Source organism: Microbulbifer sp. SE14 (genome assembly GCF_059834885.1).
The window spans coordinates 1-44,908 of record NZ_JCBAJA010000039.1; the positions used below are offsets into that span (position 1 = coordinate 1).

Annotated in this window: 35 protein-coding genes; 4 read left to right on the forward strand and 31 right to left on the reverse strand. The window is 58.6% G+C overall.

The features are described from left to right. Window positions 1–64: 64 nt before the first annotated feature. The 6 genes from AC6R19_RS20535 to AC6R19_RS20560 form a co-directional block, all read right to left on the reverse strand. A complete protein-coding gene (locus AC6R19_RS20535) occupies window positions 65–1,207 on the reverse strand; it encodes a hypothetical protein (protein ID WP_500581744.1) in 1,143 nt (380 codons plus the stop codon). 162 nt (window positions 1,208–1,369) lie between these two features. Further along, window positions 1,370–2,461, reverse strand: a complete 1,092-nt coding sequence (locus tag AC6R19_RS20540) for an IS5 family transposase (RefSeq protein ID WP_500581745.1) — start codon at window positions 2,459–2,461, stop codon at window positions 1,370–1,372. 327 nt (window positions 2,462–2,788) lie between these two features. Beyond that, window positions 2,789–3,292, reverse strand: coding sequence for a type II toxin-antitoxin system VapC family toxin (locus AC6R19_RS20545; RefSeq protein WP_500581746.1), 504 nt, complete (start codon window positions 3,290–3,292; stop codon window positions 2,789–2,791). Next, complete coding sequence (locus tag AC6R19_RS20550; protein ID WP_500581747.1) at window positions 3,292–4,065, reverse strand: hypothetical protein; 774 nt, start codon at window positions 4,063–4,065, stop codon at window positions 3,292–3,294. The genes AC6R19_RS20545 and AC6R19_RS20550 overlap by 1 nt, the downstream gene beginning before the upstream one ends. Window positions 4,066–4,152: 87 nt before the next feature. Further along, on the reverse strand, window positions 4,153–4,950 hold the full coding sequence (locus AC6R19_RS20555; RefSeq protein ID WP_500581748.1) for a restriction endonuclease: 798 nt from the start codon (window positions 4,948–4,950) through the stop codon (window positions 4,153–4,155). Between the two features lie 230 nt (window positions 4,951–5,180). Further along, the gene (locus tag AC6R19_RS20560; protein ID WP_500581749.1) at window positions 5,181–6,905 is read right to left on the reverse strand and encodes a 7TM diverse intracellular signaling domain-containing protein; all 1,725 of its coding nucleotides are present in this window, start codon (window positions 6,903–6,905) and stop codon (window positions 5,181–5,183) included. 400 nt (window positions 6,906–7,305) lie between these two features. Between AC6R19_RS20560 and AC6R19_RS20565 the strand changes: the two genes are divergently transcribed. Further along, the gene (locus AC6R19_RS20565; protein WP_500581750.1) at window positions 7,306–7,803 is read left to right on the forward strand and encodes an arsinothricin resistance N-acetyltransferase ArsN1 family B; all 498 of its coding nucleotides are present in this window, start codon (window positions 7,306–7,308) and stop codon (window positions 7,801–7,803) included. 47 nt (window positions 7,804–7,850) lie between these two features. After that, on the forward strand, window positions 7,851–8,321 hold the full coding sequence (locus AC6R19_RS20570) for a DUF6438 domain-containing protein (protein WP_500581751.1): 471 nt from the start codon (window positions 7,851–7,853) through the stop codon (window positions 8,319–8,321). A gap of 209 nt (window positions 8,322–8,530) precedes the next feature. On the opposite strand, the gene AC6R19_RS20575 is transcribed toward AC6R19_RS20570, so the two are convergent. The 6 genes from AC6R19_RS20575 to AC6R19_RS20600 form a co-directional block, all read right to left on the reverse strand. After that, window positions 8,531–10,255 (reverse strand): 7TM diverse intracellular signaling domain-containing protein, encoded by a 1,725-nt coding sequence (locus tag AC6R19_RS20575; RefSeq protein WP_500581752.1) that lies wholly within the window; start codon window positions 10,253–10,255, stop codon window positions 8,531–8,533. Between the two features lie 260 nt (window positions 10,256–10,515). Next, window positions 10,516–12,090: an alpha-N-arabinofuranosidase gene (locus AC6R19_RS20580; protein ID WP_500581753.1), complete on the reverse strand. Its 1,575-nt coding sequence runs from the start codon at window positions 12,088–12,090 to the stop codon at window positions 10,516–10,518. A gap of 368 nt (window positions 12,091–12,458) precedes the next feature. Further along, window positions 12,459–14,285, reverse strand: coding sequence for a family 43 glycosylhydrolase (locus tag AC6R19_RS20585; RefSeq protein WP_500581754.1), 1,827 nt, complete (start codon window positions 14,283–14,285; stop codon window positions 12,459–12,461). A gap of 102 nt (window positions 14,286–14,387) precedes the next feature. Further along, a complete protein-coding gene (locus tag AC6R19_RS20590; RefSeq protein WP_500581755.1) occupies window positions 14,388–16,340 on the reverse strand; it encodes a glycoside hydrolase family 97 protein in 1,953 nt (650 codons plus the stop codon). A 29-nt stretch (window positions 16,341–16,369) separates the two neighbouring features. After that, window positions 16,370–17,347: a glycoside hydrolase family 43 protein gene (locus AC6R19_RS20595; protein WP_500581756.1), complete on the reverse strand. Its 978-nt coding sequence runs from the start codon at window positions 17,345–17,347 to the stop codon at window positions 16,370–16,372. Window positions 17,348–17,524: 177 nt separating this feature from the next. Next, window positions 17,525–18,529, reverse strand: coding sequence for a glycoside hydrolase family 43 protein (locus AC6R19_RS20600; protein WP_500581757.1), 1,005 nt, complete (start codon window positions 18,527–18,529; stop codon window positions 17,525–17,527). A gap of 199 nt (window positions 18,530–18,728) precedes the next feature. Between AC6R19_RS20600 and AC6R19_RS20605 the strand changes: the two genes are divergently transcribed. Beyond that, on the forward strand, window positions 18,729–19,769 hold the full coding sequence (locus tag AC6R19_RS20605) for an arabinan endo-1,5-alpha-L-arabinosidase (protein WP_500581758.1): 1,041 nt from the start codon (window positions 18,729–18,731) through the stop codon (window positions 19,767–19,769). Between the two features lie 92 nt (window positions 19,770–19,861). After that, complete coding sequence (locus AC6R19_RS20610) at window positions 19,862–22,213, forward strand: beta-L-arabinofuranosidase domain-containing protein (protein WP_500581759.1); 2,352 nt, start codon at window positions 19,862–19,864, stop codon at window positions 22,211–22,213. On the opposite strand, the gene AC6R19_RS20615 is transcribed toward AC6R19_RS20610, so the two are convergent. The 19 genes from AC6R19_RS20615 to AC6R19_RS20705 all read right to left on the reverse strand — a co-directional run bounded on the left by AC6R19_RS20615 (window position 22,199) and on the right by AC6R19_RS20705 (window position 44,670). Continuing rightward, window positions 22,199–22,636, reverse strand: coding sequence for an NUDIX domain-containing protein (locus AC6R19_RS20615; protein ID WP_500581760.1), 438 nt, complete (start codon window positions 22,634–22,636; stop codon window positions 22,199–22,201). The two genes, AC6R19_RS20610 and AC6R19_RS20615, sit on opposite strands and share 15 nt — an antisense overlap. A gap of 67 nt (window positions 22,637–22,703) precedes the next feature. Beyond that, a complete protein-coding gene (locus tag AC6R19_RS20620; RefSeq protein WP_500581761.1) occupies window positions 22,704–23,114 on the reverse strand; it encodes a hypothetical protein in 411 nt (136 codons plus the stop codon). 63 nt (window positions 23,115–23,177) lie between these two features. Further along, complete coding sequence (locus AC6R19_RS20625; RefSeq protein WP_500581762.1) at window positions 23,178–23,492, reverse strand: cupin domain-containing protein; 315 nt, start codon at window positions 23,490–23,492, stop codon at window positions 23,178–23,180. Window positions 23,493–23,704: 212 nt separating this feature from the next. Further along, complete coding sequence (locus tag AC6R19_RS20630) at window positions 23,705–24,802, reverse strand: serine hydrolase domain-containing protein (protein WP_500581763.1); 1,098 nt, start codon at window positions 24,800–24,802, stop codon at window positions 23,705–23,707. Window positions 24,803–24,977: 175 nt separating this feature from the next. Next, on the reverse strand, window positions 24,978–25,370 hold the full coding sequence (locus AC6R19_RS20635; RefSeq protein ID WP_500581764.1) for a VOC family protein: 393 nt from the start codon (window positions 25,368–25,370) through the stop codon (window positions 24,978–24,980). Window positions 25,371–25,596: 226 nt separating this feature from the next. After that, on the reverse strand, window positions 25,597–26,442 hold the full coding sequence (locus AC6R19_RS20640) for a S1 family peptidase (protein ID WP_500581765.1): 846 nt from the start codon (window positions 26,440–26,442) through the stop codon (window positions 25,597–25,599). Window positions 26,443–26,758: 316 nt separating this feature from the next. Continuing rightward, on the reverse strand, window positions 26,759–27,610 hold the full coding sequence (locus tag AC6R19_RS20645) for an alpha/beta hydrolase (RefSeq protein ID WP_500581766.1): 852 nt from the start codon (window positions 27,608–27,610) through the stop codon (window positions 26,759–26,761). 235 nt (window positions 27,611–27,845) lie between these two features. After that, entirely contained in the window at window positions 27,846–28,694 is an 849-nt protein-coding gene (locus AC6R19_RS20650; RefSeq protein WP_500581767.1) for a TolB-like translocation protein, read from the reverse strand. Window positions 28,695–29,236: 542 nt separating this feature from the next. After that, the gene (ligB, locus tag AC6R19_RS20655) at window positions 29,237–30,901 is read right to left on the reverse strand and encodes an NAD-dependent DNA ligase LigB (protein ID WP_500581768.1); all 1,665 of its coding nucleotides are present in this window, start codon (window positions 30,899–30,901) and stop codon (window positions 29,237–29,239) included. 307 nt (window positions 30,902–31,208) lie between these two features. Then, window positions 31,209–33,125 carry a family 16 glycosylhydrolase gene (locus AC6R19_RS20660; protein WP_500581769.1) on the reverse strand — a complete coding sequence of 639 codons (1,917 nt, stop codon included), beginning with the start codon at window positions 33,123–33,125 and terminating at the stop codon, window positions 31,209–31,211. Between the two features lie 467 nt (window positions 33,126–33,592). Beyond that, on the reverse strand, window positions 33,593–34,975 hold the full coding sequence (locus AC6R19_RS20665; RefSeq protein WP_500581770.1) for a family 43 glycosylhydrolase: 1,383 nt from the start codon (window positions 34,973–34,975) through the stop codon (window positions 33,593–33,595). Window positions 34,976–35,300: 325 nt separating this feature from the next. Beyond that, window positions 35,301–36,233 carry an SMP-30/gluconolactonase/LRE family protein gene (locus tag AC6R19_RS20670; protein ID WP_500581771.1) on the reverse strand — a complete coding sequence of 311 codons (933 nt, stop codon included), beginning with the start codon at window positions 36,231–36,233 and terminating at the stop codon, window positions 35,301–35,303. Then, window positions 36,226–37,197 (reverse strand): galactofuranose ABC transporter, permease protein YjfF, encoded by a 972-nt coding sequence (gene yjfF / locus AC6R19_RS20675; protein WP_500581772.1) that lies wholly within the window; start codon window positions 37,195–37,197, stop codon window positions 36,226–36,228. The genes AC6R19_RS20670 and yjfF overlap by 8 nt, the downstream gene beginning before the upstream one ends. Further along, entirely contained in the window at window positions 37,194–38,285 is a 1,092-nt protein-coding gene (locus AC6R19_RS20680; protein WP_500581773.1) for an ABC transporter permease, read from the reverse strand. Before AC6R19_RS20680 ends, yjfF begins: the two co-directional genes overlap by 4 nt. A 198-nt stretch (window positions 38,286–38,483) precedes the next feature. Then, window positions 38,484–39,974 carry a sugar ABC transporter ATP-binding protein gene (locus AC6R19_RS20685; RefSeq protein WP_500581774.1) on the reverse strand — a complete coding sequence of 497 codons (1,491 nt, stop codon included), beginning with the start codon at window positions 39,972–39,974 and terminating at the stop codon, window positions 38,484–38,486. A gap of 15 nt (window positions 39,975–39,989) precedes the next feature. Further along, window positions 39,990–40,937: an ABC transporter substrate-binding protein gene (locus AC6R19_RS20690; RefSeq protein WP_500581775.1), complete on the reverse strand. Its 948-nt coding sequence runs from the start codon at window positions 40,935–40,937 to the stop codon at window positions 39,990–39,992. Between the two features lie 181 nt (window positions 40,938–41,118). After that, window positions 41,119–42,204, reverse strand: coding sequence for an aldose epimerase family protein (locus AC6R19_RS20695; protein ID WP_500581776.1), 1,086 nt, complete (start codon window positions 42,202–42,204; stop codon window positions 41,119–41,121). After that, window positions 42,194–43,795, reverse strand: coding sequence for an aldehyde dehydrogenase (NADP(+)) (locus AC6R19_RS20700; protein ID WP_500581777.1), 1,602 nt, complete (start codon window positions 43,793–43,795; stop codon window positions 42,194–42,196). The genes AC6R19_RS20695 and AC6R19_RS20700 overlap by 11 nt, the downstream gene beginning before the upstream one ends. Before the next feature lie 104 nt (window positions 43,796–43,899). Further along, on the reverse strand, window positions 43,900–44,670 hold the full coding sequence (locus AC6R19_RS20705) for an SDR family NAD(P)-dependent oxidoreductase (RefSeq protein WP_500581778.1): 771 nt from the start codon (window positions 44,668–44,670) through the stop codon (window positions 43,900–43,902). Window positions 44,671–44,908: the final 238 nt, after the last annotated feature.

Sequence of the window (44,908 nt, forward strand, 5' to 3'; positions counted from 1 at the left end):
CAGAACTGGAACCTGACGCTATCACAGCTGACGATCCACTTCCCGGACCGCCTGGAGAAATACATCAGCCTGTGAGGCTATTTGGCTGACACAGAGTTTTGAACACCCTCCCGTAGGCAGAGAGACCTAGCCCTAAGAGGCCATATGTAACTTTCCAGTATTTGGCTGAATTTTTTTGAGTTCGTTTTAACTCGACCCTGACCTGTTCAGCTTGTTCTCGCAATTCTAGAATTTGTTCTTTAGGTGACTTTCCACTTAATTCAGATGCGGACATTATCTGGAACATCTTCTCTCTGAATAGAGGTAATGCCCCACTGGCCTCTTCTCTCAATTCTAAGACTTGCGCTGGGCTTAAAGAGCTTACCCAAGGTATGGAGAACTCTCTTTCGCTATCTAATAATTGCAGCGAAGACCGATTCATGAACCGCCCCTCGTTTTGTAATAGACCAGCCAAACCTATTTTTGAGTTAGAAATCACTGCGCCGCCAGTGAACGAAGCTTCGCGAGCAGTCCAGAAGATTGACCTAATTTGTTCTTCAGTCCATGATCGTACAAAATCCATTTTCTTGGGTTTCTTTTTGTCAAATCCCCTAAGCTTGATTGAAGGATATACACACGACCCGACATCTGCGACAAATCCGTCAGCGGTTTTCTTGATGTCAAACTCTGACTTAAATTCCTCTGCTACAACTTCTGTCGTTGCCGAAATTTGGGAATAGAATCCCTCCATACAAGAGGAGCAAGCAAATATCCAGGGAGTTCTAAACTTGATAATTCCATTCGCAATCAAAGGATATAATATGAATAGAACCATTAAATCTTCAAGAATATAATCTAACTTATCATTTGTGGGCCGACCGAAATCAATAAATTTCTCGGTCAGAAGATCTGTCATCCAAACACGATCGGATATTAGCCCCATGCTTCGTGATATTCTTTCTGCCGTTGCAACCCTGCAAGGAAGTTCCTCACAGCCAGCACCAGTTAATAAATCCATCGCACCATGAAGATGAACTTCAAAGTTATTGTATGAATCTATCTCTCTGCCGTGTTCAGCTTGATAATAGAAATAGCCCTCGGATTGATCCCTAAGTTCTTTCAGCATCCCTTTTAGTGTTTTACGCATTTCCGACCACGATCTCTTCCCTACCAGCTCCTGATGTAACATTATCAATGCTGGCGGGACATGAGACATTTCTTCAATCATGGTCGTTCTCTCGAGTTCTGACACTTAGCAGGCTGTTGAAATCCGGCTTTAAAAAACCGGATTTTTAGGCCGGCGACCAAAAATCAGCCATTTTCTTTGGAGATTTCGCTCATTGAGAGCGATTTGAACTGGAAATGGCGAGGGACTCCCCGTCAATTCCATCTACCAGGCACACTGCGCCTGTAAATTCCTCATTCGCGTTAAATTCCAGCCAATCATCGTCATCTGAAAGATGGCATTGACTCGGGCAAGACCTCGCACCTTGACCTGTCGATACAGGCCTACCGTCTTGCCCCATCCGAAGGGTTCTTCGCCCCGCTTGCGCTTTTGTTGGCTGATCTCGTAACCCGGGTGACGTGTGGTGCGACTATCGATGGCGGAACCTCCTGTGCGTTCTGTATTCTGCGCGACATGCGGTGTGATCCGCATACCTTTACATTGGTCTACAAAGTCTCTGGTATCGTAATTCTTGTCGGCACCCACCGTTTTCCGGTGCTCCCCCGGAAGTTCCGCCAGTATGTCGATAGCCGTTTCTCGTTCGCCGTAGCCATTGGCCAAGCTGACTCTGGCGTTGACGACAAGGCCGTTGCGATTCTCTATCACCGAGTGGCCGAGATAGGCCAGCTTGGCCTCGCTGTTTTTGGACTTTCGATAATTCCTTGCGTCCGGATCGGTTTTCGATTCATGGGTCTTGTTGCTACGCTTCTCGCCGTGAAAGTTCCTTTCGGCGTTGCGACCGCCGCCGCCGTTATCGTCGTCCTCTTGATCTTTGAGGCGGAAGCTCTTCTGTGAGGCCCAAGCCTGAATAAGGGTGCCATCGACACTGAAGTGATCGACGCTAAGCAGATTATTCTTGTGCGCCATCTCAACCACTTCCGCGAAGAGTTGGGGGATGATGTCATGCTCCAGAAGGCGATCCCGATTCTTGCTGAAGGTAGAGTGATCCCAGACGGGATCATCGATACTGAGCCCGGTAAACCACCGAAACAGCAGGTTGTAATGCATTTGCTCCATCAGTTGTCGCTCACTGCGAATACTGTAGAGTATTTGCAGAAGCTGTGCTCGAAGCAGCCGCTCCGGCGGGATCGATTCCCGGCCACCCTCGGCGTAGGCGCTATCGAACAGCCAGTTGATGCGATGCATGGCTTCGTTAAACAGCTTGCGCAAATCACGCAATGGGTGGTCTTTCGGCACAAAAGTATCGAGGTGAACGGTAGAGAACAGGTTCTCATGAGTAATGTCAGCACCGCGCATTGTTGTACTGTCCCGAAATTTATGGATACGGTATTCTACCAAGCCCCTGCTGTTATGCGGGGGATTTTCAACAGCCTGCTAGTAACGAGGCTGTAGAAAAACTCCAGCCTCTTCTCTCTGGTTATATTTCATCCAGAAAATCGCGCTCCTACGTGAATTCTGGACTTGTTTTGCATGGCGAAAGGCATTTCAGGGCGTTCTCCGCACGAAAAACTTATCTACTCTAGAATCGCTCGAGTTTTTCTACAGCCTGAACGCCGCCAACACGCGCAGCTTTGTAGTGGAGGCGAAGTCGCAACGGAAAAGCTGTCGCTGTGCTTGGCCTTGTTAGCTGACTGGCTCAAGTTGCAGCCCCTCTTGATATTGTAATTTTGGAATTTCTCTCACGTCTAAATTGCCATTTGCAAATTTCTTTAACTTAGCATCATGGCTATATAGGACTTCCGCATTGCGGGTAATTGCGGTTGCGACAATCATGCAGTCTGCTTTCAACTCCTGCCTAGTTGCTTGCATTTCCGACTGCAGTTTAGCGACAAGGCCAGAGTCTTGCTTTTCTCGCCATAAGCGAGCAAACAGCGCCGCAGCCTTTGCATCATAGGAGGGCAGATCAAAACCACTTTCCAATAAATTAACAACCATCGCATGGTGATCTGGCTCAATGGCAGTAAGCAACTCGCCAACCACTATAGAAGGAACCATTATCGTAGTTTTATTTGATCTACACCATTCGATAAAAGCCTTGGTTCGATGGATCATAATTTCCTGACCATCTTCAGAACGCTCTCTTATGCCCCAAATGAGAATATGAGTATCTACACATACCAACTTCATTATTCATCACCTCCGCCGTTACGAAGGCGAGAAACAAAATCCGGTACATTTTTAATGCCGGAAAAAGCATCTCCGACCATACCTGAAAGCTCTCCCAGTACTTTCTCCGGGTCTGCATTTGGGAATTCCTTTACTGTATGAATTTTAAACTCATCAAGCTCAAGTGTTTTGGATTCCCATTTGGCAGTTCCTTCGAACTTTGCCAAAGAATAAAGCTTATGTCCTAATTCCTTTGCAATATTCTCAGGTACTTCACAATACAAAGTGCTACCATCCATTAGCTCTATCATTGCCTTCGGAGTCTTGCCTCCGACTCGTATTACTTTCCCTAAAATTTCAGTTTGGCCAAATATATATGACGGGGAAGGTATTTCAGTACTTGGTGAAATTATCGTAATTTCACTATTTTCACTTGAACCAATGATTGCATCACAAGAATGACGCTTAGAGAACGATGAGACAATTTTTAGAGAATTCATGCTTTGAGGTGTAAGAGCATTAAACTCTTTTCGCTCTACCGCCTCTACAGCAGAAACAAACGCAGAAACTACCGCAGCAGCGAATGTGGTTTTGAATTTTAGGCCAATACTTTCGTCCTCAATGGCATAGAACCCAACAATTATGTCCTCTCTATTTAATTCAGGATTCTGTTTTAATGCCTCAGCGACTGCCATATCCTCGATTGATTCGAGGATTTCTGCAATCTCTTTTGAGCGCACGAAGCCCGGCTTAATGCCTTCACCTCTAAGCCTTATTTTTAACTCTTCATCCATAACGAATCTCGATGTGTGTATTCAGCTAACGTCTGTTGTACGGGACCGAAAAGGCGAAGCCTTTTGGAGTCCCGTGCCCACATTTGTTTAGCTCATTTTACAAGACTGAATCCATCCAACGACATCATAGTAATCCTTTAGATCCATAGACCACTCAGTAGTAGACGGCTTTGACGCAAACTCTTTAGCGTCACGTGTGAAGTATGAGGTTGTAGCCAAAATTGATTTGTTGGCCCCTTCTTGCATCTGAACCCCATATAAAGCTCTGACTAAATCGATTCTAACCGGATTTTTTTCCGCGTAGCGCTTGCACTCGATTAAATATTTTGATCTCACACCAAGATCAGATCTCACCGCAATAATGTCCCTGCCACCATCTCTCGTGTGTTTTGTCAGCTCTACAACAAACCCATTGCGAGAAAATATCTCAGCAATCAACTCTTCAAAGGCCCTTGGATCCATCCCATAGAGTAACTTAGGGTTTCTCGATAGAGCGTCTATAACTGCTTCTGCACAGAATCCAAGACTGGTTGTAATTATTTCTTTGTCTGGGAGATATAATTGAGATTCTTCTTCAAACGAATATAGCTGCTCATCAAAAAAGAGCTTATCAATCCCGAAGCCTGTGACAAGATCGCCCCCAGCAATCGTAATCTCATAATCTACAGGTGCACCAATTGGGTATGCAGATCCTTCGCACTCTATTGTCACATCACCATCACAGTTAGGGCACCTATATTCTTGACACCCATAATAGAATTCTTCAAAACCCATACTCCTTTCTACAGAACTCGTTGGTCCTACATCTATGTCACTCCCGGAAACGTAGAAATAGCTGTGACAATGCGCGCATTCTATTTTTGCCTCACCATCAATGCAAATCATTACGCTTCCTTAAAGCTAGCAGTTTATTCATAGGCGTGTGCAAATATACACACAGTGTCTATATACGGACATGTCTATATCTAGCCACAAGTGTCCAAATATAGACACTTTACACTTCAATCCGAACTCACACCGCCCCAACCGAATCTCCCAGCCATCAGCGGGAGGATAGCTCACGCACAAAACCCATAATCGGCAGCGGGCCTATCTGGTACCTTTGTTCAATACGATTACGGAGATATTGCCTCACTTTCCCCAACTGGTTTGACACTACACTCCGCCTTCACAATCGGGGGGCACACCACCACCCTATTCCGCCCCTCCTGCTTGGCCCGATACAGCGCCGCATCCGCGGCCTCGAACAGCTGCACCGCCGCACCGAAGTTGCCTTTTTCAAAACTGGCCACGCCGATACTGGTGGTCAGCGACATACCGTCCAGCTCCAGCTCCGCCACCCTGAGTACCAGCCGCTCCGCCAGCACCGCGGCCTGTTCGCCACTGGTGCGCGGCAGCAGTATCGCGAACTCCTCGCCGCCGTAGCGGCAGGCCAGGACCGGTTTGCGCACCTTTCTGCGGATCAGCTGGCCGACGGCGCGGATGGCCTGGTCGCCGCGGCGGTGGCCGTAGCGGTCGTTGATCTCCTTGAAGTGGTCCAGATCGAGCACCAGCAGCGACAGGGGCGTGCCGGAACGGGCGGCGAAGTTGAATTCCCGCGGCAGCTGTTCGTCGAAGTAGCGGCGGTTGTAGAGGCGGGAGAGCTCGTCGGTGTAGCCGCGCTTCTGGATCTCGCTGACCCGCGCGCCCAGCGCCAGGGACAGCAGCACCATCTCCACCAGCGCCCCTACCTGGAAGGCGTTCTGGGTCAGGCCGTTGTGGGGCAGCAGGCCGAAGGCCTTGAGCAGGTAGACGATCACGCTGGCCAGCAGCGCGACCCAGCCGACCATAAAGTAGCGCGCCGAAATCGAGCCCCGCAACAGGCTGATGGTGCCGAGCGCGAGCAGTACCACGCAGAGGACCAGGGTGAGGACCGCGAAGATCAGGATCATCGGACGGTAACTGAAGAAGGGGGCCACCAGCGTCAGGGGTATCAGGGAGTACATCAGCGTGCGCGCGACCCAGTCGGTGCGCGGCGCCAGTTGCCGGCCGGCGCAGACCTCGCGGGCGAACTGGGTGCCGAAGATGGTGGACAGCCCCAATAGTATCACCAGGCTCTCGTTGGCCAGCCAGGGGTTGCCGGGCCACAGGAACTGGAAGGAGATGCCGTTGTGAACGCTGAAATAGAGGCCGTAACTGAGCGCATAGCCCATGTAGTAGACATAGGCACTGTCGCGCACGGCGATAAACAGGAACAGGTTGTAGATCACCAGCACCAGGAAGCCGCCGTAGTAGATGCCCAGCAGCAGCTGCTCCAGGCTCAGCCGCGGCAGGAAGGCGGTCTCGCTGCTGACGGACAGGCCGATATTGAGCGAGCCCTGGGTGGCGTAGCGCAGGTAGAAGGTGCGCTCGCTCCGGGCGGGCAGGGTCACCGGGAAGACGAAATCCCGCAGCGCCAGGCCGCGACTGTCAAACGGCAGCCGGTCGCCGGTGGCCCGCCTGTGCCATTGGCCGCTATCGTCCTGTGCCCAGAAATCCAGGTGGTCGATCAGCAGGTAGTCCTGGCGGATGACCAGCGGCAGCGGCCGATCGCCGGGGTTGCGCAGGGTGAAGGCCGCCCAGTAGGCGGAGCGGCTGAAGCCGAAGTTGGCGGAGGACCGGGTCCAGGGCTGCAGTTGCGCCTGATACTCGGGCGTCTGCAGCTGTTCGAATTCCAGCTGGCCGGAAGGATCTTCCAGCAGGCGCAGGTAGGGGGTCAGGGATGTGGGTTGCAGGTCGGGGCTGACCGTGAGCGCAGACGCCTGGGCGCCGCCAGCCAGGCAGAGCAGCAGAAGCCCCCAGAAGGTGTAAGCCAGTTTCATCCCTAAAAGCCCGTATCACCGTTTTGTCATTGTCTCTGCAGGCTCCGCTTCCCTGCACGGCGCGCATAATGGCGATGTTATCACACTAGAAACGCCAAATACGTACCAATTTTGGAGAGCGATACCGGGACATCGCTCCGTCAGAAAACCTGTCTTACGAGCAATTAATGCCTTTTCATAGGCTTACCTCATGCTGGCAGATTACCCTGTTAAGAATGGCTGTTTAGGAGGGAGAAGTCTTCCTGTCGGAGCCTGCTCGCAGGCGAACAAGGACGGCGTTCCGTAGCCATTCGCCTGCAAACAGGCTCCTACAGGGGCGGCTTAAACCGTCAGGTCACATGACATTGACCAGGACACATGCTTAACCGACCATACCAAAGCGATTGACACTGGAGGACCAATGATCCGCCCCGCAACCACCCGCGATGCCCCGCAAATCGCCGATATTTACAATCACTATGTCCGCGAGACGGTGATTACATTTGAGGAGGAGGCGGTTTCTCCCCAGGAGATGGCCAGCCGAATGGAGGACAACCTCACTTCCGGACTGCCCTGGCTGGTCGCCGAGGATGCGGGAGCCATTGTTGGCTATGCCTACGCCACAAAGTGGAAAGGTCGCTGCGCCTACCGCTACTCCGTGGAGTCCACCATTTATCTACGTAGCGCGTCAAAGTCCCGGGGCTGGGGCTCCAGGCTGTACGAGGCACTGTTTGCAGGGCTGGAAAACCGTTCCATTCACTCGGTCATAAGCGGCATAGCCCTGCCCAACGAGGCCAGCATAGCCCTGCATGAAAAGTTTGGTATGGAGAAGGTCGCCCACTTCAGGGAGGTTGGCTTCAAGTTTGATCGATGGATAGACGTTGGCTACTGGCAACGCACACTCGGCAACCAATCCTGAATATCCAAGCTCTGCTTGGCCCGACAACACGGCAAAGGCCGAAAACCATGAAATACTTGATTTATCTGTTGCTCTGCGCAGCCACTGCCGCCGACGCAGCTGAAACCAATGACTCGGTTATACGGGTATCCACCTCCCCCTGCCTGGGCGCCTGCCCGGTATACACCTTCTACCTGCGTTCCGACGGGCACTACCTGTTCGACGGAAAGCAGCATACGAAATCAGACAAAGTGGTCACCGGCACCGTATCGCCGGACAGTTTCAGGCAGCTGGTGGAACTGATGCAGAAGAACGGCTTTGCCGGTTTTGAAGACCAGTACGGCTGGGGCAACAAAGGGGCCTGCAAGGAGCTGAGGACGGACCACCCATCCGTCAGGATAAAAATCCAGTCCCCCGAATTGAACAAGGAAGTGGATCATTACACCGGCTGTATCGGCTTCGCGCGGGAGGCGCAGCTGGTGGAGATAGAAGAAGCTATCGGCGCGTTGCTGGCCAGTGAGGGGGTGTTAAAACCATAAGTGGAACCTTGTCACGGAAGCACCCGCGTTAAGCCTGTCCTCCCTTGTAGGATGGGCAAAGGAGCGTAGCGACGTGCCCATCTTCCGCGGCGTTGATGGGCACGAGCCCGCCATGGATGGCGGGGATGCCGAAAACGCACGGACGCAGTTTTCGGCCTGCGCTTTGCCCATCCTACGAAAATCACTGTGCGCGACTTAACTTAGTGCCATTAAGCCGATACTTCTTCCCTTCTCTCCCTGAACCCGGCGCTCACATCCTTGTCTTTCTTCAGCGGAGCAACTGCCACCCGATTCCGTCCCTCCTCCTTGGCCCGATAGAGCGCCGCATCCGCGGCCTCAAACAGCTGCACCGCCGTACTGAAGCTACCGTCTTCGAAACTGGCCACTCCAATGCTGATTGTCAGCGGCATCCGATGGAAATCCAGTTCGGCCACCACGCGCACCAGACGCTCCGCCAGCACAGCCGCCTGCTCCCCTGTTGTGCGCGGCAGCAGCAGTACGAACTCCTCGCCGCCATAGCGGCAGGCCAGTGCCGGCTTCCGTGTGTATTTCTCGATCAGCTGCCCCACAGCGCGGATAGCCAAGTCGCCCTGGCGGTGGCCGTAACGATCATTGATGGCTTTGAAGTGGTCCAGGTCGAGCACCAGCAACGACAGCGAGGTACCCGAACGCTTCGCCAGATCGAATTCCCGTGGCAGCTGCCCGTCGAAAAAACGGCGATTGTAGAGGCGCGAGAGCTCATCAGTGTACCCCAGTTTATGGATTTCCCGCACCCTGGCACCGAGCGCCAGTGACAGCAACACCATCTCGACCAACGCCCCTACCTGGAAGGCGTTGTGGGTAAAGCCGTTGTGCGGCAGCCAGCCAAAGGTTTTGAGCATAAAGATAATGACACTGCTCAACACCGTGGCCCAGCCCACCACCAGGTAGCGCGCCGAAACCGAGCCCCGCAGCAGGCTGATGGTGCCCATGACCAGCACGATCACGCAGCCCACCAGGGTGAGCATCGAGAAAACCGGGATCATCAGGCGATAGCTGGCAAAGGGGGCAATAGCGGTCAGCGATATCATGAGGTACTGCAGCAGCCGCAGCAGCCCGTCCGTGCGCGGCGCCAGCTGCGGTCCGGAACAGACTTCGCGCACGAACAGAATGCCAAAAATCACCGACAGGCCGAGCAGTACCAACAGGCTGTGGTTGGCGAGCCAGGGATTGCCGGGCCAGACAAACTGGAAGGATACGCCGTTGTGCACGCCGAAATAGAGGCCATAGCTGATCGCATAGCACATGTAGTAGACATAGGCCCTGTCCCGCACCGCCATAAACAGGAAGAAGTTGTAGAACACCAGCACCACGAAGCCGCCGTAGTAGATCCCCAGCAGCAGCTGCTCGACATTCAGTTGCGGCAGGAATGCCGTGTCGCTGCTGACGGACAGGCCGATATTGAGGGAGCCCTGGCTGGCGTAGCGCAGGTAGTAGGTGTGCTGGCTTTGCGCTGGCAATTCAACGGGAAATACAAAATCGCGTAGCGCCACAGGGCGGCTGTCGAATGGAAGCCTGTCGCCGGTGGAAAGTTGTCGCCACTTCCCGCTCTCGTCCTGCGCCCAGAAATCCAGGTGATCGATCAGCGGATAGTCCTGCCTTATCAGCAGGGACAGCGGCCTGTCGGTGGGGTTGCGCAGCGTAAAAGCCACCCAGTAGGCGGATCGGGTAAAACCGAAGTTGGCCGAACCTTTGTTCCGGGGCTGCAGCTGCGCCTGGTATTCGGGCGTCAGCAACTGCTCGAATTTCAGTTCACCCGTGGGGTCTTCAAGCAGGCGCAGGACCGGCGTCAGCGTTGTCGGCTGCAGATCCGGTGTGACCTCCAGTGTATCCGCACGAGCCCCGCCAAACAGGCAGAGCAGCAGAAGCCCCCGGAAGATATAAGCCAGTTTCATCCCTAAAAACCTGATTCATCGTTATGGGTACCTCTAAAAATTCAGTTCTCGTCACCCCCGCGAAGATGGGGGGCCAGTAGCCACGGAGCTTCTGGATTCCCGCGTTAGCTTCGCTGCTCTGGCGAGTCGCGGGAATGACGATTTTTAGAAGTGCCTGTATATCATTATTTGTCCGGGCCCGGTATCCGGGCTCGGCACTCAATGACCACGATGGTATCACAGGGTGGCGAGGGGGCGTCTTTGATGGCCGCCACGGCGGCTTACCGGTTCAGGGCCACCACCAATACCGATTTGGCCGGCACATCCAGTGTCAGCAAACCGGTCTCCGCCTCGGCGCTGTAGCCGGCGGGCTTGACCGCCTGGGGCTTGTCGAAGGTGTTGCGCGCGTCCATGGCTCCGGCGGTCAGCAGCTGCCCTTCCGCCTCGGTCACTTCCGCACCCTTCACTTTCACCGATACCTGCTGCGCGGTCTTCGGGTCCAGGTTTACCAGGGACAGGTACAGCTTGCCGTCTTTGCCGCGGGCGGCGGAGGCGCTGATGGCGGGGACGGTCTTGTCGCCCAGCTGGTAGCTGCGCGGGTTGCCGATTTCCAGCGGCAGGGATGTGGCATCCTGGAAGACCTTGTACATGCCGTAGACATGATAGGTGGGGGTCAGGACCATTTTTTCCTTGTCGGTGAGGATCATCGCCTGCAGTACGTTCACCATCTGCGCGATATTGGTCATGCGCACCCGCTCGGCGTGCTCGTGGAAGATATTGAAGTTGAGGGCGGCCACCACCGCGTCGCGCAGAGTGTTCTGCTGGTAGAGGAAGCCGGGTTCCCTGCCCTCTTCCGGGTTGTACCAGGTGCCCCACTCGTCCACGTAGAAACCGAGCTTCTTCTCCGGGTCGTTCTTGTCCAGCACTTTTTCATTCTTGCGGATGAATTCGTCCATGCGCAGCGTCTGCCACAAGGTGGAGATCCACTGGTCCTCGCCGAAGCCGGTGGCATCGCCCTTGTCGTTCCACTCGCCCGTGGGCAGTGTGTAGTAGTGGTGGCTGATACCGTCGATATTCCGCTTGATGTTCGCGCTCAGCACCTCGGTCCAGTCGGTGCGCACGTCGGAGCCGCCACTGGCGACGAATTTGGGCTTGGCGCCGTGGGGCGTTTTCAGGAAGGTGGCGAAGTGGTTGTAGAGGTCGGCGTAGTACTCAGGGCGCATATGGCCACCGCAGCCCCAGGCCTCGTTGCCGACACCGAAGTAGGCGACCTTCCACGGCTTGTCGCGGCCGTTCTGGCGGCGCTCCTCCACCACCACGGAATTGCTGTCGCCGGTCATGTATTCCAGCCACTCGGCCATTTCCCGCGGACTGCCGGTACCCAGGTTGCCGTTCACATAGGCCTCGGCGCCGAGCAGTTCCACCAGTTCGAAGAATTCGTGGGTGCCGAAGGCGTTGTCCTCGGGCACGCCGCCCCAGTGGGTGTTGACCCGCACCGGGCGCTTGTCCCGCGGGCCTATGCCGTCGCGCCAGTGGTATTCATCGGCGAAGCAGCCGCCGGGCCAGCGCACCAGCGGCACCTGGATTTCCCGCAGCGCCTCGATCACATCGGTGCGGAAGCCGCGGGTGTTTTCGATTTCGGAGTCCTCGCCGACCCAGATGCCCTCGTAGATGCCGCGGCCCAGGTGTTCGGCGAACTGGCCGTAGATATCGCGGTGAATGGTCGCACCGGGTTTGGTGCTGTCGATCTCGATGCTGGTGATGCCGTCGGCGGCGAAGGCCGAGGCCGAGAGGCTGCAGGCGGCGGCCGCCAGCCATTTTTTGGGAGCCCGCCATTTTTGTGAAGATAGTTTCATGGGTTTTCTCTCTGTGTTGATTATTGATTCCTGCCCCCTCTCCCAAGGGAGAGAGGGGGCTGTTGGGGGTACTGCAAAAAAAAGGTGGTATACATCGACGATGTAACCACCCAAGCCCGATAGAAACAGGCGCGCAACAACAAACTTGATTCTGGTGGCTTTGGTACTGCCCTATTTAATCGTCCCGGCACAATGTCGTCATACCGGCGCAGTCCGGTATCCAGTTTGGTGGCACCTGGATTCCGGCCTGCGCCGGGATGACGATATGCCCTGTAGGAGCGGCCGTTGGCCGCGATCGGGCTTTGGGATTTTTCCACCATCGATCGCGGCCAACCGCCGCTCCTACATGGGGAATTCCCTTAATTCTCTTAACCCCTCGCGGGAATTCTGCGCAGCTGGAACTTCTGGCAGTCGCTATCTGCCCAGGGTGCCTGGGCCAGTTCAGTGCCTTCGGCCAGGCCGCAGTGGGCCAGGTCCAGGCTGAGCTTGCTCTCCCGGTTGAGGATGCGCAGGCTGCCGTCGGCCAGCGGCTCCAGGCGCCACTGGCTGCCGGGGCTGTCGCAGCTGCCGGGAATCGCTGCGGCACCGGGCACCACGGCGTTGTTCTCGATCGTCATACACTGGCCGCCGGCGGCAATGTGGAGGAAACCGGCTTCGCCGCTGGGCTTTAGCGTCCAGCGCTGGCAGTCGCCGCCGTTCCAGGCGCCCTGTCTGATCGCGGCAACGTTGCTGCAACCCTGCAGTACACGGCCGCTCTGCACGCTGGCGATGGCGACTTCCTCCGCCGGCTGCAGGCGCCAGCGCTCGCAGCCGTCGCCGCTGCAGCCTGCGGCGGCCAGCGCCTGTCCGGTCTGGCGGTTGGTCAGTGTTGACCAGCCGTTTTCATCCTGCTGCAGCTGCCAGCGCTGCGCCTCGGTGTTGTTCCAGGGGGACAGCTCGCGCTCGGCGCCGAGGAAATTGCCGCTGGCGACGTTCGCCAGGCGATAGGCGCCGTCGGCGGTATTGTCGAGCACCCAGCGCGCACTGCTGTCTCCGCAGCTGCCCAGTTCCGAGCCGGCCAGGCATTCCCCGCCTTTGGCATTCACCAGTTGCCACCGGGCGCCCTGCAGCTGCACGGTGAGCGGGCCGTTTTCGCCGGCCGGCAGTTTCTGCGGCTGGCCCTCGGGCACCGGCTCGCCGAAGTTCGGGGTGCCGTCTTTATTCCAGGTAAATTTCTGTGCGCGCACCGAGCGGGTCGCGCTGCAGCCGTCGGTCTCCCTGGAGTTGCCGTGGTAGACGATCCAGTCTTCCGTGCCGTCCGGGGACTTGAAGAAGCCGTTGTGGCCGGGGCCGAAGACGCCGTTGCCGCGCTGGAATACCGGTTCAGGGGACTTGGTCCAGTGCTCAGGGTTCATCGGGTCGTCGCCGGTGAGTTCCTTCATCGCCAGTTTGTAGTCCGGGGTATCGCAGAAGCTGGCGGAGTAGATCAGGAAGGTGCGGCCGTCCCTCTCGAGGATTTCCGGGCCCTCGTTGACCTTGCGGCCGCTCTTCTCCCACTCGGCTTCCGGGCGGGTCAGCACCACCCGCGGGCCCTCGATGGTCCAGGGGTTGGTCATTCTGGAAATCCAGTTCAGCTGCTCGTCGCCGACCCACTCGGACCAGAGCAGGTACAGCTGGCCCTCGTGCTCGAGATAGGAGCCGTCGATATTCCAGCTGTCCGGCATCGGCGAGCCCTTGTAGACGTAGGGGCCCATGGGGTCGTCGCCGACACTCTCCAGTACCGACAGGTGCTGGTGGTCGAGGGTGCCGTGCTGGCCGGAGGTGTACATCAGGTACCAGCGCGCGCCGCTGGGGCCGTCCAGGCGGTGGAACTCGAAGGCCCAGAAATTGCAGCAGCGCGCCGGGTCGATATCGGACCAGATATTGACCGGTGCGGCGGTGGCGAGGCCGTCCAGGGTCGGCGATTTGCGCATCACCAGTTGCGAGGTCCAGGTGGTGGTGGTCAGGTAATAGTTGCCGTCGTAGTACTCCAGCCAGGGATCGGCGCCGTTGGCGAAGAGGGGGTTGGCGAACATGCCTTGGGGGAGTTGGATTTCATCACTCTCTACTGCTGCGGCCGGCTGCTCTTTGTTTGCCGATTCCGCCCCTTTTTCGGGGGGCTTGCAGGCAGCTAGCGCCAGGCACGCGAGTAGTGCGGCGGACCAGCGTGTATTCATGCATTTTTTTGTCATGGGTACCTCGTTCGGCAACATTATTCTGTCCTGTAGGAGCGGTCCGGCCGGGAGCGGTCCGGCCGGGAGCGCTCCTACAGATACTATTCAGTTTTTTGCCAAGCCCGCAGCCGGGAATTTCATTGTGAAACCACCTCGGCCCTGCATTTCCACCGCCACGGCACTGCCGGTTTCCACTTCGCTGCGGGCCAACTCGCGCGGCGTGTCGCCGTCGGTGATCAGCTCGCCCACGCGCGAACCGATAAATGACAGGTCCAACTGCAGGTTCCTGGCTTCATCCTCGCCGTTGATACCGGCTATATACCAAGTGTCTCCGCTGCGGCGGGCCATCACCGCGAACTTGCCCGGGTAGCCGTCCAGCAGGCGGCTCTCGTCCCAGACGACGGGAATATCGCCCAGGTAATCCCGCACATAGTCGGGCACCTGCGCCATGCCCTCGTCGGTCTCGGCGATATGCTGCAGGCCGGACAGGAAGAGCACCGGCAGCGCCAGCTCGAAGCCGTTGCTGGTGCGGCGATGTATGTTGGGGATCTCGGAAAAGGCCGTGGGGGTAAAATCCATCGGATCGAAGACATTGCGCGTAAACGGCAGCATGGCCATATGCGTAGCCGCCAGGTCCGCGGACTTCTGCATAAAGGTGATCATCTCGAAGCCGTGCACCGCTTCCGAGGTCATCATGTTCGGGAAGGTGCGATGCAGTCCGCGCGGCAGTGTGGCGCCGTGGAAATTGACCAGCAATTTGAAGTCCGCCGCGTCTTCGAGAATATCCCGGTAGTAGGCGATCATCGACTGGCCGTCGCCGGCGAAGAAATCCACCTTGATGCCGGCGATCCCCATCCGCTGCAGGCGCGCGAATTCCGCGCGGCGCTGTTCGCGGGTCAGCAGTGCGCCCTTGGGGCTGTACTCGGTCTTGTTCCAGGCGCCGGAGGAGTTGTACCAGAGCAGCAGGCGGACATTCTTCTGCGCGGCGTAGTCCGCCAGTTCGGCGATTTTTTCGTAGCCGATATTGCGGTCCCAGTCCGCATCCACCAGCGTGTAGGGCCAACCCATTTCCGACGCATAGTCGATAAAACGGACCTGGGTTTCGTAGTTCACCGACGGGTCTTTCAGCAGCGCCCAGCTCCAGCTGGCCAGCCCCGGCTTGACCCAGGGCATGGCGGCGACGGCCGGTTCGGCCAGGTCAGTGCCGAGGGTCGACTGCGTCACATCGGCCAGGTCGCCGATGGCAATGACGCGCCAGGGGGACTCGAGCGGCAGCTCCGCCTGCGCCATCAGCGCACCATTGGTAAATTTCTCCGGCGCCATCGGGTAGCCGATGCGGTATTCGCCGTTGGGGGATTCCGCCTGCAGCCGCGATGCATGGTAACTGCCGTCCATATCTGCTTCCGAGATCAGGGCCCAGCCGCCGGCGGTGTGGAAGAGCGCAGGGAAAATCCAGCCGGCCTCGGACGGCGACGCCTCGCCGACCGGAATATCCATCTGGTAGTGCTCTTCGTAGGACGGGTTGGTGTTGGACCAGCCGGTCTGCGCCACCGCCACCGGTTGCAGCCAGGCGCGGCTGTCGGCGGCAAAGGCGAAACTGGTGGTTTCCTCCTGCACCTCGTATTCGCCCTGTGTATCGCCTGCTACCCGGTAGCGGAAGGCCACGCCGTCGTCGAATACGCGCAGGGTTATCTCCAAGGTTTCGCCATCGGCATTTTCCACGCGATAGACCTGTTCGTTGGCGCGGTAGTCGATCACCCGCCGCTTGCCTTGCACCATGGCATAGTCGCCGCGTACCTGGCTGGCCGCGCCCGCGCCCAGGTTGCGCAGATCGCGACTGAGGTCGCGGTCCGCCAGTACCAACCCCATCTGCGAAGGCTGCAGCACTACAGAACCGTCGCGCTGAATCGAGTAATGCAGTTGGCCCTGATCATTCAGCTCCAGTGTCACTGCAATGCGGCCATCCGGGCTCTGCAATTTGTGGCTCTGTTCCCCGCCGCAGGCCGCCAGGATCAGACCGAGACACAGCAACATCAGCGCAGGCAATGTTCGATTCATGGTTTATTCCTTATTGAGCGATGCCGTTATCAGTCCTGTGAAGAAGCCGCCATCTGGCCCACCGGCGCCACGCCCTCGGACGTCATGATGATACGCTGGATAGTGCCGTCCGGGTTGTAGTGCAGGTCGTCGATGCACACGGAGCGCCGGAAGCTGCCGCCCTCGGGGGTGCCGCCATTGTGGTAGATAAAGAAGGAGCGGCCCTTGTAGTCGATGATGGACTGGTGGTTGGTGTTGGAATTGCCGGCCAGCTCATTGAGAATGCCCTTGTACTCCCAGGGCCCCTCGATGGATTTACTCATGGCGTAGGCGGTTTTCTCCGGGAAGCCGGTGGCGTAGCTCAGGTAATACCAGTCGCCGTGTTTATGCACGTACAGGGCTTCGGTAAAGTCCGGCAGGTCCAGGCTGTGGATGGGTCCGTCCAGTTCCACCATATTGTCTTTCAGCCTGGCCCAGCGGGGTTTGGTATTGCCCCAGAAGAGGTAGGCCCGGCCGTCGTCGTCGATAAACGCTGCCGGGTCCAGGTCGTCCCAGTCGATTTCCGTATCGGTGGTCATGTCATTGTTGACCAGTGCCTTGCCGAGCGCGTCCCTGAAGGGCCCGGTGGGGCTGTCGGATACCGCCACGCCGATGGCAAATCCGGGTTTGCTGTCATCGTGGCGCACGGTGGTGTACCAGTAAAATTTGCCGTCCTTTTCCACCACGTGGCCGGCCCAGGCATCGCCCTTGGCCCACTTGAAGTCCTTCACCGCCAGCGGCGAGCCGTGGTTTTTCCAGTTCACCATATCGGTGGAGGAAAACACCAGCCACTTGTGCATCTTGTAGAAGTCTTTGTTGTCCTTGGCCTCGTCGTGGCCGGTGTACAGGTAGACGGTATCGTCGTGCACCAGCGCGGCCGGGTCGGCGGTGAGCACCTCGGTGATCGCCGGGTTGGCCGCCTGGGACAGGAGCGGGAAGACGGTGGAAACTGCCAGGCCGACGAGGCCGTGTTTCTTGATTCTGTTCATCGTGTTGAGACTCTTTTCAATCACTGAATTTTATTCTGGCGGATACCCTAGGGTGCGCCGTGCGCACCGGAACTATCTGGGGCCGCCACCGATTCCGGAATGGTGCGAGGCCGCCATGGACGGCGGCCATGCAGACAACGCATGGAGCACTTGTCTTCCACGACGCACCCTACGCCCTCAATCTTTTTCGTTCTGGCGGAAATCCGGCATGCCGTTTTTATCCCAGTGCAACTCGCGTACGCGGGTGTGGCGGTTGGGATCGGTCAGGGGGTTGCCCTGGAGTTCCAGGTAATCGCGCGCGTGGTAGATCATCAGATCGGTCTCGCCATCTTCCGCGACGGTGAAACTGTTGTGGCCGGGGCCGAAGCGCTGCAGGCTGTCGTTGGTTGCGAACACCGGCTGCGAGGCTTTGTGCCAGGAATCCGGATTCATCAGGTCCGCGTCCGCATCCGCCCACAGCAGTCCCATCGCGTAGTTGTGGTCCGTGGCGCTGGCGGAGTAGCTGATAAATACACGGCCGTTCCTTTTCAGCACCGCCGCCCCTTCATTGACCTTGTAGCCCCTGGTCTCCCAGTCGAGTGTGGGCTCCGACAGGGTGATCACCGGCAGCTTGATTTCCGTGGGCGAGGCCATTTCCGCCATCAGCAGCGCCGAGCCGCGTTCGCCCTCGGCATCGTACTGGGCCCAGACCAGGTAGCGCTTGCCCTTGTGGGTAAAACTGGTGGCATCCAGGGAGAAGCTGTCCACGGGCGTGGCGATGCGGCCCATCTCCCGCCACTCGCCCTGCAGCGGGTTGTCGGCGTCGTTACGCAGGGCGTACATGCGGATTTTCCAGCGATCCTCGGCATCGCCGGCGGCGAAGTAGATATACCAGGCACCATCGATGCGATGCAGTTCCGGCGCCCAGATATGGGCACCCATGGGGCCGCTGGCGTGCTTGCGCCAGATAACCTCGGCAGCCGCATCAGCGAGCCCGGCGATGGTGCGGGCACGGCGCAGCTCGATGCGGTCATATTCCGGCACGGTGGCAATGAAGTAGTAGTAGCCGTCAGTGTGGCGGAGAACCCAGGGATCTGCGCGCTGCGCGATCAGGTGGGTCTTTCGATCTTCGGCAGCCGTAGCGGTCACCGTTGTGAGCAGGCAGGCATAGCCGAGTAACAGCCAGGCAACTTGTCGAAACATTATCATCGCCATCGTTATTCTTGTGATTGCATCGCCGTCTGTGCGGCGCTTTGCGGCGCAACCCGGTACTCGTCGGTTGCTGCACTTTTAACGATACTATTATAATACTAATATCGTCACAACCCCGGCAGCCGGGACAATGCGACCGCGACAATGAGAGCCGTTTCCCGGCAGATATATATAAGAAGAGAGAAGTTCGATGTTCCACCTAGCGCCCTCCTCGCTTCGCGCCATTGCGCTGGCCGGCCTGTTACTGAGCGCCTGCAGCCAGGCCGAGCCCATGCCCGCCCCCCAGGTCAGTATTCACGACCCGGTGATGACCCAGGAAGGGAATAGCTACTACCTGTTCAGCACCGGCCCCGGCATCACCATCTACCGCTCCGACAACCTGGTGGACTGGCAGAGATCCGGCCGCGCCTTTGCCGGCGAACCGGACTGGGCGCGCACCGTGGCACCGGAGTTCAACGGCCACCTGTGGGCGCCGGATATCATCGCGCGCAACGGCCGCTTCTACCTCTACTACTCGGTCTCTGCGTTCGGAAAGAACACCTCGGCCATGGGCGTGACCATCAATGAGACCCTGGACCCGGATTCCCCCAACTACCAGTGGAAGGACCAGGGCATAGTGCTGCAGTCGGTCCCCGGCCGGGACAACTGGAACGCGATAGACCCGAATATCGTGCTGGATGACGAGGGCACGGCCTGGATGGCCTTCGGCTCTTTCTGGGGCGGCCTGAAGCTGGTGAAATTGGACAAGAGCTGGACCGCGCTGGCGGAACCCCAGGAGTGGCACACCATTGCCCGCGGCGAGCGCCCGCCCCTTACCCCGGCCGCGGAGCCCGGCCCGGCGGAATTGGAAGCGCCGTTCATCTTCAGGAAACACGGCTACTACTACCTGTTTATATCCCGCGGCCTCTGTTGCCGCGGCGACGACAGCACCTATCGCCTGGCGGTGGGCCGCGCCAGTGAAGTGACCGGCCCCTATCTGGACAAGGACGGCAAGGATATGACCAACGGCGGCGGCACATCGCTGCTTGCCGGCAACGAACGCTGGCCGGGGCTGGGCCACAACAGCGCCTACACCTTCGATGGCAAAGATTACCTGGTGCTGCACGCCTACGAATCCGCCGACAATGGGCTGCAGAAACTGAAGATCCTGGACCTGGAATGGGATGACGAACTGTGGCCGGTGGTGGATGCGGCGCAGTTGGACAGTTATCGAAGCAGGTTGCTGGAGTAGCCCCCTTCAGCCCTCTCCCCCCGCCCTCTCCCGCAAGCGGGAGAGGGGGCTATACGAGCCACCCATCAAACTTATCTGCCCAACTGAAAATTATGAAAAAAATAATCCCCGCACTCGCAGTCTGCATTTTCTCCTCGGCGGCCTGTGCCGAGCCGGTGGAGAAATTCCCCCTCACCGACATCCGCCTGCTCGACAGCCCCTTCAAGCACGCCCAGGACAGGAATATCGACTATATCCTGGCCATGGACCCGGATCGCCTACTGGCGCCCTACCTGCGCGAGGCGGGGCTGGAGCCGAAATCAGACAGCTACGGCAACTGGGAAAACAGCGGTCTCGACGGCCATATCGGCGGCCACTACCTGACCGCCCTGAGCCTCGCCTACGCCGCCACCGGCAACAGGGAAGCCAAAAAGCGGCTGGACTATATGCTCGATGAGCTCGAGCGCGCACAACGGAAAAACGGCAACGGCTACCTGGGCGGCATTCCCGACGGTGCGGCCATGTGGCAGCAGGTCGCCAATGGAGAAATAGACGCGGGCCTCTTTTCACTGAACAAGAAATGGGTGCCGCTGTACAACATCCACAAGACCTTCGCCGGCCTGCGCGACGCTTGGCTACACGCAGGCAGCAAACAGGCACTGGATATGCTCGTGAAGCTCTCCGAATGGGGCGCACGGCTGATCGCGGAGTTGCCCGACGAACAGGTCCAGGAAATACTCAGAAGCGAGCACGGTGGCCTGAACGAAGTCTATGCCGACGTGGCGGAAATCACCGGTGACGACAAATACCTGCAGGTGGCCCGCCGCCTGTCCCACCGGCAGATCCTCGAGCCATTGCAGCAGCGGCGCGACGCGCTGACCGGCCTGCACGCCAATACACAGATTCCCAAGGTGATCGGTTACAAACGCGTCGGCGACCTGGCCGGCGACCGGCAATGGCAGGACGCCGCCGAGTATTTCTGGACCCAAGTGGTGGAGAAGCGCACCGTCGCCATCGGCGGCAACAGTGTGAACGAGCACTTCCACGATCTGGACGATTTCTCCGGCATGATCAATGAGGTTGAGGGGCCGGAGACCTGCAACACCTACAATATGCTCAAGCTCACGGAGCTGCTCTACCAGGGCAATCCGGAGCCGCGCTATGTGCGCTACTACGAGCGCGCCCTCTACAACCACATTCTGTCCTCCCAGAATCCGGACACCGGTGGGCTGGTGTACTTCACGCCAATGCGCCCGCAGCACTACCGCGTCTATTCGCAGCCGGAAAAGGCTATGTGGTGCTGTGTGGGCTCGGGTATCGAGAACCACAGCAAATACGGCGAGATGATCTACGCCCACCGCGGCAACGAGCTGTTCGTCAACCTGTTTATCCCCTCCCAACTGCAGTGGCGGGACAAGAAGCTCACAATCACCCAGCGCAACAGTTTCCCGGACAGGGAAAGCACCTCCCTGGCGATCGGGGGGGACGGGTCGGCGACGCTGAGACTGCGCTATCCGGCCTGGGTTGAGCCCGGCAAGTTCGAAATCCGTATCAACGGCAAGCCCTTTGCGCACAGCGCCAAACCGGGCAGCTATGTGGCCATCTCCCGCCACTGGCACAGCGGCGACCGCATAGAACTCTCGCTGCCGATGCACGCCGAGCTGGAGCAGATGCCCGACCGCTCCGACTACTTCGCCCTGCTCTATGGCCCCCTGGTGCTGGCGGCGAAGACACAGCCGTTCGCGGACGAGAAGCTGGATTTCTTCGCCGACGACAGCCGCATGGGCCATATCGCCAGCGGCCCCATGTGCGCGCTGGAGTCGGCGCCGCTGTTTGTCGGCGAGGACCAGGGTTTTATCGAGGACCTGAAGCGGCTGCCCGGCGAACAGTTGCGTTTCGCCGCGCCGGAAGCGCTGCGCTCCGGGGACACCCTGGAACTTATCCCGTTCTTCCGCCTGCACGAATCCCGCTACATGCTCTACTGGCCGGTCACGACGCCGGAAAAACTGGCCGATCGCCAGCGCCGGGAAGCCGGGGCCGACCGCGCGCGCCTGGCGCTGGAGGCAATAACCATCGACAAGGTGGCACCCGGGGAACAGCAGCCGGAATCCGATCACTTCTTTGCCGGTGAGGATACAGAGGCGGGCCTGCACAAAGGCCGCCACTGTCGGCACGCCAGCGGCTGGTTCAGCTACCAGCTCAAGGATCCGCAAAAACAGGCGCAAAAGCTGCGCATCACCTACTACGGTCTCGACAGCGGGCGCAACTTCGAAATACTGCTGAACGGCATCAGGATCGCCGAGGTAGCGCTCGAGGGTGACAGGGGGGACAATTTCTATAGCGTCGATTATCCGCTGCCGCCGCAGTTGAGAAATCGAGACGGGGATCGACTGGAATTGCGCTTTGAGGCAGCGCCCGGGTCGGTTGCCGGCGGCATCTACGGAGTCCGGCTATTGCGGGACTGAATGGGCTTCCTGCCAGCTCCGGAGTTTGGGCGAACAATCAGCTTTCTCGCCACTTCGGCGCAGGCCGGAATCCAGGAATATCTTGGTGGCCTCCCCCACCCTATAGCCGGTCTCCTCTTCCACCTCCCGCAGGATGCACTCCAGGGGATCTTCTCCGTCCAGGGCGCCGGCGCAGGCCTCGATCATCATGCCGCTGTGGTTGCCGTTCAGGAAGGTGGGCAGGCGGAATTGGCGGGTCAGCACTACAGTATCTTTCTCTTGGCGGTACAGCAGCACTGCGGCACCGTCGCCGCGGTCGTAGACTTCCCGCTGCTGGGTCTCCCAGCTGCCGTCCGCGGTCTGGTATTCAAAGGTGTACTTCTCGAACCTGGACCAACTGTGCGAAAGCACTTCCGCTTTCAGGTTTTTGACTTGATCAGACATTTTCCGTACCACTTACATCTATCAGCAGGAGGATTTTCCTACCGCCGGCAGCCGCCTGCTGCGCTCGTTAGTCGACTACCCCTATATACCACTTGGGCTTCATGCGCCAGAAATCCCGCCGTATGTTTGATTTCAGGGTCTTCTTGGAATCCAGCACCACCGCCTGGCCAGGGTCCCTGACATACACCACCCAATGCCAGAAGGGCCTGCCGTTCTCCCTGTGCCACCTGATTGCCAGAAGCGCCTTTTCGGGAAGGCTTCCCCACGATTCAAAAGGTGTCTCCCCGGGCGAAAGCGAGATTCCAAACTCGCCCAGGAGCCTCCGGACATACCCTGTATCTGACCACAGCGCCTCGTCTTCGGCACAAATCCCCAGGGCATTCGCAGTGCGCCTGGCTTCGGCGTAGCTGACACCCGCAAGGGCAGCACTCGCCGCTATCCCACAACCTGATATTTCTTCCTGGACGACCGGTTTCATGTGTTTGCCAATGAATGGGAATTTCGACGGCGCCGCCGGACAGTCGATCCGGTTGCGCAGCGACTACTTGCCGGATTCAAACCAGAACTCAATTTCATCCGTTTCCTGATCGAAACAAGCAGCATGTTCAACACCGGCGGGAACATGATACCAGTCCCCGACACCATACCGTTCCGTTCTGCCCTCGATGGACAATATCAGCTCTCCACGGATAATGATGCCGTGGTTGTCTGTTTCATGAGTGTGGGGAGGGATACTCGTTCCCGCCGGGTAAGAAGCGAACAAAACATCAGCACCATTCGCAGCCAAACGGTATGCGTCAAAGCGGCCATCGTACAGAGGAAGGGTACGAACTTTATCGGGATAATTCCCTGGCATTACAGCCTCCTTATAAACCTTAATTGTTCCAATACTACCGCTGCTCAGTCAGCCGCAGCGAAATGCGCCATCTGGTCTGCGCGTGCCTTTACGAAGGCCGGGCGGGCCGTGCGAAGTTGATGTCGGTCATTTAACGCCGCCTTCGTTAGCACCATTATATGGCCGCTTTCCGGCATATGGGGAAGCGGGTTGCCATTGTCACGCGGCCGCGGTCAATGATTGACAAACGCGGAAAGAAATAGCTGGGCGAATTGAGAACGCTCGATCGCAGCCTCCTCAAGAGGATTGTCCCACCAGACACCTTCACTGTTCGCCAGGAGGATATAGCTCAGGTCCAGGGTCGGAACCTTGAGATACAGAGCGGAGTAGGCGTCCTCCCACCACCCCGAGTGCCAGACGAGAGTATGGCCTCGGTATTCCTGCACATACCAGCCCAACCCGTAGGGAAGTGCCTCCCCGCCGATTGAGCGCGTCGGCGCCATCATTTCGGCCCGTGACTTTGCTGAGATCAGCATGCCCTGATCCAGTGCGATGTCGAACCTGGCCAGGTCGAGGGCAGTGGTGACGACTCCGCCTGCGGCACCGTCTCCCTGGGGCCGCCTCGCCGGCGCACGCTGGATCGCTCCGGAGCTGTCAATTCGGTGGGGCGGGGCCAGCCGACGGGCCAGCTCCTCACGCAACGGTAAATTCCGGTGTTTGCGGGCCGACTTCTCCATTCCGGCTGGTTTGAAGACGTAGCGATCGATGAGGGCCGAGAAGGGAGCGTCAGCGGCGGCCATGATCGGGCGCGATGCCCAGGAGTAGAGGATGGGGTTGTACGAGAAACGGGTGCCAGGCGTCCCCGTAGCCGTATGAGACAGCAAGTGTCGAAGCGTATGGCCCGAAGGCCGGCATCGGAGCTCTTTGGCAAAGATGGATGGTTGCTGGCTGAATTCGGTACAGAAGTCCACCCATTCGCTGTAGCCCGCGATCGTCCTATCGAGATCAAGTATTCCCGCCTCGACGAGGCGGAGGGCAACGACGGCAGAGATCGGCTTCGCGACTGAAGCGATATCGTAGGCCGTCTCGGCGGTAGCGGGAATGCCCTGTTCGACATCAGCGTACCCCAATCCCGTCGCGAAAAGAATCGCGCGGTCCTTTACAACGGCGACGGATAATCCCGGGATATCGGCATCTTCGCGAAGAGAGTCGAGTCGCTGGATAAAAGCGGCAACATCATAAGCTTCCGCGCTCGCAGGGGCCTGATTCAGTTCTGCCGAAAGGCTTGAATACGCTGCCAGTAAAAGCAGGAGAAAAGTGAGTTTCTTCATGGATCTATCGCTCGTTCTTCTAACGTTGCCGGCTGTGGCTATGACCCGCTACTTTCGTGAATCCAATTTATTGTCCACGAACGGATACAGATCAGGATACACCAGCGTAGCACTTGAGCGAGGGGTAAGGCTGCACTCGTGGACTTACCAAGTGCAGCCACTGCGGCTTAGAGACCTACTTGGGCCGGTGAAGCGCACAAAGCTTATTGCCGTCAGGATCCCGCACATAGGATAGGAACATCGCGCCCAGCTGCCCCTCGCGCAGGCCCGGCGCCGCTTCGATCGAAGTTCCACCGTGCGCAACCGCCACATCATGGAACTGTTGCACCTGCTCTGGAGAAGTGCACTTGAACCCAATCGTTCCCCCGTTGGCGAAGGTCGCCTCTTCACCATTGATGGGCTCGCTAACGCAGAAGGTTCCGCCACCGTGCCGGTAAAACAGTCGAGCGTGCCCTGTGCTCGCCAGGTTTTGCAGTGGCTCCCCTGCCCCTAATACCCCAAGCACTGCGTCATAGAAGCGCTTGGACCGCTCAATGTCATTCGTTCCGACCATCACATGACTAAACATATCTTGCCTCTTGAGTTCTTGTATTCCTGGTCCATTGGAGTTTTTCGGCCATATCGGACACCATCCATATAGATGGGCATAACTATACACGGGTCTACGATTCATGGGTAACCCGGATACTTTACGCCGGGCTTAGGGACAGCTTACGGCGTGTGTTTTTGCAATAATGCGAGCGTAACGGGATACAAGAATGGTGCACACGGTAAGCAGCCCCCTGGAACGAATATTAACCTCCCGCCGGCTCCAGACTCTGCTTCTGTTCCTCGGCAGATACGGTGCTTTCGATCCACGCTATGTAACGAGAAATACGAACGTTATTTCCGATATAACCGTAACGCCCCCCAGCGTTCGTTCGTATATCTATATCTCCTTGAACGGAATCCCAGGAAACAAGGCCGGCAAGCTCCCATTGCTGCTTTTCCCTGATAAGGACGGGGCTACCGCTGTCTCCGCTACCCGCCATTCCCTCGAGTGGAACGGCAGATTTTGGCGAATCAAACGTGTAGGAAATCCAGCGCACATGGACACTAGAAATGACGTTGAAGGCTCTGCGCAAAGTGGTGCGATGTGGGCTGTGAGGTGCCTCACCTTCATTGCCTTTGCCGGTGGCCCCCTTGCCGATTATCTGGACAGTCCTGCCAACTTCATCGCTGCCACGGAAAAGATTAATAGGTTTGACATCAGTGACAGGCGCTCTCAACTTAATAAGCGCAATGTCGTCAGACAACGCGAGAAACTCCATTAATTCTGAGGCATCACCAGAGGCTAACGCCTCTTTGACGAGCGCCTCAGGTGGCATCTTGTACCCAAAGTGAACGACTACGCGTTCGACTTTACGTGACAGGCCGTTAATAATGATCTCTTGGACGTGTTGCATACAAGCCACATGCGCGGCCGTAACAATCCACTGGGGGGAAATCAGGACCCCGTGCCCTTCTCCTGGAAAATCGGCCAATGCGGGTAGCGCGGAGGCGGGAACCTGATACTTATCATCTTCAACGTCTTCACGAATGATAATGGCGCTGGCCGTGGATGATACAGCAAACAGGGCCAAGAAAAGATATTCCTTCATATCGTTCATATCCTTTGTTCGCAAAGTTCGCAAGGAGGCTAACGGGGCTGTAGGAAAACTCCACCCCCTTCCTTCTGTGTAATTCACTCAGAAAATCGTGCTCCTATGCAAATTCTGGGCTTGTGTTACATTGAGAAAAGTATTTCAGGGCTGTCTCCGCGCGAAAATTCTCTCTGCTCAAGAGTCGTTCTAGTTCCTCTACAGCCTCAATGTTGCCATAACCGGCAGCCGAAGCGTCAGCCAAAATATCTGATGGAAGACAAGCGAGGATTAATAATGTTGCTCTATTCATGGACAACTAGGTACGCTTTGAACTTTACTCACGTGATAATGCCGACAACCAAGTCACACTGCGTACTACCGTCATAGGTAACGCTGCCTTATGGTCGCCTTCAATCACTACATGCTTCAAGTACAAACTCTCATCATTTCTATTTTTCAGCATGGCAATAAGTTTTTCTGCATTCTCCCCCAGTTCATTCTCCTGTGAACCATAAGAAACGAAAACGTTGGCATTTAGGCCCTTCCGTTTTAATTCCGAATTAGATTCCAGCTCAATAAGATAGGGAATATCGCCCACAAGTGAAGGGCTACCAAGGATGTAATTCTTAAAAGTATCGGGTTCTGTGAGCAATATATAGACACCAAATTCACCGCCAAGTGAATACCCAAAAAAGGTGCGATTTTCAGGATCGGTTCGATAGTTTTTTTCTATATACTTAATTATATCGCTACGAATGAAATTTAGATGATTAATGGCTTTTCCAAGTTGATATTTAGCTTGTATCTCTGGCTTACTGGACTTCCTCATTGAGTAATCTCTATACCTACTTACATGCATCCCTGCTTCTTCCTTTAATTCTTCATTTATATCTGTCTGCCAGGAAATTCCGACCAAAATAGCCTCCTCCATAAGAAACTCTGTAGAGGCAGATAGTATTTCGATATTCCAGGCTGCGTCAGGAAAATAAATAACAGGATATTTTTCGTCGTTCTTTTCGAGATACTCTTCTGGTAGTTTTATGTAAAGGTCATATTGCCATCCTGACACAGAATCTTGAATAGGTATTACCTGTGTTCTAGGCATTTCATATGAATTTCGTTCACTTGCCTCAACATTTATCAGAGGAAGCAAAAACGTAAAAGCCAGAACAAGACTCTTCTTCATATTATTTTCTCCTTTCGCATAACGAGGTTGTATAAAAACTTCGACTTATTATTTTATTCATATTTAATCCAAAAAATCGTACTCTCATGTAAATTCTGGACTTGTTTTACACTACACAAAGTATTTCAGGTCTCTCTTCGCGAAAATTCTATCTACTCAAAAATCGCTCGAGTTCTTACGCCCGCAGAAGACGCGCCACCTCTTGGCGGTGCTCTTGCTGCGGTTGCTATATAATTTATTGATTCGATCTGAGATTCTCAATAACCTTAGCATCCACCCAATGAGGATTGCCTATCCAATAACTACTGCCATCTTTTCTCACTTTTTTGTCTCCCCGCCAAAAGAACAAATATTTTCCATCGGGGGTCACTTTCGGGCGTTGTTCATAGGCTGCGGTGTTTATTGTATCTCCCATGTTAATTGCTTCTCCCCATGAACCATCTTTCTTTCGAAAACTAATGTAGATATCAGGGGTATTTTCACCGTCTTTCTCAGCATCCCACATTAGATAGGACTCATCTGGAGCTATGAAGGGGTGGGCAATATATTTTCCCCTGTTAATATCCTTACTCATTTTTTGAGGTTCTTCATACTTGCCATCTATTAGGCGTGAATAACTCATATGCCCACTGCCATCCTCGAAATTTAGAACATAAAAATAGTATGTCCCTTTAAATGAAACCGAGAAACCCACAACAGGAATATCCTTGAAAGGCTCAAGGTTTTTCATCTCTGATACACTAGGGCTGAATCGTTCCTTATATTTATTGATATCAGTTGATGGAATAGATTTTCTACTCCATCTACTATCTTTGTATTGCATAACCAACCATGCAGTTTCTTTATATTTCCCACCAGACCTAGTGAACGAGAGCTCTCTCATGTCGGGCAAGAACAATACTTCCGTTTCAAGATGTTCTTCTGTGGCAACAATACCGGGTGCAAAAAATTCAGGAATTAAGCCTGGTGGCTTTTGTCCCAAATAGCGATCTTCCAAGACTGGAAATTCATTTTGACCATAACCTTTGCTACTCATAATAAAAACAGAAAATAGCAGAGTTATTGGAATACAAATACGCCTCATAAATTATCCTTTTTGTGAAATCAGCGAGATATTTAACTATGCCTGGATGTGACTTAACAAGCGACTATTCTACTAAACTAGCTTCCAAACATCTGACGGCCTTATGACTTTTAGATGATTTTATTCTGACGTCGATAAATCAACTTGTATCGTAGCCCCAGAGATCGATTTTCCACGGATCTATATCTGAGGAAAATTTAGTCGTCAGAATGGCCTCACCCCCCCGCACAGTCAAGCTTTCCGCGCTATTGGTACGATGAGACCAAGTGAAACAATTGCTCCCTGAGACGCATATCCGTTTTTTTTGCTGAAAGCGACAAACTTCCTGAAACTCCGGGATTTTTTGTTCTCAGCACAGGTTGTGTGAACGTATCAGTCGCCGAAAGCAGTATGTAATAGCTGTTCCGGTCACAATTACGCCGCTTCTGTTTGAATATCCTCCAGAGACCAAAAATTAAGGGTGCAACCAAGGCATCCCGCGCTCGCCATTTGTCGAACTTATAGCTGAGGGGTGGATTCGAAGGCCTCCCTTTCCTCTCAGCCTACTGAAATCCCTCAACTCCAAGTACCCGTAACTTTTCGCCTAGCACCGCCGCCTCTTCACACTGTAGAAAACTGGTGAGTTCCCGAGCCCTCTGGGGACCGATACCGGGGAATTCTCGCCACTCCGCTTCACTGCGTGCGGCAAACATGGAAAATGTCGCGTCATGCCAGATTTCTTCCGGCAACAGGCTTGCCGATGGCATGCCCAGCGCATACATCCAGCTCCGGAAGTCCCGCTCCGGTGCCTGGCGAAAATTGGCCTGAAGTTTTTCCGCCCGTTTCCGGCCGATTCCCGGCACGGCGATCAGTTGGCTTTGTGTCAGCGACGTCCAGGCCAACAGGTCCGGCAGCAGGCCGGCCTCCTGCAGCGAGCGCCAGCGCGCCTCGCCCATGCCGCGAAATCCCAGCTTGTCCCCCAGCCACTCGGCCCGCGCCAGGAACTGGTCGGTGCAACCCGGTTCCGGGTGCCAGCAGCTCAGGGGGCCGTAGGCGTTCGGGTCCGGCGCCGGCAATTGGACTCTTTCCGCGGCAGGCAGGACGACATCGAGAATCTGTGGGATCGTCTGGCCGGCCAGGGCCAGGCGCAGCCGGTCGCCGGGGCGGATATCCAGGGACTGCCAGCGCTCGAAGGAGCCGCTGCTGACACGGCGGATTTCGCGGTCGTCGAGAAGGGTCGGCGCTACTTCAATGACCGGTACGATTTTGCCGGTGCGGCCCACGGGGAATTCCACGTCCACGACTTCCGCCAGTACGGTGGCCGCCGGGTGCTTCCAGGCTGCGGCCCACTCGGGCGGTTCGGGCAGCCATTTTTCCGCCGGCGGGCGGCTGCCCTGCTTCAGGACTATGCCGTCGGTGGCGAAGGACTGGGGTGAGCGATAGAAGTGTTCGCGCCAGCGGCGCGCGTCACTCAGGGTGTCTACGCGATGTGTGTAGCCGGTGGTGTCGTAACCCAGGTCTTTCAGGGCTCGCAGGCGCTCGGGCAATGTGCCAGGACCCTTCGGCCAGTCCCAGACAAAAATCGCCAGCGACTGCGCCTGCTCGCGGGAAAGCTTCTTTGAAGCCATGGCGCCGCTGGTGCGGCCGCGGGCGTTGTGGCCGCCGTCGGCCTGGATATGGTTTTCCAGCTGCCAGTAGATTTCGCCCTGCAGTACCAGTTGCTCGCGTTTGTCAGGGATCTCTCGATGGATGGCGGGAATGCGATGGGCGTGGCGGGTCCAATCCTGGCCGCCTTCGCCGTTGCCGCGGCTGATCATTTGTGCCAGTCTGCCGCGACGGTAGACCAGGGTCACCGCGACGCCGTCGATTTTGGGCTGCAGCCAGGCATCGTCGTGCCGTTCCAGCCACAATTCGACCTCATCAGCGTTTCGCAGTTTCTGTAGGCCTGTCTGTACTACCGGATGGGGGATGGTCCGCAACGATGGCCGCTGCGGCGGTTTTGCCTGTCGGGCCAGGTGCGGGAAACAGCGGTTCCAGAGCGCCAGCGTCACCTGTGCCTGATCGTAAACAGCATCGTCAACCAGTGCCTCGTACTCTAGATACCAGGCGTTATCCCACCGTTTGATTTTTCCATGAAGCTGCTCTATTTCCTTCGCCGCCCGCGCTTCATTCCAGCCCGGGCAATCCGGTGGGAGTGCCTGGGACAGGGGTGCCACCAAGAACAGCATCCAGACAACAGTTGCCAGTCGCAGACGGCAGGGGCGATCAGTGAAACCTGTGACAGCAAATGGCAGGGACGGATCCATATCCCGTATTTCCTTTCATGGATGGGGTTGCCGTGGTGGCCGGCAATTACCTTGGTTAGGGGTAGGCGCGGTCCAGTTGCTCCATACCCGGACCACGTCAACTACCCTACCCCATCAATCACACTGTGCACAAACAAATATAAATCGGGCCACTGGCCCGGCGTAAAGACGCGGGGCATCGCCGGCCACCCGTGCAAGCAGCTCGCACTCCACCCGCCCCTCAGTTACGTTACTGGCAGGTTTCCAGGTTGGCCTGCGCGTCGTAGCTCAGCGCAGCGTGGCTCAGGCTGTCTACGCAAAAGCCCACCGTCACGCTGCCGCCGGCGCTGGCCTGCGTCTCCACCGTTACCTGGCCACTGGCATCGGTGACGCCGCTGGCGGCTTCGGCAAAGCTGCCACTGAAGGTGCCGGCCACCGTCACGTCGGCTGCCGGGTTACCCAGGTCGTCGTAGACAGTGACCGTGGCGGTACCGCGCTTCTGTCCCTTGCCTGCGGCCAGGGTGCCGGTAGTGATGTCCTGGACGTGTATGCTGGTCGCCTCACCACCGGAGTTGCCGCCGCCGGCACCGTAGAGGTCCAGGTTGTCCAGGAAGTAGGTGTCGCCGGTGAAGGCATCCGGGTCGATCAGGATCACCAGGCTGTTGACGTCGCTATCGGCGGTGGCGCCGTCGATGCGGTCCTCGAGGGAGAACTTGAGCCATTGCCACTGGTTGCGCGCGGTTGTATGGGCGATGTACTTGGAGTGGCGTCCGGAGGGGTAATTGTCGGGCGTTGCGGTGCTGCTGTTTTCCAGCTGGATCAGTATCTCCGTGCCCACCGGCGCCGCCGTGTAGACATCCAGGTAGAACGCCTTGTCCCCCGAAATATAGGGCGCCGCATCGGGGATCGCGGTTGTGGCCGCGGCAATCACATCCCACTGGGCGGTGGCGTCGCGGGTGTAGCGGGCCACGGTGGCCGAACTGTTCACCGTGTCCGGCGCCGGGTTGGCGGCGTCCTGAACAAAATCGCCGGTTACGCTGGTGTAACTCAGGTTGCGGTTGCTTTCGAAATCGTCCAACACAGTTTCCTGGCTCTGCTCCGGCAGCACATGGACGTTGACGGTAAGGTTGCGCGCACCGCAGCTGTTGTTCACCGCCACGGCCACGTCGCCACCGGTTGTGCCCCAGGCTACCGAGATGCTGCTGGTGCCGGCACCGGCGGTGATGGTGGCCCCGGCCGGCAGGCTCCAGTCGTAAGTGCTGCCGGTGCCCCCTTCGTCGACCACCGTGTAGGTGGCGGTGCTGTGTGGTTCGACCAGGTGATCGCCGGCCAGCGACGGCTGTCCGGTGTCGTACACCCGCACATAATCCACCTGCATGGTCTGCGGCAGCTGGCTGTCATCCACCCAGCCGCCGATGTTGCCACCCACCGCCATGTTCAACAGGAAGTGGTACTGGTAGTTCTCGAAGGTCCAGAAGGCGGGGTCGCTCAGGTCCTCGGGGGTCTTCACCGAGTAGAGGAGATCGTCCAGGTACCAGCGGATCTGGTTGGGCTCCCACTCCACCGCATAAGTGTGGAAATCGTCGGACCAGGCATCCGGCTGCTTGAGGATACGCCCGCTGGTCCATTCATTGTCCGGCCAGGGATCGCCATAGTGGATAGTGCCGAAGGCGATCATGTCCGCCTGGCCGGTGGCCTCCAGGATATCGATCTCGCCACTCATGGGCCAGCCCTGGTCGGGATCGGTGGGCAACATCCAGAAGGCCGGCCACATGCCTGTGCCATTGGGCAACTTGATGCGCGCTTCGAAACGGCCGTGGGTCCACTGGCCGCCGGCGGGCATATTGGCGGTGCGCAGGCGCGCCGAGGTGTATTCCTTGCCGCGCACCCGCTCCCGCCGGGCGGTCAGGGTCAACAGGCCACCGGCCACCGTGGCGTTCTCGGCCTGGTACCACTGCAGTTCGTTGTTGCCCCAGCCGCAAAGGCCTATGTCGCAGCCGTCGCCGGTCTGGAATTCCCACTTGAGGGGGTCCACCGCGGTGCCGTTGAATTCGTCGCTCCAGACCAGGTTCTGGCACTGCTGCGCCATTGCCGGCAGGGTCAGGGTCATGGCGCCAGCCAGCATCAGTTGCCGGCAACGGCGCAAAACTTGTCGTGTAGGTTTCATGGTGATTCCTTTTGCTCTTATCGTTGTTGTGAGACCACCTGCGACCGGCCGGGCGCTCCTCGAGGGATGCGGATGGGTAGCGATTCCGGCCCGATACCCCGGCGTCGGCCGCGGGGCCCTGTTTACGTTTTCCCTAACCTAACCGCCAATCCGCACACCCGCCCGCGCCACCGGCAGACCGGGGCCTGGGCGCAGGGCATGTCGCGAAGTCCAGGGGCGCATCGCTTACGCCCACGCCAACATTGGACGCCTGCGTGCAAAAAGTCGTCCCACCTTCTCGGGGGCCGCAAATTGGTACTTACTACTTTGACGCGTTCTGGGTGGGACAGCGGGGGGGAAGCGACGGCCGATAGTGCCGCTCAGGAGCCAGTGAGAATGTTATGCGTAGCCGGTGTGCACCTGGCCAATAAAAAGGCAACCGCCACAGCAGCGGTTGCCCCGTCGCATTGTCTATGTGCTACTTCAAATCAGGGCTTGCGAAAATACCACTCCTGATTGCTGTTACCAGTAACAGGCCACTGGATAACATTGCCGCCCTCGGACTGGCTCCTGCTGCTCACATCCAGTACATGGTTACTCAGGCGCGAGCGGATCAGGAAGTAGCCGGCCCCGACACTCTCCAACTGCCACTGTTGGCCATCGCCGCCCCAGTAATCCCACTGGGCGATATTGGCCCCGGCTTCCGTGGAGACTTCCCATACATCCAGGCTCCTGCCGCTGCCTTCGTTGATCAGGCGGTAGTAGCCGTTGCCCAGGTCGCTCAGCTGCCAGCGCTGGCCCGCGTTAGCGGAGTAGCCGCCCTGCTGCACATTGGCCCCGTTTGCGGTGGAGTTGTTTTCCACCGACAGCGCCTTGCCGCTGTGCCTTGCCTCGACGATATAGGTCCCGTCTGCCGGCGGGCCCGCGACCGAGGCGCAGTTGCCCGGCGTGAAGTCCCGGGAAAGCACCGGCCAACCGTTGGCATAGGTCATGCTGAGGATATCCAGCCTGGCGGTGCCGTTGTCGGTGGCGTCGTAGTAATGGGTGGACACATAGTTGCAGCTGCCCTCCTGCAGCAGGCCGATATGCCCGGGGCCGTGATACTTGCCGTCGCGGTTGGGCAATATGGTGCGCCAGTCTGTGTAGGAGCCGGTCACACTGGTGGAGCGGCCGACCTCGATATAGTAGGTGCTGTTCAGCCCGTCGCAGCAAGTACCGCGGTTGACGAACAGGTAGTAGTAGCCATCCTTCTTGGTGATGTAGGGGGCCTCGATGCTCTGGTGGCCGCCGCCGTAGAGGTGCGTCACGCTGCCGATGGTCTTGCCGGTGGACGGATTGATCTCCACTAGGCCGATACCGTCGAACCAGGAGCCGTAGGACATATAGACACGGCCGTCGTCATCGCGGAAGAGCGCAGGGTCTATCGCGTTCTTCTCGTTGCTGCCGCCATTGGAGCTGATCACCATGCCCTGGTCCTGCCAGTTCGGATTGTTCAGTGAGGGCGTGCGCACCACGCCGATGGCGGAGCGGGAGGAGCCGAAAGTGGAGACGGAATAGTAGAGGTAGTAGTAGCCGTTCATGTAGATCGCATCCGGCGCCCAGAAGTGGCCCTCGAAACCGGGCACGGCACTGTCGATCCACGAGGGCCAGCCGCCGGGGAACACCGGCTGGGGGGCCGCGGTCCAGTGGGTGAGGTTCGTCGAGGTGGAGTACCAGATTCCGTTGCCGGTGGTGAAGTGGTAGTAGGTGCTGCCGTCGCGGACCAGGGCGGCGGGATCGTGGGAGTTGTCCGTACCCGAGAGGGTCAACGCCGCCGCATTGAAACTCATACAGACGAGAAACAGCACACGGATCAGAGTGCGTGGGATCATCGCTCTTTACCTTTTATTGTTGTTGGAAAATAAGATGCACACATTGATTTGTATTATTGTATGCATCTTGGATAGTAAAGGTTTGCGATACCCCTAACCAGCGGTGTGGTGGGCGATTGGCGTGTCTAGGCGCTGTTTTCATCTTCTATGAAAAGGGGGCCGGACAGGAAGGGGGCAACGGTCGGGCACAGAGGCGCGTTCGTCGATCCGCGCGGTGCCGAGGGAGTGGGCATGTGTAGGCTGCGCCGTACGCACCGAAAGGCGATGGAGCCCCCCGGGTGTGGCGCGCGCGGCGCACCCTACAATTGCCACCCCAGAGACGCCCTTAAGCCCGGCGCCTGGCCGGCTCCAGTAGTTTCGCGGCATTGAATCGCGGATCACTCAGCCCGCGAAACGGCGTCAGCAGTACAAACAGGTTGCCCGCCTGCGGCTCCTTGTCGAGGGTCCATTCGCTCAGGGAGTCCCGCGCGGAGGTCACGAACAGCAGGTTCATCTCTTCCCCGCCGAAGGCCGCGCAGGTGGGCTGGCTAACCGGCAGTGTCACCGCGCCCGCGCTGCGGCCGTCCGGCGAATAGCGCTCGACCCGCGCGCCGCGCCAGTGGGCCGACCACAGGTGGCCTTGCGTATCCACGGTGGCGCCGTCCGGGTAGCGGTTCATCATGGTGCGGGCAAATAGCTGGCGATTGGAAATTTCGCCCGTGGCCGCATCGAAGTCGTAGCTGTAGATATTCCGGCGCGGGCTGTCGGCAAAATAGAAGCGGTTGCCGTCCGGACTCCAGCTGCAGCCGTTGGAGATATGGATATCCCGCTCCATTGTTTTCACTGTGCCATCGGCTTCCAGGCAGTAGAGCGCGGCTGTTGCATCTGGAGAGCCCTCAGAGCAACGAGAGTCGTCTTCCACCATGGTGCCGGCCCAGAAGCGGCCCTGGCGGTCGATCCTGCCGTCGTTAAAGCGCATGCCGGAATTTCCCGGCACCAGTATTTTCTGCCAGAGCATTTCTCCGCGCCGGTAATCGTAGAGGGCAAAACCGCTTTCGAAGGCGGCGACGATGCAGTTTTCGCGGTCGGTAAAGGCAAAGGCGCAGAGGCGTTCCGGGGTATCGAAGACCTCGGGTTCCCGGCTGGGCCACTGCAGGCGATAGAGTTTGCATGCCTGGATGTCGGTCCACCAGACGCTGCGGTCGCGGGCATTCCACTGCACGCCCTCACCCAGGGTATTGTTTACCTCGACAACGTCGAGCAGCTGTACTTCAAGCATGGGGCAGTTCCCTGTTGCCACTTCGGGTCAACAGCCGTTGCATGGCGATAAATGCAAACAGCAGCAGTCCGATGACGATTTTCGTCCACCAGCTGTTCAGGGTGCCGTCGAAGGAGATATAGGTCTGGATAACACCCATGATCAGCACGCCGATCAGGGTGCCCAGCACGTAGCCGGAACCGCCAGTGAGCAGGGTTCCGCCGATCACCGCCGCGGCTATGGCGTCCAGTTCCATACCCACCGCTGCCAGCGAATAACCCGAAAAGGTGTAAAAAGAATAGACGATGCCGCCGAGTGCGGAGAGAAAACCGCTGATGGCATAGATGGATATGGTGGTGCGCGCCACTGGCACGCCCATCAGGTGGGCCGACTGGGCATTGCCGCCGAGCGCATAGATGTAGCCGCCCAGGCGACTGAAGTGAGCCAGCAGTACCGCCGCCACCAGCACCACAACCAGCACCAGTGTGGAGGTGCCCACCCAGGCGTTGCCCGGCAGGAGTATGCCGAAGTCCGCCACGGTATCGTAGAAGGGGTGATCGATGGGCACCGATTCCTCGCTCAGGGTGGTGGCCAGGCCGCGGGCCAGGAACATGCCGGCCAGGGTGACGATAAACGGCTGCAGCCTGTAGTAGTGAATCAGTGCGCCCATGGTGGCACCGAACAGGCCCCCGCCGATCAGCAGCAGCGGGAATACCTGCAGCGGGTGCATGCCGTGCTCGCCGATCAGCACGCCGCAGGCCACACCGGTGAGAGCGATCACCGCGCCCACGGACAGGTCGATACCGCCGGAGATGATCACGAAGGTCATGCCGATGGCGGTGATCGCCAGGAAGGCGTTGTCGGAAAACAGGTTGGCCACCACGCGGGGGCTGCCGAAATTGTCGAACTGCAGCGAGCCGACCAGGAACAGCAGCAGGAACAGGCCGCCGGTGACATACAGGGAGGTGTACTTCGAATTGATCACGCCTGTGCCCTCCCCTTGGCAAACTTGAGCATTGTAAACAGCGCGGCCATCTGCGCCTGGAATCTGGGCGACTGCAACAACAGCACGAAGATGACCACCAGCGCCTTGATCAGCAGGTTAAATTTGGGCGGCAGGCCGCTCATGATGATAGTGGTGCTCAGGCACTGGATCACCAGCACACCTACTAATGAGAGCAGCAGCGAAAAGCGCCCGCCCATCAGCGAGGCGCCGCCGATCACCACCGCGAGGATCGCATCCAGTTCCAGCCACAGGCCGGCGTTGTTCGCGTCCGCGCCCTGGATGTCCGCCGCGGCGATCATGCCGGCCAGCGCGGCGCAGAGGCCGGCGATGCAGTAAACCATGAGTTTCACCGTGCGCGCATTGACACCCAGGTAGTGGCTGGCGCCGGCATTGCAGCCCACGGCTTCCACGAACAATCCCAGCGCGGTTTTGCGCATCAGCAGATGGATGGCGGCAAAGGCGATCAGCACCAGCACGATCGGGAAAGGCACGCCAAGAAGATCGCCGGTGCCGATAAAGGCGAAGCTGTCGTTCTGGAAGGTGACTATCTGGCCCGCATTGATCAATTGCGCAATGCCCCGCCCGGCCACCATCAGGATCAGGGTGGCGACGATCGGCTGTATGCCCAGGAAACTGACCAGGCTGCCGTTGACGGCGCCGGTCAACAGGCCCGCGGCGATACCGGCGAGCACCACCAGGAAAATACTGTCGACACCGCCGGTGATCAGGTTGGCGCAGACAGCGCCGGCAATGGCCATGGTGGCGCCGACGGAGAGGTCGATGCCGCCGGTGGCGATCACCAGGGTCATGCCGATGGCCAGCAGCGCCACCGGCGCGCTGCGGTTGAGCACGTCGATCAGGCTGCCGTAGAGGCGGCCGTCGACGATTTCGATCTGGAAGAATTCCGGTGCGAACACCAGGTTGATGGCCAGCAACAGGAAGAGACCCAGCAGCGGCCAGAGGTAGCGGCCGCTGATTCCTTTTATCAATCGGGAGGGCAACTTGCCGCGCAGGCCGGCCGGCGAAACTGGCTGCCCTTCGGCGGCAGCGGTTTGCAGGTTACTCACATCACGCCTCTTTGTTATCTAATTCCGCGTTACTCTGATCGTTGTGCTGAGCCCGAACTTTCACTGGCTTGTCATACCGGCGCAGACCGGTATCCAGGTCCGTGGCACCTGGATTCCGGCCTGCGCCGGAATGACGTCAGTGCTCTGTAGGAGCGGCGGGGCGGCCATCCGCCGTTGGCCGCGATCAATACAAGGCAGTCAGGCCTCGGCTATGGCCCGCATAATATTGTTCTCGGAAATATCCGCCCCCTCGATCTCCGCCACCTTGCGGCGGTCGCGCATCACGGCGACGCGATCGGAGAAGGCCACCAGTTCCTCGAGCTCCGAGGAGGTCACCAGCAGCGACATGCCGTCGCTGCAGAGTTTCTTGATCAGCTTGAGGATCTCCGCGTGGGCACCGATATCGACACCCCGGGTCGGCTCGTCCAGGAGCAGCAGTTGCGGTTGCGTGGCCAGCCAGCGGGCCAGGATCACCTTCTGCTGGTTGCCGCCGCTCAACTGCTCGATCGGCTTTTCCGCATCCGGGGTGGCAATTTGCAGCTCCGCGATAAACTTCTCCGCCAGCTGCTGTTGTTCGGCGCGGCTCATGGGCCGCCACCAGCCGCGGCGGGCCTGCAGGGCCAGGGCGATGTTTTCGCGAATCGACAGTGGGCCGACGATGCCGCTGCTCTTGCGGTCCTCCGGGCACAGGGCCAGGCCCGCGGCAATGGCCTCCGCCGGCTGACGGAAACTGCGTTCGCGACCGGCAAATTTCAGTTTGCCGGAGGATTTTTTGTCCACACCGAATAGCGCGCGGCAGACTTCCGAGCGCCCGGAACCGAGCAACCCGGCCAGGCCGACCGCCTCGCCGCGATTGACGGTGAGACTGGTCGCCTGCAGGGAGCCGCGCACGGCAACGGCTTCCATTTCCAGTAGCGGCTCGCCGGCGGCGCGGTTCTCCCGCTGCGGTGCGCGATGCGCCTGGGCCTGCAGCTCCTTGCCGAGCATATGGCCCACCAGCTGTTCCCGCGGCAGATTTGCGGTTTCGAATTCCCCGACGAGGGTGCCGTTGCGCAACACGGTGATGCGGTCGCAGACGGCGTAGACCTGGTCGAGGAAGTGGGTGATAAAGACGATACCGATACCCCTGGCCTTCAGCTCGCGCATCACCCCGAACAGCTGCTCCACCTCGCCGGAATCCAGGCTGGCGGTGGGCTCGTCCAGTACCAGCACCTTTGCCGACATGTCGACGCCGCGGGCGATGGCCACCAGCTGCTGTACCGCCACCGAATAGCTGGACAGGGGTTGGGTGACATCGATATCCAGGGCGAAACGCTTCAGCACCTCGCGGGACTGGCGGTGAATGCGCTTCCAGTCGATCAGGCCGAATCTTTTCGGCTCACGGCCCAGGTACAGGTTCTGCGCCACACTGAGGTTGGGCAGCAGGTTCACTTCCTGGTAGACGGTGCTGATACCGACGGACTGCGCCTGGGAGGTACTCTTCAGTTTCAGCGGCTCGCCCAGGTAGGTCATGGAGCCGCCGTCGCCTTCCAGGGCGCCGGTCATCACCTTGACCAGGGTGGACTTGCCCGCGCCGTTCTCGCCCAGCAGCGCGTGGATCTCACCGGCCCGCAGCTGGAAGTCGACGTTATCCAGTGCCCTGACACCGGGGTAGCGCTTTTCGATTTTACTGAGACTCAACAGCGTCATGGTTACCACCCACTATCAATTGGTCGCGCGTTTCTTGTATTCCTCGGCCGCGGTCGCCTGGGTGTAGAGGTCGCCGGTGGTGCTGATCAGCTTGTCGACTTTGCGCTCTCCGCCCAGGTATTTTTCAATCACGTCGAACGCCGGCCCGCCCAGGTGCGGGTTCAGTTCCACGGTGGCATTGGCCTCGCCGTCGGCCATGGCCTTGAAGTAATCCGGCACGCCGTCCACCGAAACGATCAGCATATCCTCGCCCGGCTTGAGACCGGCTTCCTTGATCGCCTGGATGGCGCCTATGGCCATTTCGTCGTTGTGTGCCCAGAGCGCGCAGATATCCCTGCCGCCGTTCTCCGCCTTGAGCATGGCTTCCATCACTTCCTTGCCCTTGCTGCGGGTGAATTCGCCGGTCTGGCTGCGCACTATCTTCGCGTCGGGGTAAGCGGCGATGATTTCATTGAAACCCTTCATGCGATCGATGGCCGCGGTGGCGCCGACGGTGCCCTGCAGTTCGATAATGCTGCAGTTGCCATCGGTCTCTTCCATCAGCCACCTGGCCGCGCGGCGGCCCTCCTCGACAAAATCCGAGGCGATGCGGGTCAGGTAGAGGGATTTGTTGTCGACGTCGACATTGCGGTCGAGGATGACCACCGGAATACGCGCCCGCTTGGCCTCGCGCAGCACCGGCTTCCAGCCGGTTTCCACCACCGGCGCAATCATGATGGCGTCCACGCCCTGGGCGATAAAGCTGCGCACCGCCTTGATCTGGTTTTCCTGCTTCTGCTGGGCGTCGGAGAACTTGAGGTCGATACCGCGGCGCCTGGCCTCGGCCTTGACGGATTCGCTGAAGCTGGTGCGCCAGCCGCTCTCGGAACCCACCTGGGAAAAGCCGACGGTGATGGCCGCGGCGGATTGGGCGACGCTGAAGGCCAGGGCGAATGCGCTGGCGATAATCGGGATCTTTTTCATGGTGCTCTCCTCATCGCAAGGATCTGTTTATATTTATTTTTTGCAACTACTCCCCTCCCCGCTTGCGGGGGGGCTGGGGGACGGGGCTTCGATCGGCACCCCCTCTCCCTAACCCTCTCCCCAAGGGGGAGGGGACTGTTTTGTGCCTGAATTGAACTCCGGTGGCGTCGCCAGGCGGAGCTTATTCAGCGGAAAAACGATAAACCGTCGTCTGCCTGTACTCCTCTCCCGGCTCTACGATAACCGACGGGAAATTTCCGTGATTGACCGCATCGGGAAACCCGTGGGTTTCCAGGCACAGGCCCGCATACTGTGTCATCGGCGAGCCGCTGTCGCGGTTGCGGCTGCCGTCGAGGAAATTGCCGCTGTAGAACTGCACTCCCACCTCGGTCGAATCGATTCTCACGCAGCGGCCGGAGGCCGGGTGGGTGAGTGCCGCAATCGGCTTCAGCTTCTTTTCCGCTGTTTCATCGACGACCCAGAAATTGTCGTAGCCGCCGGGCCAGTCCCGAATATCGCAGCCGATTTTCTTGCGTTTGCGGAAATCCACCGGTGTGCCGGCGACGTCGAGCAGTCTTCCGGTGGGGATCAGTTCGCCATCCAGTTCGAGCAGCCTGTCCGCGAAAATCTCCAGCTCGTGATCAAGGATGCCGTCGCGGCCCGCCAGGTTCCAGTAGCAGTGGTTGGTCAGGCTGACCGGGGTGGCGCTGTCCGCCTGCGCCCGGTATTCGAGCGTCAGGGAATCGTCTTCGCCCAGGCAGTAGGTCAGTTCCACGGCCAGTTTGCCCGGGTAGCCGGCGTCGCCGTCGGGGCTCTCGCAGCGGAAGGTCACCGCCTGTCCTGTCGCGCCCGATTCGCTCTGTACTATCTGCCAGCGCCTGCTGGCCAGGCCCTCGGGGCCGCCGTGCAGGTGATTGCGGCCGTCGTTCGCCGGCAGGACAAATTCACACCCGCCGATGCTAAAGCGCGCCCCGCCGATGCGGTTGGCCACGCGACCGGCGGTGACGCCGAGGTACCAGTGGTTGTCCAGCCAGTGCTGCGGATTCCCGTAGGTCAGCAGGATATTGTCTCTATGGCCGTAGCGGTCCGCGGTGTGTATCGACAGCAGGCTGGCGCCGAGATCGCACAGCCGCACCTGTGTGCCCCGGCTGTTCACCAGGGTCACGGTGCGCAGCGGCGGGTCGCCGGCGAGCGGAGTGCCGCCCACCGGAACTGTCACCGACTCGATACCGCGGGGCATGGCCAGCTCAGCCATCTCAGTCGACATTAATGGCATCGCGTGTCTTTTCCCCGTTCACCAGGCGCAGAATACCCAGCGGGTTGCCGTCTTTCAGCGCGTCCGGCAGCAGGCCCTGCGGATAATTCTGGAAACAGATGGGGCGCAGGAAACGCTCGATGGACCGGGTGCCCACGGAGGTAAAGCGCGCGTCCGTGGCCGCCGGGAAGGGGCCGCCGTGCATCATCGAGTGGCAGACTTCCACTCCGGTGGGGAAACCGTTGACGACGATGCGGCCGACGCGGTTGCGCAGCAGCTCCACCAGGTCGCCGTAGCCGGCCAGTTCCGCCTCGGTACAGTGCAGGGTGCCGGTGAGCTGGCCCTGCAGCGCGGCGATGGCCTGCAGCAGTTCTTCGCGGTCGCGGCACTTCACCACCAGGGACATGGGGCCGAAGACCTCTTCCTGCAGTTCGCCGTTGGCGAGGAAATCCTGGGCGCTCACGGTCAGCAGGCCCGCCTGGCAATGGAAGCCACCGCCTTCACTGGCAGCTTCACCGGCGGCCACCTGCTCCACGCCCCGCTGGTCGCGCAGCTTGGCCACGCCGCCCTGGTAGCCCTGCAGGGTGTTCTTGTTCAGCATCACGCCGGCACCGACTTTGGCCAGGGCTTCGCCGGTGGCACCGATAAAGCGCTCCAGATCCTCGCCTTCCACTGCCAGTACCAGGCCCGGGTTTACACAGAACTGGCCGGTGCCCAGGGTCAGGGAGCCGACGAAGCCCTCGGCGATAGCCTCGGCGGAATTCTTCAGGGCTTCCGGCAGCAGCACCACCGGGTTGATGCTGCCCATTTCCGCGAAGACCGGAATCGGTTCCGGCCGCTCGCTGGCGAGCTTGAACAGGGCCGTGCCGCCGGCGGTGGAACCGGTAAAGCCGACTGCCTTGATGCCCGGCGCCCTGACCAGCTCGGCACCGACCCGATTGCCGGCACCGAGGATCAGGGAGAAGACGCCCCCCGGCAGGCCGCACTTTTTCACCGCTTTATCGATGGCCTGAGCCACCAGTACGCTGGTGCCCGGATGGGAGTTGTGCCCCTTGACGATCACCGGGCAGCCGGCGGCAAAGGCGGAGGCGGTATCGCCGCCGGCGACGGAGAAGGCCAGTGGGAAATTGCTGGCACCGAAGACGGCCACCGGACCCAGGGCCTGGTTGAAGCTGCGCAGGTCCGGGCGCGGCAGCGGCTGGCGGTCCGGCAGCGCGGTGTCGATGCGCGCATCCAGGTATTCGCCCTCGAGGATCCAGTCGGCGAACAGGCGCAGCTGGCCGCAGGTGCGGCCGCGCTCGCCTTCGGCGCGGGCGCGGGGGTAGCCGGTCTCGGCGGAGACGCGCTCCAGCAGTTCATCGCCGAGCGCCATGATTTCGTCGGCGCAGGCGTTCAGGAACTCGGCGCGCTTTTGCGGCGTGGTGTTGGAGAATTCCGCAAAGCATTCGGTCGCGGCCTGGACGGCCTCGGCGACCTGGAATTCGTCGGCGCAGGTGAATTGCGGTTCGAGGTGCTCGCCGCTGGCCGGATTCACGCCGTAAAAGGTATCGGCGCGGCCGTCGAGCCATTTGCCGGCGATCAGTTGTTGACCCGTAATCGTCATCTCGTATCTCCTTTTGTTTACTGGTTCCAGAGCGGGCGCCCTAAACGCCCAGATGGGCAGAATGTTAGCGCTACCAAAGCGCTATGTTACCCACCTAGACCCCCTTAGATCCAGCCGCCGTCGACAATAAAGTTCTGCGCGGTGCACATGGCGCTGTCGTCGGAGGCGAGGAAGAGCGCCATGGCGGCGATATGCTCCGGCAACAGCTCACCCTTCATGCTCTGGCCGCGCGCTATATCCTCGCGGGCCTTGTCGTCCACCCACATGCGCAGCTGTTTCTCGGTCATTACCCACCCGGGCACCAGGGTGTTCACGCGGATTCTGTCCGGCCCCATGTCCCGCGCCAGGCCGCGGGTCAGGCCCTCGATGGCCGCCTTGGAACTGGTGTAGCCGGGCATGCCGCCCTGCCCCGCATGCCAGCTCATGGAGCCCAGATTGATGATGGATCCACCACCGAGCTGTTTCATCTGCGGGTAGGCCGCCTGGGCGGCGAAGAAATGGTGGCGCATGTTGACCGCCAGGCACTGGTCCCACTGCTCCGGCGTCACCTCGCGGAAATCGTGGCGTTTGTCGTTGGCGGCGTTATTGACCAGCGTGGAAATGGGGCCCGTCTCCTCACCCACGCGGGCGATGACGCCCTGCAATTTTTCGATATCGGTGAGGTCGCAGTGGAAGAATTCCACAAGGCCACCGGTGTCCCGCTTGCGCAGGCTTTCCACCAGTGCCAGGGACTCGGCCTCCTGGATATCCACAAAGGCCACCTTGCAGCCCTGCTGGTAGAAGGATTCCACCAGGCTGGCGCCGATACCGGAGCCGCCGCCGGAAATAAACACGGTTCTGTTTTTCAGGCTGGGGTATTGGTTGGTCAAATTCATCATCCGCTCTTTATGCTCTTTTGTGTTAGCACCCACTGGTATGAGTGCCCTGTAGGAGCGGCCGTTGGCCGCGACTGATGTGGCTACTGGCTGAAACCGACCGCGGCCATGGGCGGTTGGCCGCCCCGCCGCTTCTCTAAAGCGGCTCCTGATGTCAACCACTAATCTGGTTTCCGCTGTCCAACCATTACTGAGTTTCAGGCTTCTCTACGTGGTCGCTCAAGGCGCCTACAAGATG

What these genes read in the sequence shown, in the direction of transcription:
- AC6R19_RS20535 (WP_500581744.1), bottom strand. Translation starts at nt 1,207, where the DNA reads ATGATTGAAGAAATGTCTCATGTCCCGCCAGCATTGATAATGTTACAT.
- AC6R19_RS20600 (WP_500581757.1), bottom strand. Translation starts at nt 18,529, where the DNA reads ATGTTTCGACAAGTTGCCTGGCTGTTACTCGGCTATGCCTGCCTGCTC.
- AC6R19_RS20580 (WP_500581753.1), bottom strand. Translation starts at nt 12,090, where the DNA reads ATGAAACTATCTTCACAAAAATGGCGGGCTCCCAAAAAATGGCTGGCG.
- AC6R19_RS20630 (WP_500581763.1), bottom strand. Translation starts at nt 24,802, where the DNA reads ATGAAGAAACTCACTTTTCTCCTGCTTTTACTGGCAGCGTATTCAAGC.
- AC6R19_RS20555 (WP_500581748.1), bottom strand. Translation starts at nt 4,950, where the DNA reads ATGATTTGCATTGATGGTGAGGCAAAAATAGAATGCGCGCATTGTCAC.
- AC6R19_RS20700 (WP_500581777.1), bottom strand. Translation starts at nt 43,795, where the DNA reads ATGACGATTACGGGTCAACAACTGATCGCCGGCAAATGGCTCGACGGC.
- AC6R19_RS20550 (WP_500581747.1), bottom strand. Translation starts at nt 4,065, where the DNA reads ATGGATGAAGAGTTAAAAATAAGGCTTAGAGGTGAAGGCATTAAGCCG.
- AC6R19_RS20705 (WP_500581778.1), bottom strand. Translation starts at nt 44,670, where the DNA reads ATGAATTTGACCAACCAATACCCCAGCCTGAAAAACAGAACCGTGTTT.
- AC6R19_RS20540 (WP_500581745.1), bottom strand. Translation starts at nt 2,461, where the DNA reads ATGCGCGGTGCTGACATTACTCATGAGAACCTGTTCTCTACCGTTCAC.
- AC6R19_RS20610 (WP_500581759.1), top strand. Translation starts at nt 19,862, where the DNA reads ATGAAAAAAATAATCCCCGCACTCGCAGTCTGCATTTTCTCCTCGGCG.
- AC6R19_RS20625 (WP_500581762.1), bottom strand. Translation starts at nt 23,492, where the DNA reads ATGCCAGGGAATTATCCCGATAAAGTTCGTACCCTTCCTCTGTACGAT.
- AC6R19_RS20605 (WP_500581758.1), top strand. Translation starts at nt 18,729, where the DNA reads ATGTTCCACCTAGCGCCCTCCTCGCTTCGCGCCATTGCGCTGGCCGGC.
- AC6R19_RS20645 (WP_500581766.1), bottom strand. Translation starts at nt 27,610, where the DNA reads ATGAAGAAGAGTCTTGTTCTGGCTTTTACGTTTTTGCTTCCTCTGATA.
- AC6R19_RS20670 (WP_500581771.1), bottom strand. Translation starts at nt 36,233, where the DNA reads ATGCTTGAAGTACAGCTGCTCGACGTTGTCGAGGTAAACAATACCCTG.
- AC6R19_RS20590 (WP_500581755.1), bottom strand. Translation starts at nt 16,340, where the DNA reads ATGAATCGAACATTGCCTGCGCTGATGTTGCTGTGTCTCGGTCTGATC.
- AC6R19_RS20665 (WP_500581770.1), bottom strand. Translation starts at nt 34,975, where the DNA reads ATGATCCCACGCACTCTGATCCGTGTGCTGTTTCTCGTCTGTATGAGT.
- AC6R19_RS20695 (WP_500581776.1), bottom strand. Translation starts at nt 42,204, where the DNA reads ATGTCGACTGAGATGGCTGAGCTGGCCATGCCCCGCGGTATCGAGTCG.
- AC6R19_RS20585 (WP_500581754.1), bottom strand. Translation starts at nt 14,285, where the DNA reads ATGAATACACGCTGGTCCGCCGCACTACTCGCGTGCCTGGCGCTAGCT.
- AC6R19_RS20640 (WP_500581765.1), bottom strand. Translation starts at nt 26,442, where the DNA reads ATGAAGGAATATCTTTTCTTGGCCCTGTTTGCTGTATCATCCACGGCC.
- AC6R19_RS20545 (WP_500581746.1), bottom strand. Translation starts at nt 3,292, where the DNA reads ATGAAGTTGGTATGTGTAGATACTCATATTCTCATTTGGGGCATAAGA.
- AC6R19_RS20690 (WP_500581775.1), bottom strand. Translation starts at nt 40,937, where the DNA reads ATGAAAAAGATCCCGATTATCGCCAGCGCATTCGCCCTGGCCTTCAGC.
- AC6R19_RS20560 (WP_500581749.1), bottom strand. Translation starts at nt 6,905, where the DNA reads ATGAAACTGGCTTACACCTTCTGGGGGCTTCTGCTGCTCTGCCTGGCT.
- AC6R19_RS20615 (WP_500581760.1), bottom strand. Translation starts at nt 22,636, where the DNA reads ATGTCTGATCAAGTCAAAAACCTGAAAGCGGAAGTGCTTTCGCACAGT.
- ligB (WP_500581768.1), bottom strand. Translation starts at nt 30,901, where the DNA reads ATGCTGTTCTTGGTGGCACCCCTGTCCCAGGCACTCCCACCGGATTGC.
- AC6R19_RS20565 (WP_500581750.1), top strand. Translation starts at nt 7,306, where the DNA reads ATGATCCGCCCCGCAACCACCCGCGATGCCCCGCAAATCGCCGATATT.
- AC6R19_RS20575 (WP_500581752.1), bottom strand. Translation starts at nt 10,255, where the DNA reads ATGAAACTGGCTTATATCTTCCGGGGGCTTCTGCTGCTCTGCCTGTTT.
- AC6R19_RS20635 (WP_500581764.1), bottom strand. Translation starts at nt 25,370, where the DNA reads ATGTTTAGTCATGTGATGGTCGGAACGAATGACATTGAGCGGTCCAAG.
- AC6R19_RS20595 (WP_500581756.1), bottom strand. Translation starts at nt 17,347, where the DNA reads ATGAACAGAATCAAGAAACACGGCCTCGTCGGCCTGGCAGTTTCCACC.
- AC6R19_RS20685 (WP_500581774.1), bottom strand. Translation starts at nt 39,974, where the DNA reads ATGACGCTGTTGAGTCTCAGTAAAATCGAAAAGCGCTACCCCGGTGTC.
- AC6R19_RS20660 (WP_500581769.1), bottom strand. Translation starts at nt 33,125, where the DNA reads ATGAAACCTACACGACAAGTTTTGCGCCGTTGCCGGCAACTGATGCTG.
- AC6R19_RS20620 (WP_500581761.1), bottom strand. Translation starts at nt 23,114, where the DNA reads ATGAAACCGGTCGTCCAGGAAGAAATATCAGGTTGTGGGATAGCGGCG.
- AC6R19_RS20570 (WP_500581751.1), top strand. Translation starts at nt 7,851, where the DNA reads ATGAAATACTTGATTTATCTGTTGCTCTGCGCAGCCACTGCCGCCGAC.
- AC6R19_RS20650 (WP_500581767.1), bottom strand. Translation starts at nt 28,694, where the DNA reads ATGAGGCGTATTTGTATTCCAATAACTCTGCTATTTTCTGTTTTTATT.